General features: G+C 71.7%; 37 protein-coding genes (1 of these 37 only partly in view). 26 read left to right on the forward strand and 11 right to left on the reverse strand.

The genetic code is table 11. From position 1 onward, the window contains the following. The 20 genes from thrB to ACX6XY_RS12640 form a co-directional block, all read left to right on the forward strand. Positions 1-301: the end of a homoserine kinase gene (thrB, locus tag ACX6XY_RS12545; RefSeq protein WP_460329375.1), read on the forward strand. It extends 617 nt beyond the left edge of the window; the window shows 301 of its 918 coding nt (coding positions 618-918); the start codon falls outside the window, past its left edge; the stop codon is at positions 299-301. 387 nt (positions 302-688) lie between these two features. Then, on the forward strand, positions 689-2,797 hold the full coding sequence (gene rho, locus ACX6XY_RS12550) for a transcription termination factor Rho (RefSeq protein ID WP_460329377.1): 2,109 nt from the start codon (positions 689-691) through the stop codon (positions 2,795-2,797). A 202-nt stretch (positions 2,798-2,999) separates the two neighbouring features. Continuing rightward, the gene (locus ACX6XY_RS12555) at positions 3,000-4,133 is read left to right on the forward strand and encodes an LCP family protein (protein ID WP_460329379.1); all 1,134 of its coding nucleotides are present in this window, start codon (positions 3,000-3,002) and stop codon (positions 4,131-4,133) included. A gap of 189 nt (positions 4,134-4,322) precedes the next feature. Then, positions 4,323-4,544 (forward strand): 50S ribosomal protein L31, encoded by a 222-nt coding sequence (gene rpmE / locus ACX6XY_RS12560; RefSeq protein ID WP_460329381.1) that lies wholly within the window; start codon positions 4,323-4,325, stop codon positions 4,542-4,544. Between the two features lie 122 nt (positions 4,545-4,666). Beyond that, the gene (gene prfA / locus ACX6XY_RS12565; RefSeq protein WP_460329383.1) at positions 4,667-5,746 is read left to right on the forward strand and encodes a peptide chain release factor 1; all 1,080 of its coding nucleotides are present in this window, start codon (positions 4,667-4,669) and stop codon (positions 5,744-5,746) included. A gap of 71 nt (positions 5,747-5,817) precedes the next feature. Continuing rightward, positions 5,818-6,675: a peptide chain release factor N(5)-glutamine methyltransferase gene (gene prmC, locus ACX6XY_RS12570; protein ID WP_460329385.1), complete on the forward strand. Its 858-nt coding sequence runs from the start codon at positions 5,818-5,820 to the stop codon at positions 6,673-6,675. A gap of 71 nt (positions 6,676-6,746) precedes the next feature. Beyond that, positions 6,747-7,394, forward strand: coding sequence for an L-threonylcarbamoyladenylate synthase (locus tag ACX6XY_RS12575; RefSeq protein WP_460329387.1), 648 nt, complete (start codon positions 6,747-6,749; stop codon positions 7,392-7,394). Then, positions 7,391-8,041 (forward strand): arsenate reductase/protein-tyrosine-phosphatase family protein, encoded by a 651-nt coding sequence (locus tag ACX6XY_RS12580; RefSeq protein WP_460329389.1) that lies wholly within the window; start codon positions 7,391-7,393, stop codon positions 8,039-8,041. Before ACX6XY_RS12575 ends, ACX6XY_RS12580 begins: the two co-directional genes overlap by 4 nt. Before the next feature lie 82 nt (positions 8,042-8,123). After that, the gene (locus tag ACX6XY_RS12585; RefSeq protein WP_460329391.1) at positions 8,124-9,434 is read left to right on the forward strand and encodes a serine hydroxymethyltransferase; all 1,311 of its coding nucleotides are present in this window, start codon (positions 8,124-8,126) and stop codon (positions 9,432-9,434) included. 142 nt (positions 9,435-9,576) lie between these two features. After that, positions 9,577-10,920 carry an MraY family glycosyltransferase gene (locus tag ACX6XY_RS12590; protein WP_460329393.1) on the forward strand — a complete coding sequence of 448 codons (1,344 nt, stop codon included), beginning with the start codon at positions 9,577-9,579 and terminating at the stop codon, positions 10,918-10,920. 249 nt (positions 10,921-11,169) lie between these two features. Next, positions 11,170-11,607 carry a hypothetical protein gene (locus ACX6XY_RS12595; protein ID WP_460329395.1) on the forward strand — a complete coding sequence of 146 codons (438 nt, stop codon included), beginning with the start codon at positions 11,170-11,172 and terminating at the stop codon, positions 11,605-11,607. A gap of 207 nt (positions 11,608-11,814) precedes the next feature. Further along, on the forward strand, positions 11,815-12,651 hold the full coding sequence (gene atpB, locus ACX6XY_RS12600; RefSeq protein WP_460329397.1) for a F0F1 ATP synthase subunit A: 837 nt from the start codon (positions 11,815-11,817) through the stop codon (positions 12,649-12,651). A 79-nt stretch (positions 12,652-12,730) separates the two neighbouring features. Beyond that, positions 12,731-12,967, forward strand: a complete 237-nt coding sequence (atpE, locus tag ACX6XY_RS12605) for an ATP synthase F0 subunit C (RefSeq protein WP_460329399.1) — start codon at positions 12,731-12,733, stop codon at positions 12,965-12,967. Between the two features lie 39 nt (positions 12,968-13,006). Beyond that, the gene (locus tag ACX6XY_RS12610) at positions 13,007-13,555 is read left to right on the forward strand and encodes a F0F1 ATP synthase subunit B (RefSeq protein ID WP_460329401.1); all 549 of its coding nucleotides are present in this window, start codon (positions 13,007-13,009) and stop codon (positions 13,553-13,555) included. Further along, positions 13,552-14,373, forward strand: a complete 822-nt coding sequence (locus ACX6XY_RS12615) for a F0F1 ATP synthase subunit delta (protein ID WP_460329403.1) — start codon at positions 13,552-13,554, stop codon at positions 14,371-14,373. The genes ACX6XY_RS12610 and ACX6XY_RS12615 overlap by 4 nt, the downstream gene beginning before the upstream one ends. Before the next feature lie 173 nt (positions 14,374-14,546). Next, a complete protein-coding gene (atpA, locus tag ACX6XY_RS12620; RefSeq protein ID WP_460329405.1) occupies positions 14,547-16,145 on the forward strand; it encodes a F0F1 ATP synthase subunit alpha in 1,599 nt (532 codons plus the stop codon). Positions 16,146-16,165: 20 nt separating this feature from the next. Then, complete coding sequence (locus tag ACX6XY_RS12625; protein ID WP_460329407.1) at positions 16,166-17,098, forward strand: F0F1 ATP synthase subunit gamma; 933 nt, start codon at positions 16,166-16,168, stop codon at positions 17,096-17,098. Then, the gene (atpD, locus tag ACX6XY_RS12630; protein ID WP_460329409.1) at positions 17,098-18,552 is read left to right on the forward strand and encodes a F0F1 ATP synthase subunit beta; all 1,455 of its coding nucleotides are present in this window, start codon (positions 17,098-17,100) and stop codon (positions 18,550-18,552) included. The genes ACX6XY_RS12625 and atpD overlap by 1 nt, the downstream gene beginning before the upstream one ends. Positions 18,553-18,677: 125 nt before the next feature. Then, complete coding sequence (locus tag ACX6XY_RS12635; RefSeq protein ID WP_460329411.1) at positions 18,678-19,055, forward strand: F0F1 ATP synthase subunit epsilon; 378 nt, start codon at positions 18,678-18,680, stop codon at positions 19,053-19,055. Positions 19,056-19,197: 142 nt separating this feature from the next. Next, positions 19,198-19,644 (forward strand): DUF2550 domain-containing protein, encoded by a 447-nt coding sequence (locus tag ACX6XY_RS12640; protein ID WP_460329412.1) that lies wholly within the window; start codon positions 19,198-19,200, stop codon positions 19,642-19,644. A 114-nt stretch (positions 19,645-19,758) separates the two neighbouring features. Here the strand turns inward: ACX6XY_RS12640 and ACX6XY_RS12645 are convergent, their stop codons facing one another. Together ACX6XY_RS12645 and ACX6XY_RS12650 are read right to left on the reverse strand one after the other, a co-directional pair. Next, positions 19,759-20,430 carry a response regulator gene (locus ACX6XY_RS12645; protein WP_460329414.1) on the reverse strand — a complete coding sequence of 224 codons (672 nt, stop codon included), beginning with the start codon at positions 20,428-20,430 and terminating at the stop codon, positions 19,759-19,761. Further along, a complete protein-coding gene (locus ACX6XY_RS12650) occupies positions 20,427-21,626 on the reverse strand; it encodes a sensor histidine kinase (protein ID WP_460329416.1) in 1,200 nt (399 codons plus the stop codon). Before ACX6XY_RS12650 ends, ACX6XY_RS12645 begins: the two co-directional genes overlap by 4 nt. A gap of 186 nt (positions 21,627-21,812) precedes the next feature. Between ACX6XY_RS12650 and ACX6XY_RS12655 the strand changes: the two genes are divergently transcribed. Beyond that, entirely contained in the window at positions 21,813-22,388 is a 576-nt protein-coding gene (locus ACX6XY_RS12655) for a hypothetical protein (RefSeq protein ID WP_460329418.1), read from the forward strand. Positions 22,389-22,410: 22 nt separating this feature from the next. Here ACX6XY_RS12655 and ACX6XY_RS12660 read toward each other — a convergent pair whose 3' ends face one another. After that, the gene (locus ACX6XY_RS12660) at positions 22,411-22,983 is read right to left on the reverse strand and encodes a cob(I)yrinic acid a,c-diamide adenosyltransferase (protein ID WP_460329419.1); all 573 of its coding nucleotides are present in this window, start codon (positions 22,981-22,983) and stop codon (positions 22,411-22,413) included. A 202-nt stretch (positions 22,984-23,185) separates the two neighbouring features. Between ACX6XY_RS12660 and ACX6XY_RS12665 the strand changes: the two genes are divergently transcribed. The 3 genes from ACX6XY_RS12665 (at position 23,186) to ACX6XY_RS12675 (ending at position 27,512) form a co-directional block, all read left to right on the forward strand. Beyond that, positions 23,186-24,034 (forward strand): 3-hydroxyacyl-CoA dehydrogenase family protein, encoded by an 849-nt coding sequence (locus ACX6XY_RS12665; RefSeq protein WP_460329421.1) that lies wholly within the window; start codon positions 23,186-23,188, stop codon positions 24,032-24,034. Positions 24,035-24,193: 159 nt separating this feature from the next. Next, positions 24,194-24,508, forward strand: coding sequence for an STAS domain-containing protein (locus ACX6XY_RS12670; RefSeq protein ID WP_460329449.1), 315 nt, complete (start codon positions 24,194-24,196; stop codon positions 24,506-24,508). 256 nt (positions 24,509-24,764) lie between these two features. Continuing rightward, positions 24,765-27,512, forward strand: coding sequence for an ATP-binding protein (locus ACX6XY_RS12675; protein ID WP_460329423.1), 2,748 nt, complete (start codon positions 24,765-24,767; stop codon positions 27,510-27,512). A gap of 171 nt (positions 27,513-27,683) precedes the next feature. Here the strand turns inward: ACX6XY_RS12675 and nucS are convergent, their stop codons facing one another. Then, positions 27,684-28,355: an endonuclease NucS gene (gene nucS, locus ACX6XY_RS12680; protein WP_460329425.1), complete on the reverse strand. Its 672-nt coding sequence runs from the start codon at positions 28,353-28,355 to the stop codon at positions 27,684-27,686. A gap of 304 nt (positions 28,356-28,659) precedes the next feature. Between nucS and ACX6XY_RS12685 the strand changes: the two genes are divergently transcribed. After that, positions 28,660-29,052, forward strand: a complete 393-nt coding sequence (locus ACX6XY_RS12685; RefSeq protein ID WP_460329427.1) for an SCO5389 family protein — start codon at positions 28,660-28,662, stop codon at positions 29,050-29,052. A 121-nt stretch (positions 29,053-29,173) separates the two neighbouring features. Here the strand turns inward: ACX6XY_RS12685 and ACX6XY_RS12690 are convergent, their stop codons facing one another. After that, positions 29,174-30,202, reverse strand: a complete 1,029-nt coding sequence (locus ACX6XY_RS12690) for an LLM class flavin-dependent oxidoreductase (protein ID WP_460329429.1) — start codon at positions 30,200-30,202, stop codon at positions 29,174-29,176. 221 nt (positions 30,203-30,423) lie between these two features. Here ACX6XY_RS12690 and ACX6XY_RS12695 point away from each other — a divergent pair, with 221 nt between their 5' ends. Then, on the forward strand, positions 30,424-30,765 hold the full coding sequence (locus tag ACX6XY_RS12695) for an ATP/GTP-binding protein (protein WP_460329431.1): 342 nt from the start codon (positions 30,424-30,426) through the stop codon (positions 30,763-30,765). Between the two features lie 22 nt (positions 30,766-30,787). Here the strand turns inward: ACX6XY_RS12695 and ACX6XY_RS12700 are convergent, their stop codons facing one another. The 6 genes from ACX6XY_RS12700 to scy all read right to left on the reverse strand — a co-directional run bounded on the left by ACX6XY_RS12700 (position 30,788) and on the right by scy (position 40,135). Next, on the reverse strand, positions 30,788-31,669 hold the full coding sequence (locus tag ACX6XY_RS12700; protein ID WP_460329433.1) for an ABC transporter permease: 882 nt from the start codon (positions 31,667-31,669) through the stop codon (positions 30,788-30,790). After that, complete coding sequence (locus ACX6XY_RS12705) at positions 31,666-32,925, reverse strand: ABC transporter ATP-binding protein (protein WP_460329435.1); 1,260 nt, start codon at positions 32,923-32,925, stop codon at positions 31,666-31,668. The genes ACX6XY_RS12700 and ACX6XY_RS12705 overlap by 4 nt, the downstream gene beginning before the upstream one ends. A gap of 118 nt (positions 32,926-33,043) precedes the next feature. After that, complete coding sequence (locus ACX6XY_RS12710) at positions 33,044-33,814, reverse strand: ABC transporter permease (protein WP_460329437.1); 771 nt, start codon at positions 33,812-33,814, stop codon at positions 33,044-33,046. 4 nt (positions 33,815-33,818) lie between these two features. Beyond that, the gene (locus ACX6XY_RS12715) at positions 33,819-34,832 is read right to left on the reverse strand and encodes an ABC transporter ATP-binding protein (RefSeq protein ID WP_460329439.1); all 1,014 of its coding nucleotides are present in this window, start codon (positions 34,830-34,832) and stop codon (positions 33,819-33,821) included. Positions 34,833-34,912: 80 nt separating this feature from the next. Then, on the reverse strand, positions 34,913-35,854 hold the full coding sequence (locus ACX6XY_RS12720) for a cellulose-binding protein (RefSeq protein WP_460329441.1): 942 nt from the start codon (positions 35,852-35,854) through the stop codon (positions 34,913-34,915). Between the two features lie 183 nt (positions 35,855-36,037). Then, positions 36,038-40,135: a polarized growth protein Scy gene (scy, locus tag ACX6XY_RS12725; RefSeq protein WP_460329451.1), complete on the reverse strand. Its 4,098-nt coding sequence runs from the start codon at positions 40,133-40,135 to the stop codon at positions 36,038-36,040. Positions 40,136-40,373: the final 238 nt, after the last annotated feature.

Here is a 40,373-nt window from a genome sequence, read left to right on the forward strand (position 1 = left end):
GGGCCGGGCCGCCCTGCTCGTAGAGGCCCTGACCAGGCGCCCCGAGCTGCTGCTGCCCGCCACCGAGGACCGCCTGCACCAGGAGTACCGCGCCCCCGCCATGCCGGAGAGCGCCGCCCTGGTGGAACGGCTGCGCGGGGACGGCATCCCCGCGGTCATCTCCGGCGCGGGCCCCACGGTGCTCGCGCTGACCGAGGACAGCGCGGCCGACAAGATCGCGCGACTCGCGGGCGAGGGATGGGCGGCCAACCGCCTCACCCTCGACCGTGTGGGAGCGAGCGTGCTGCCGCTTGCGCAGTGACACACGCATGCCGGGGAAGGAGAGGGGGAATATTTGTTGGATCCGGTAGTGTTAACCTCAAGTCTGCACCCGACACCTGCGAAGGCGTGGTGCTTATCGTCCCCCGTCAGGTAAACCGCTGGGGACAGACCTTCTTCCGGGAGCCTCCCAAACTGCTCGACGTCGCGCGTTGAGCGGTGCCGAGCACGCTCCGGAACCGACGTGACCGAGCCGAGTGACACCGTACGACCGGTGACACCGCTTCGGACTCGTCGACATCAATGACCTCTTCCGCCGCTGAGGCGGACCACCGCCCCGGCTCGGTCCCCAGAACTCAAGGGACCGCCGGACAGCACAACCGGTCGCCGAGCCAGACAGGCCGACGTCCGCTCCAGGGAAGGACCCTTCGTGAGCGACACCACCGATCTGATGGGCGCACGTGTCGACGAGACCGCCGCCGCGCCCGCCACGGACGCCGCCGCCGCGCCTGCCGGTGCTTCCGGCTCCACGCGCCGCCGCCGCGGTACCGGCCTTGAGGGCATGGTGCTGGCAGAGCTGCAGCAGGTCGCGTCCGGCCTCGGTATCAGGGGCACCGCGCGGATGCGCAAGAGCCAGCTGATCGAGGTCATCAAGGAGGCCCAGGCGGGTGGCGGCGCGGCCGCCGCCAAGAGCGCGGGCCCCGCCGCGGACAGCACGGCCGCCGAGACCAAGCCGAAGCGCCGTACGACGTCCAAGTCCCGTACGGGCGAGGCCGACGCCGCCCAGCAGGCCGACCAGACCGAGAAGGCCGAGAAGGGCCAGGGCAAGGCCCAACAGGCCGTGTCCCAGCAGCAGATCGACATTCCCGGCCAGCCCGCCAAGGACGGCGCCGCGGCCCCCGAGCGCCGTCGGCGCCGGGCCACCGCCGAGGTCGCCAGCCCCGACGCCAAGGCCGAGGCCGCCGTCGAGGCGAAGGCCGACGCCAAGGGCGAGGCGAAGGCCGAAGCGGGCCGCGCGGCCAAGACCGGCGCCAAGACCGAGGCGCAGCCCGAAGCCAAGGCCGACACCAAGGCCGAAGCCAAGACCGACACCAAGGGTGACGCCAAGGGCGAGACCGCCGGCGGCGCCGCCCAGGACGGCGGCGAGGGCCGCGGCCAGGGCCGGGACCGCGGCAACCGCCGGGACCGCGGCCGCGACCGCGGTGACCGCCGCGGCAAGGGCGACGACCAGCAGGGCGGCGGCCAGGGCCGCCAGCAGCGCCAGCGCGGCGGCGACGAGGACGGCGGCTTCGACGACGAGGCGGGCGGCCGCCGCGGCCGCCGCGGGCGCTACCGCGACCGCCGTGGCCGCCGTGGCCGCGACGACTTCGCGGGCGAGCCGCAGCTCTCCGAGGACGACGTCCTGATCCCCGTCGCGGGCATCCTGGACATCCTCGACAACTACGCGTTCATCCGCACGTCCGGCTACCTGCCGGGCCCCAACGACGTGTACGTCTCGCTCGCCCAGGTCCGCAAGAACGGCCTGCGCAAGGGCGACCACGTCACCGGCGCCGTCCGCCAGCCCAAGGACGGCGAGCGCCGCGAGAAGTTCAACGCGCTGGTCCGCCTGGACTCCGCCAACGGCATGGCCGCCGAATCCGGCCGCGGCCGCCCGGAGTTCAACAAGCTGACCCCGCTGTACCCGCAGGACCGGCTGCGCCTGGAGACCGATCCGGGCGTGCTGACCACCCGCATCATCGACCTGGTGTCGCCGATCGGCAAGGGACAGCGAGGCCTGATCGTGGCCCCGCCGAAGACCGGCAAGACCATGATCATGCAGGCGATCGCCAACGCGATCACCCACAACAACCCCGAGTGCCACCTCATGGTCGTCCTGGTGGACGAGCGCCCCGAGGAAGTCACCGACATGCAGCGGTCGGTCAAGGGCGAGGTCATCTCCTCGACCTTCGACCGCCCGGCCGAGGACCACACCACCGTCGCCGAACTGGCCATCGAGCGTGCCAAGCGCCTGGTGGAACTGGGCCACGACGTGGTCGTCCTGCTGGATTCGATCACCCGCCTGGGCCGCGCGTACAACCTCGCGGCCCCCGCCTCCGGGCGCATCCTGTCCGGCGGTGTCGACTCGACCGCGCTCTACCCGCCGAAGCGCTTCTTCGGCGCCGCGCGCAACATCGAGGACGGCGGCTCGCTGACCATCCTGGCCACCGCGCTGGTCGAGACCGGCTCGCGGATGGACGAGGTGATCTTCGAGGAGTTCAAGGGCACCGGCAACATGGAGCTCAAGCTCGACCGGAAGCTCGCCGACAAGCGGATCTTCCCGGCCGTGGACGTCGACCCGTCCGGCACCCGCAAGGAGGAGATCCTCCTCAACAGCGAGGAGCTCAAGATCGTCTGGAAGCTGCGCCGGGTGCTGCACGCGCTCGACTCGCAGCAGGCGATCGAGCTGCTGCTGGACAAGATGAAGCAGACCAAGTCGAACGCCGAGTTCCTGATGCAGATCGCGACGAACACCCCGGCGCCGGGCAACGGCAACGACTGACCTCGCGCCAGCGCACTGCCAGGGGCCGCCCCCGTCACCACCATGTGACGGGGGCGGCCCCGTGCTCGCGTTCTCAGCTGGTTCTCAATGTCCTGTGCAACCCTTTTCGACGCTTGAACGTCTGACTGATGACGACGGAGTACGAGCTGGGGGCACCCGAACCACCGAACCACCGGGGACCGAACCGAGGACTGAGGAGCGCATGACCGAGCAGAGCGAGCCCGCGAGCGGCATATCGGAGCGGCGCGGCGGCAGGGGACGCCGCCGCAAGCCGCGCAGCCGCAGCCGCAAGGTCCTGCTGGTCGCGGCCTGGAGCACGGCGGCCGCCGTGACACTCGGCGGCACCGGACTCGCCTACGCCTACTTCAAGCTGGACGGCAACGGGAAGTCCGTCGACATCAACAAGGCGCTCGGCGACGAACGCCCCGAGAACGTCGACAACGGCTCGCTGGACATCCTCGTACTCGGCTCCGACTCCCGCGACGGCGCCAACGGCCGGTACGGCGGCGGTGACGAGGGGGCCCGTTCGGACACCGCGATGGTGCTGCACATCCACGAGGGGCGGAAGAAGGCCAGCATCGTGTCCATCCCCAGGGACACCCTGATCACCCGGCCCGAGTGCGCGACCGACGACGGCGGGACCGACCCCGGCGGCGAGCGCAAGATGTTCAACGAGGCGTACTCGGTCGGCGGGCCCGCCTGCGCCGTGAAGACCGTCGAGAAGATCTCCGGCATCCGCATGGACCACTACCTGGAGGTCGACTTCTCCGGGTTCAAGGACCTGATCGACCTGCTCGACGGGGTGGAGATCACCACCGACCGGGCCATCAAGGACAAGGACAGCCACCTCGACCTCGCGGCCGGTACGCACCAGCTCAACGGCGAGCAGGCACTCGGCCTGGTGCGCACCCGGCACGGCGTCGGCGACGGCGGCGACCTGGGCCGCATCCAGCTCCAGCAGGCGTTCATCAAGGCGCTGATCGCGCAGGTCGGCGAGCTCGGCCTGCTCACCAGCCCGACGAAGCTCTTCAGCCTCGCCGACACCGCGACCAGCTCCCTCACCACCGACTCCGAGCTGAAGAGCCCCAAGGACCTGGCCAGCTTCGCGCTCGGCCTCAAGGGCATCGACGCGAAGAACATGAACATGATCACGCTCCCCGTGGTGTACGACACCATCGACCCGAACCGCGTCGTGCCGCTGGAGAAGGAGTCCCAGCTGGTCTGGGACGCGCTCCGCGCGGACCGGCCCATCCCGGCCGAGGCGACCAAGGACTCGGCGGGCGACAAGGGCGAGGCGGGCACGGTCGTCAAGGACGACGACAACACCCCGGAGTAGCCCCCGGACCAGCTCTGGAACGGCGCCGGACCAGCTCTGGACCAGCCCCGGACCACCTCCGGAATAGATCGGGACCCCCCTCGGTTTTGGGAGATACGGCCAGTCCTGGCAGACTGGTACGTCGGCCCCGGTTCACGCACCAGCACCCCGCTCGTGCGACCCGGCGCCCTCCCGAAACTAGGAGACACCTTGAAGCGCGACATCCACCCCGAGTACGTCGAGACCCAGGTCAGCTGCACCTGCGGCGCGTCGTTCACGACTCGCAGCACGATCGACTCCGGCGCCATCCGTGCCGAGGTCTGCTCCGAGTGCCACCCGTTCTACACGGGCAAGCAGAAGATCCTCGACACCGGCGGCCGCGTGGCCCGCTTCGAGGCCCGCTTCGGCAAGGCTGCCGGCTCCAAGAAGTAGCGAGCCGCCGCGCCGGTCCTCGGTCGCTCCCGCCCAGGGGGGACCAGGACCGGCGTTTTTTGGTCGCTCAAGGCCATGTCGTAGTCGCAGTCGCAGACACACGAGGATCCAGGAGTCCGGAGATGTTCGAGGCGGTCGAGGAACTGGTCGGCGAGCACGCCGACCTCGAGAAGCAGCTCGCCGACCCTTCGGTCCACGCGGACCAGGCGAACGCGCGCAGGCTCAACAAGCGTTACGCCGAGCTCACGCCCATCGTGGCCGCGTACACCTCCTGGCAGCAGACCGGTGACGACATCGAGACGGCCCGTGAACTGGCCGCCGACGACCCGGAGTTCGCCGCCGAGGTGAAGGACCTCCAGCGGCGGCGCGAAGAGCTCACCGAACAGCTGCGGCTGCTCCTGGTGCCACGCGACCCGAGCGACGACAAGGACGTACTCCTGGAGATCAAGGCGGGCGCGGGCGGCGACGAGTCCGCCCTGTTCGCCGGAGACCTGCTGCGGATGTACCTGCGGTACGCCGAACGCGTCGGCTGGAAGACCGAGATCATCGACTCCACCGAGTCCGAGCTCGGCGGCTACAAGGACGTCCAGGTCGCCGTGAAGACCAAGGGCGGCCAGGGCGCCACCGAGCCGGGGCAGGGCGTGTGGGCCCGGCTGAAGTACGAGGGCGGCGTGCACCGCGTCCAGCGGGTGCCGTCCACCGAGTCCCAGGGCCGCATCCACACCTCGGCGGCCGGTGTGCTGGTCACCCCGGAGGCCGAGGAGGTCGACGTCGAGATCCACGCGAACGACCTCCGCATCGACGTCTACCGCTCGTCGGGCCCCGGCGGGCAGTCCGTCAACACCACCGACTCGGCGGTGCGCATCACCCACCTGCCGACCGGCGTCGTCGCCTCCTGCCAGAACGAGAAGAGCCAGCTCCAGAACAAGGAGCAGGCGCTGCGTATCCTGCGTTCCAGGCTGCTCGCCGCGGCGCAGGAGGAGGCCGAGTCCAAGGCCGCCGACGCGCGCCGCAGCCAGGTCCGCACGGTGGACCGCTCCGAGAAGATCCGTACGTACAACTTCCCGGAGAACCGCATCTCGGACCACCGGGTCGGGTTCAAGGCGTACAACTTGGACCAGGTGCTCGACGGCGACCTGGACGCGGTGATCCAGTCCTGCGTCGACGCCGACGCCGAGGCCAAGCTCGCCGCGACCCAGTAAGGGCCGCGGCCCCGTCAGCAGACCGTACCGATGGATCCGTCAGCCGTAGCGACACCAGGAAGGGGAGGCGCGTGAACCTTCTGCTCGCCGAGGTGGCCCAGGCCACCCAGCGGCTGGCCGACGCCGGGGTGCCCTCGCCGCGCCACGACGCGGAGGAGCTCGCCGCGTTCGTGCACGGCGTCAAACGCGGAGAGCTGCACTCGGTCAAGGACGCGGACTTCGACGCGCGCTACTGGGAGGCCGTCGCCCGCCGCGAGGCCCGTGAGCCGCTCCAGCACATCACCGGCCGGGCCTTCTTCCGCTATCTGGAGCTCCAGGTCGGCCCCGGCGTCTTCACCCCGCGCCCGGAGACCGAGTCCGTCGTCGGCTGGGCCATAGACGCGGTACGCGCGATGGACGTGGTCGAGCCGCTGATCGTCGACCTGTGCACCGGGTCGGGCGCGATCGCGCTGGCCCTGGCCCAGGAAGTGCCGCGCTCGCGGGTGTACGCCGTGGAGCTGTCCGACGAGGCCCTGGTATGGACCCGTAAGAACGTCAACGACAACCCCGGAGGGGCCCGCGTCGTCCTCAGCCAGGGGGACGCGCGGACCGCGCTGCCCGAGCTGAACGGCCAGGTCGACCTGGTCGTCTCCAACCCGCCCTATATCCCGCTCACCGAGTGGGAGCACGTCACCCCCGAGGCCCGCGACTACGACCCCGAGCTCGCGCTGTTCTCCGGCGAGGACGGCCTCGACCTGATCCGCGGCATCGAGCGCACCGCACACCGGCTGCTGCGCCCCGGCGGCGTGGTCGTCGTGGAGCACGCCGACACCCAGGGCGGACAGGTGCCGTGGGTCTTCACCGAGGAACGCGGCTGGGCGGACGCCGCGGACCACCCCGACCTGAACAACCGGCCGCGCTTCGCGACCGCCCGCAAGGCCATGCCGTGACACGGGGAACACGCACCGCGCGGGAAACACGCAGCACCAGGACCAGGCACGCGTACGAGGAGGCACGCTAGATGGCACGGCGATACGACACGAACGACGCGACGGACCGCGCGACCGGTCTGCGTGAGGCCGCGTCCGCCGTCCGCCGCGGCGAACTGGTCGTGCTGCCCACGGACACCGTGTACGGCATCGGGGCCGACGCCTTCAGCTCGGAGGCCGTCAGCGACCTGCTGCTCGCCAAGGGCCGCGGCCGCACCATGCCCACGCCCGTCCTGATCGGCTCCCCGAACACCCTGCACGGCCTGGTCACCGACTTCTCCGAGGACGCCTGGGAGCTGGTCGACGCCTTCTGGCCCGGCGCGCTGACCCTGGTCGCCCGGCACCAGCCGTCCCTCCAGTGGGACCTCGGAGACACCCACGGCACGGTCGCGGTACGGATGCCGCTGCACCCGGTCGCCATCGAACTGCTCACCGAGGTCGGCCCGATGGCCGTCTCGTCCGCCAACCTCAGCGGACACCCCGCGCCGGAGAACTGCGACGCCGCGCAGAAGATGCTCGGCGACTCGGTCTCCGTGTACCTGGACGGCGGCCCGACCCCCGGCATCGTCCCCTCGTCGATCGTGGACGTGACCGGGCGGACCCCCGTGCTGCTGCGCGCCGGAGCGCTGGACGCTCAGGAGCTCCGAAAGGTCGTACCCGGCCTTGAGGTGGCCAGTTGACGGCCCCCGAGGGGCGTGGCATAGCGGGCTACACCGGGTGTTCCGACCACTTCCGCATCCTCCACGTCAGCACCGGCAACGTCTGCCGCTCGCCGATCACCGAGCGGCTGCACCGCCATGCCCTGGCGCACCGCCTCGGCGATCCGGGCACCGGCGGCCTGGTCGTGGAGAGCGCGGGCACCTGGGGCCACGAGGGCGCCCCGATGGAGACCAACGCGGCGGCGGTGCTCGCCGACTTCGGCGCGGACCCCTCCGGCTTCACCGGCCGGGAGCTGCTGGACGATCACGTCATCCGCGCCGACCTGGTGCTCACCGCGACCCGCGACCACCGGGCGCAGGTCATCTCGATGGGGCACAGCGCGGGGCTGCGCACCTTCACCCTGAAGGAGTTCACCCGCCTGGTACGCGCCATAGACCCGGCCACCCTGCCGGACCCGCTGGGCGACAGCGTGGTGGAACGGGCGCGTGCCCTGGTGCAGGCCGCGGCGGCGCTGCGGGGCTGGCTGCTGGCGCCGTCGGCGGAGGCGGACGAGGTCAACGACCCGTACGGGGCGCCGCTGCCGTTCTTCCAGTCCATCGGCGACGAGATCAACGGCGCCCTCGACCCCGTGGTCACCGCCCTGACGGGCCTCCCGGCACGCGCGTAGCCGCGCCCGCGCGGTGCGGGGGCGCGGTGCGGGCTGCCGTCCTACATTGGAGACGTCACCCCCCGCGACGCCGGAGCCGAACATGTCGGTCAGCATGGAACCCGCCGCCCGCACGGCGCCCGCGGCCTTCGCGGACCTCGACGCGCTGCGCCGCCAGGACCCCGAGCTCGCCGACGTGCTCGGCGGGGAGCTGGAGCGCCAGAGCACCGGCCTCCAGCTGATCGCCGCCGAGAACTTCACCTCGCCGGCCGTCCTGGCCGCACTCGGCTCCCCGCTCGCCAACAAGTACGCCGAGGGCTACCCCGGCGCCCGCCACCACGGCGGCTGCGAGGTGGTCGACGTCGCCGAGCGCCTCGCGGTCGAGCGGGCCAAGGCCCTGTTCGGCGCCGACCACGCCAACGTCCAGCCGCACTCGGGGTCGTCCGCGGTCCTCGCCGCGTACGCCGCCCTGCTGCGCCCCGGCGACACCGTGCTCGCGATGGGGCTGCCGCACGGCGGCCACCTCACCCACGGCTCGCCCGCGAACTTCTCCGGCCGCTGGTTCCACTTCATCGGCTACGGAGTCGACGCCGAGACCGGTCTGATCGACTACGAGCAGCTGCGCACCCTGGCCCGCACCCACCGCCCCAAGGCCCTGGTCTGCGGCTCGATCTCCTACCCCCGGCACATCGACTACGCCGCCTTCCGGGAGCTGGCCGACGAGATCGGCGCCTATCTGATCGCGGACGCCGCGCACCCCATCGGGCTGGTCGCCGGGGGAGCGGCGCCGAGCCCGGTCCCGTACGCCGACGTGGTGTGCGCCACCACGCACAAGGTGCTGCGCGGCCCCAGGGGCGGGCTGCTGCTGTGCCGGGCCGAGTTCGCGGAACGCGTCGACCGGGCGGTGTTCCCCTTCACCCAGGGCGGCGCCCAGATGCACACGATCGCCGCCAAGGCCGTCGCCTTCGGCGAGGCGGCCACGCCCGCGTACACGGCGTACGCCCATCAGGTGGTCGCCAACGCGCGCGTGCTGGCCGACGGTCTCGCCGCCGAGGGCCTGGTGATCGCCACCGGCGGAACCGACACCCATCTGATCGTCGCCGACCCGGCGGGGCGCGCCGTCGACGCCCGCGCCGCGCGGGGGCTGCTCGCCGGGGCGGGCGTGGTCGTGGACGTCTGCGCGCTGCCGCACGGCGACGCGCGCGGGCTGCGCCTGGGCACCGCGGCCGTGACCACCCAGGGCATGGGCGAGGCGGAGATGGCGCGGATCGCCGTCCTGATCGCGGCCGCCCTGCGCGGACCCGGCGGGTCCGGTGACGGCGGCGGGGACGGCGCCGAGCAGCGGGTGCGCGCCGAGGTGCGGGAGCTGGCCGGGCGCTTCCCGCCGTACCCCGAGGCGTACCCGGCTCGGTAGCCCGCAAGGCGCTCGCGCGGCGGCTCGCGGATCCGTGCAACCATCGTCGCTACCCGGCAGTCCTCCACCGTATGCGCGAACGCTTCGCACACGGAGCTAGTGTGTGGGGCTCAGATGGCCAGCGATACCAGTGGGGAAGCCCGTGCGTGAATATCTGCTGACGCTCTGCGTCACGGCGGCGGTCACCTATCTCCTGACCGGGCCGGTGCGGAAGTTCGCCATCGTCGCCGGGGCGATGCCGGAGATCCGCGCGCGGGACGTGCACCGGGAGCCCACCCCGCGGCTCGGCGGCATCGCGATGTTCTTCGGGCTCTGCGCGGGCCTGCTCGTCGCCTCCCATCTGACCAACCTCAGCCCGGTGTTCGATCAGTCCAACGAGCCGCGGGCGCTGCTCTCCGGGGCGGCGCTGATCTGGATCATCGGCGTCCTGGACGACAAGTTCGAGCTGGACGCGCTGATCAAGCTGGGCGGCCAGATGGTCGCCGCGGGCGTCATGGTGATGCAGGGCCTGACGATCCTGTGGCTGCCGGTGCCGGGCGTCGGCTCGGTCTCGCTGACCAAGGGGCAGGGCACCCTGCTGACCGTCGCGCTGGTCCTGATCACCATCAACGCCGTGAACTTCGTGGACGGCCTGGACGGGCTCGCGGCCGGGATGGTGTGCATCGCCTCCGTGGCGTTCTTCCTCTACGCCTACCGGCTCTGGTACGGGCACGCCATCGAGGCGGCCGCTCCCGCGACGCTCTTCGCGGCCATCCTCATGGGCATGTGCCTGGGCTTCCTGCCGCACAACATGCACCCCGCGCGGATCTTCATGGGCGACTCGGGCTCGATGCTGATCGGTCTCGTGCTGGCGGCGAGTGCGATCTCGATCACGGGCCAGGTCGACCCGGACCTGCTGAACAGCTTCACCGGCTCGGAGCGCGCCACCGTGCACGAGACGGTGCCCATCTACATCCCGCTGCTGCTGCCGCTGACCATCATCGCGATCCCGTTCGCGGACCTGACCCTGGCGATCGTCCGCCGCACCTGGCGCGGCCAGTCCCCGTTCGCGGCGGACCGCGGCCACCTGCACCACCGTCTCCTGGAGATCGGGCACTCGCACAGCCGCGCGGTGCTGATCATGTACTTCTGGTCGGGCCTGATCGCCTTCGGCACCCTTGCCTACTCGGTGAACTCGGCCTCGATGTGGATCGTCCTGGTCCTGGTCGTGCTCAGCGCGGTCGGTCTTGTGCTGCTGTTGCTGCCCCGCTTCAAGCCGCGCGCCCCGCTCTGGGCCCAGGGGGTCGTACCACCGCGCTACCGCCGCCGCAAGCGTCCCGCCGCCGGTCTCGCGGAGCGCGCCGAGCCGTCCGGGGCCCCTGCGCCTGCTGAGCCCGAAGAAGCGCCTGTGACGGTCAGCCGGCCGGCTGGCGTCAACGGAGCGACCGCGCTCGGCGCCCGCTCGCGCCTCACCCTGCGTCGTAAGGCCGACAGCACCTCGCGCTAAAATCGCCCACTAGCAGACATTTCCAGCAACTCGATGCTCAGGCGCGCGGATTAGCCCTCATGTGTGACAGTTGGCACACCCGGCAGGTAAAGACCTCATCAAATAGTTTGTGATACGGTTCACGAGACCCTGGGGGAGGGCCGAAGGGCTGTAGTGCGACAGTCTGTTGGCAGGGGGTGTACTCACCTCCCCAGGCTCATGCTCATCCATGACGACACCTTGTCCCCAGTAGTAAGCGGAGTTGCCGCCATGCCGTCTCTCGACGCCCGCACTCTCCTCCCCATCGTCGTGCCCACAGCCGCGGTCGGTGCGCTCGTCACCGTTGTCAGCGGCGTGGTCGCCGGCGGTGAGGGAGCGATCGGCGCTGTCGTCGGCACGCTGGTCGTGACGCTTTTCATGGGGGCGGGAATCCTCGGCCTGCAATACACGGCCAAACAGTGGCCGCAGTTGTTCCAGGCCATGGGGCTGATGCTCTACACGACACAGTTGCTCGTGTTGTTCGTCTTCGTGGCCGTCTTCAAGGACACCACGCTCTTCAACCCCAAGGCATTCGCCGCCGGGATCGTCGTGGCGACCGTCACCTGGGTCGTCTCGATGGCCCGTGCACACAGCAAGGCCAAGATTTTCTACATCGATCCGGACGCGTCGGACGCCGCCGCGGGCCAGAAATCCGGGTCCCCGTCGTGAGAGGTAGGGCCGGGGTAAAGAGCCGCAGGAGATCCTGCTATCGTCCGGTGCCAACTGCGGCACTGCGGGCGCGGGCATCCGAGCTGACGCCTGTTCCATCGCGAGGCTCACTGCCTGACCGCCGCCCCCACATCCGAAACACCAGTCCGGTGCCGACCCGCGGCTGCGCGCCGCGCCGACACAACGAGGTTGCCGTACCTATGCGTCATGCCGAAGGAGCCCGCGGTGAGTGCTGATCAGACCCAGCTCGCCTTCGACTGGAGCTGTCGGATCGCGTCCGACAATGGCTGCGGCTTTCCGTCTCCGGGCCTGCACTCGTTCCTCTTCCAGCCGATGTTCACCGTGGGCGGGTTCGAGTTCAACAAGGTGATGATGCTCGCGCTCATCTCCACGCTCGTCGTCGTCAGCTTCTTCTACGCGGCTTTCGGCAGGGCCAAGGTCGTGCCGGGCAAGCTGCAGATGCTCGGCGAGATCGGCTACGACTTCGTCCGCAAGAACATCGTCTACGAGGCGCTGGGCAAGAAGGAGGGCGAGAAGTACGTCCCCCTGATGGTCTCGCTGTTCTTCTTCATCTGGATCATGAACATCTGGTCCGTGATCCCGCTGGCCCAGTTCCCGGTCGCGTCGATCATCGCGTACCCGATCGTCCTCGCGGGCATCGTCTACTTCATCTGGGTGCCGCTGACCTTCAAGCGCCACGGCTTCGTGGGCGGCTGGAAGAACATCACGGGCTACGACAACTCGCTCGGCCCGATCAAGTGGCTCGTGTCGGGCATCGAGTTCTTCTCGAACCTGCTGGTGCGGCCCTTCACCCACGCGGTGCGACTCTTCGCCAACATGTTCGCGGGCCACCTGATGCTGGTGATGTTCACCGTCGCCTCCTGGTACCTGCTGAACAGCTGGCTGATCCCGGCCGCCGGTGTGTCGTTCGCCATGACGGTCGGCATGATCGTCTTCGAGCTCTTCATCCAGGCCGTCCAGGCTTATGTCTTCGTGCTGCTCGCCTGCACGTACATCCAGGGCGCTCTCGCCGAGCACCACTGAGGCTGCCCGCCCCCTCCCATCCCCCAGAACGTCCGGTGGCCAACCCCCACCGGCCCTTGAAAGAGAAGGAAGAGACAGCATGTCCGCTGTTCAGCTCGCCGCAGAGGTTACTGGCTCCCTCGGTTCGATCGGCTACGGCCTCGCCGCGATCGGCCCCGGCATCGGCGTCGGCATCGTCTTCGGTAACGGCACCCAGGCCCTGGCCCGCCAGCCCGAGGCCGCCGGCCTGATCCGCGCCAACCAGATCCTCGGCTTCGCCTTCTGTGAGGCGCTCGCCCTCATCGGCATCGTTATGCCGTTCGTGTTCGGTCGCTAAGCAACAGCTACCTGACACTTTTCGACGAAAGGCACTGATGTGATCGCCAACCTGGTTCAGCTGGCGGCCGAGGAGGAGCAGAGTCCGCTCGTTCCGCCGGGCCCCGAGCTGCTCGTCGGCACCATCGCCTTCGCCATCGTGTTCTTCTTCTTCTGGAAGAAGCTCCTCCCGAACATCAACCGGGTTCTGGAAGAGCGCCACGCGAAGATCGAAGGCGGCATCGAAAAGGCCGAGGCCGCGCAGACCGAGGCCCAGAGCGTCCTTGAGCAGTACCGCGCTCAGCTCGCCGAGGCGCGTCACGAGGCGGCACGGCTGCGCCAGGAGGCGCAGGAGCAGGGCGCCACGCTCATCGCCGAGATGCGGGCCGAGGGCCAGCGGCAGCGCGAGGAGATCGTCGCCGCCGGTCACGCCCAGATCGAGGCCGACAAGAAGGCCGCGTCGACGGCGCTCCGCCAGGACGTGGGCAAGCTCGCCACCGACCTGGCCGGCAAGCTCGTCGGCGAGTCCCTTGAGGACCACGCCCGGCAGAGCCGCACCATCGACCGCTTCCTCGACGAGCTCGAGGAGAAGGCCGAGGCGGCACGATGAGTGCGCACGGAGCGAGCCGTGCGGCACTGTCCGCCGCACGCGAGCGGCTCGACGCGCTGACCGACAACACCACGGTCGACGCGGTCAAGCTCGGCGCCGAACTGGCATCGGTCACCGCGCTGCTCGACCGCGAGGTCTCGCTGCGTCGGGTCCTGACCGACCCGGCGCAGTCCGGCGAGGCCAAGGCCGAGCTGGCCGGGCGGCTGCTCGGCGACCAGGTCAGCGGCGAGACCGCCGACCTGGTGGCCGGTCTGGTCCGGTCCCGCTGGTCGTCCTCCCGTGACCTGGTGGACGCGCTGGAGGAGCTGGCCGACACCGCCGACCTCACCGCCGCCCAGCAGGCGGGCACGCTCGACAACGTCGAGGACGAGCTGTTCCGGTTCGGCCGGATCGTCGCGTCCAGCACCGAGCTGCGCGCCGCGCTCACCCTCCGCGACGGCGCTTCCCAGGCCAAGAGCGAGCTGCTGCGCAGCCTGCTCGGCGGCCGCGCGGAGGCGACCACCGAGCGGCTGATCGAGCGTCTGGTGACCCGGCCCAGGGGACGTAGTCTTGAACAGGGAATCGAATCCCTGTCCAAGCTCGCCGCCGAGCGCCGCGACCGCGAGGTCGCGGTGGTCACCTCGGCCGTACCGCTGTCCGACGGACAGCGGCGGCGACTGGCCGGCGCGCTGGCCAAGCTGTACGGCCGGGACATGCACCTCAACCTCGACGTGGACCCCAGCGTCCTCGGCGGGATCCGGGTGCAGGTCGGTGACGAGGTCATCAACGGCTCCATCGCGGACCGTCTCGAAGACGCGAACCGCCGCGTGGCCGGCTGACGACCCCGTCGTCACACCGGCCGCACACCAACTCAACAAGCATTGCTAACGGCCCGAGTTGGGCCGTGCAGAAGATGCACAGTTTTTCTGGGGGCCCGCGGCAAGCCGCTCGCGTGCACAGCCCCAGACCCCCAAAGAAACTTCGGGCCCAACAAGGAGAGCAGGGAACCCAGATGGCGGAGCTCACGATCCGGCCGGAGGAGATCCGGGACGCGCTGGAGAACTTTGTCCAGGCGTACAAGCCGGACGCGGCCTCGCGCGAGGAGGTCGGTACGGTCAGCCTGGCCGGCGACGGCATCGCGAAGGTCGAGGGCCTGCCCTCGGCCATGGCCAACGAGCTGCTGAAGTTCGAGGACGGCACCCTCGGCCTCGCCCTCAACCTCGAGGAGCGCGAGATCGGTGCCATCGTCCTCGGTGAGTTCAGCGGCATCGAGGAGGGTCAGTCGGTCAGCCGTACCGGCGAGGTCCTGTCCGTCGCGGTCGGCGAGGGCTACCTCGGCCGCGTTGTCGACCCGCTCGGCAACCCGATCGACGGCCTCGGCGAGATCGAGACGTCCGGCCGCCGCGCCCTTGAGCTGCAGGCCCCCACGGTCATGCAGCGCAAGTCGGTGCACGAGCCGATGGAGACCGGCTACAAGGCCGTCGACGCGATGACCCCGGTCGGCCGTGGCCAGCGTCAGCTGATCATCGGCGACCGCCAGACCGGCAAGACCGCCCTGGCCGTCGACACGATCATCAACCAGCGCGACAACTGGCGCTCGGGCGACGTGAACAAGCAGGTGCGCTGCATCTACGTCGCCGTCGGCCAGAAGGGCTCCACCATCGCGTCCGTGCGCGGCGCGCTGGAGGAGGCCGGAGCGCTGGAGTACACGACCATCGTCGCCGCCCCGGCGTCCGACCCGGCCGGCTTCAAGTACCTGGCGCCGTACACCGGTTCGGCCATCGGCCAGCAGTGGATGTACGAGGGCAAGCACGTCCTCATCGTCTTCGACGACCTCTCGAAGCAGGCCGACGCCTACCGCGCCGTGTCCCTGCTGCTGCGCCGCCCGCCGGGCCGTGAGGCCTATCCGGGTGACGTCTTCTACCTGCACTCGCGCCTGCTGGAGCGCTGCGCCAAGCTCTCCGACGAGATGGGCAAGGGCTCGATGACGGGTCTGCCGATCGTCGAGACCAAGGCCAACGACGTGTCGGCGTTCATCCCGACCAACGTCATCTCCATCACCGACGGCCAGTGCTTCCTGGAGTCGGACCTGTTCAACGCCGGTCAGCGCCCCGCGCTGAACGTCGGTATCTCGGTCTCCCGAGTCGGTGGCTCCGCGCAGCACAAGGCGATGAAGCAGGTCTCCGGACGGCTCCGTGTGGACCTCGCCCAGTACCGTGAGCTGGAGGCGTTCGCCGCCTTCGGTTCCGACCTGGACGCCGCGTCCAAGGCCTCCCTGGAGCGCGGTCAGCGGATGGTCGAGCTGCTCAAGCAGCAGCAGTACGAGCCGATGGCCACCGAGGACCAGGTCGTCTCGGTCTGGGCGGGCACCACCGGCCGGATGGACGACGTCCCGGTCGCCGACGTGCGCCGCTTCGAGAGCGAGCTCCTTGACTACCTGCACCGCAAGGAGCAGGGCCTGATGACCTCCATCAAGGAGGGCGCGAAGATGTCGGACGACACTCTGACCGCCGTCTCGGACGCCATCGCCGAGTTCAAGAAGCAGTTCGAGACCTCGGACGGCAAGCTGCTCGGCGAGGACGCTCCGGCTGCCGCTGACGTCTCCAAGTGACGACGGAAGGGACCTGACTCATGGGAGCCCAGCTCCGGGTCTACAAGCGTCGCATCCGGTCCGTCACCGCGACGAAGAAGATCACCAAGGCGATGGAGATGATCGCCGCCTCGCGTGTCGTCAAGGCGCAGCGCAAGGTGGCGGCCTCGGCTCCGTACGCGACCGAGCTGACCCGCGCGGTCACCGCGGTGGCCACCGGTGCGAACAACAAGCACGCGCTGACCACCGAGGCGGAGAACCCGACTCGGGCCGCTGTCCTGCTCATCACGAGCGACCGCGGTCTGGCCGGTGGGTACTCGTCCAACGCCATCAAGGCGGCCGAGCACCTCACCACGCAGCTGACGAACGAGCGTAAGCACGTCGACACGTACATCGTCGGCCGCAAGGGACTCGCGTACTACAACTTCCGCAACCGCGCGGTCGCGGAGTCGTGGACCGGATTCACCGACAACCCCGGCTACGCGGACGCCAAGCGGGTGGCCGCGCCGCTGATCGAGGCGGTCCAGCGGGACACGGCCGACGGCGGCGTGGACGAACTCCACATCGTCTTCACCGAGTTCGTCTCGATGATGACGCAGACGCCGGTCGAGCAGCGGATGCTGCCGCTCAGCCTCACGCCGAGCACCGCCGAGGAGTCGGCCGAGGTGCACGTCAAGGGCGCTGAGATCCGACCGCTGTTCGACTTCGAGCCGTCGGCCGAGGACGTCCTCGACGCCCTGCTGCCGCGGTACGTCGAGAGCCGCGTCTACAACGCGCTGCTGCAGGCGGCCGCTTCCGAGCACGCCGCACGCCGCCGCGCGATGAAGTCGGCGACCGACAACGCCGGAGACCTGATCCACAACCTCTCCAGGCTTGCCAACGCGGCCCGACAGGCCGAAATCACCCAGGAAATCAGCGAGATCGTCGGCGGCGCGAGTGCCCTGGCCGACGCGACCGCGGGGAGTGACAAGTAATGACCACCACAGCTGAGACGGCCCCTGCCGCTGGCGTGGCCACTGGCCGCGTCGCGCGGGTCATCGGCCCGGTCGTCGACGTGGAGTTCCCCGTCGACGCGATGCCGGAGATCTACAACGCGCTGCACGTCGAGGTCGCCGACCCGTCCGAGGACGGCGCGACCAAGACGCTGACCCTCGAGGTCGCCCAGCACCTGGGCGACGGCGTGATCCGCGCGATCTCGATGCAGCCCACCGACGGCCTGGTCCGCCAGGCTCCGGTGACCGACACCGGCGAGGGCATCACGGTGCCGGTCGGCGACTTCACCAAGGGCAAGGTGTTCAACACCCTCGGTGAGGTGCTGAACCTGCCGGAGGAGAACGGCAAGGAGTCCGAGCGCTGGGCGATCCACCGCAAGGCCCCCGCCTTCGACCAGCTCGAGTCCAAGACCGAGATGTTCGAGACCGGCCTGAAGGTCGTCGACCTTCTCACCCCGTACGTCAAGGGTGGAAAGATCGGTCTGTTCGGCGGCGCCGGCGTCGGCAAGACCGTCCTCATCCAGGAAATGATCATGCGTGTGGCGAAGCTGCACGAGGGCGTTTCCGTGTTCGCCGGCGTCGGTGAGCGCACCCGTGAGGGCAACGACCTCATCGACGAGATGGACGAGTCGGGCGTTCTGGACAAGACCGCGCTGGTCTTCGGCCAGATGGACGAGCCGCCGGGCACCCGTCTGCGCGTCGCCCTGGCCGGTCTGACCATGGCGGAGTACTTCCGCGATGTGCAGAAGCAGGACGTGCTGTTCTTCATCGACAACATCTTCCGCTTCACCCAGGCCGGCTCCGAGGTCTCCACGCTGCTGGGCCGCATGCCCTCCGCGGTGGGCTACCAGCCGACCCTGGCCGACGAGATGGGCCTCCTCCAGGAGCGCATCACCTCGACCCGCGGTCACTCGATCACCTCGATGCAGGCGATCTACGTCCCCGCGGACGACCTGACCGACCCGGCCCCGGCCACGACCTTCGCGCACCTCGACGCGACGACCGTGCTGTCGCGCCCGATCTCGGAGAAGGGCATCTACCCGGCGGTGGACCCGCTGGACTCGACGTCCCGCATCCTGGACCCGCGCTACATCAGCCAGGACCACTACGCGACCGCCAGCCGCGTCAAGGGGATCCTGCAGAAGTACAAGGACCTCCAGGACATCATCGCGATCCTCGGCATCGACGAGCTGGGCGAAGAGGACAAGCTGGTCGTCCACCGCGCCCGTCGCGTCGAGCGCTTCCTGTCGCAGAACACCCACGCCGCCAAGCAGTTCACCGGCCTGGACGGTTCGGACGTGCCGCTCGACGAGTCGATCGCCGCGTTCAACGCGATCTGCGACGGCGAGTACGACCACTTCCCCGAGGCCGCGTTCTTCATGTGCGGTGGCATCGACGACCTCAAGGCGAAGGCCAAGGAGCTCGGCGTCTCCTGAGCCGGGGCTCGACAGAGCACCGCACTCGTCGCGGGGGGCGGGCCCGTCCCGCCCCCTGCGAAACGCCCACTAGAATTTGACCTGACACCCGGCGCAACGGCCGGGTGGTGACCCGAGGAGCCCCCTTGGCTGCTGAGCTGCATGTCGAGCTGGTCGCCGCGGACCGTAACGTCTGGTCCGGCGAGGCCACCCTGGTCGTCGCCCGCACCACCTCCGGCGACATCGGCCTCATGGCCGGTCACCAGCCGCTGCTCGGTGTGCTGGAGGCGGGCCTGGTGACCATCCGTACCAGTGGCGGGGAGAACGTCCTCGCCGCTGTGCACGGCGGTTTCCTCTCGTTCGCGGACGACAAGCTCTCGATCCTGGCAGAGATCGCCGAGCTCGCCGACGAGATCGACGTCGACCGGGCGGAGCGCTCCCTGGAGCGCGCCCAGTCGGAGGCCGACGCGGCCGCCGAACGGCGCGCCGAGGTCCGCATCCGCGCGGTGACGGCGGCGCGCTGACCGAGCGCGACCAGAACGCACAGATGCCTCAGCCGCGGCCCGGACTGGACCTTCCAGACCGGGCCGCGGCTGAGGCAGTACGGATACCAGTAGGCTCACGCAGGGGAAACCCCGCCTGGATGATGCGAGGAGGTCGGCGTTGATGTTCCTCGCTCTGCTCGTGGGCGCGCTGGTGGTCGTGCTGGTGTTGCTGGGACTGTTCGTCTTCGGCCTGCGCCGACGCCTCATCCAGCGCTCGGGCGGAACGTTCGACTGCAGCCTGCGCTGGAACACCCCCGAGGAGCCCGACCCCTCCGGCAAGGGCTGGAGCTACGGCGTGGCCCGCTACAACGGCGACCGGGTCGAATGGTTCCGGGTCTTCTCCTACGCGCCCAGGCCGCGCCGTGTGCTGGAGCGCGCGGCGATCGAGGTGACGCACCGCCGCGCGCCGGACGGCGAGGAGGAGCTCGCGCTGCTCTCGGACGCGGTCATCCTGGGCTGCCGCCACCGCGGCGTCCGGCTGGAGCTGGCGATGAGCGAGGACGCGCTCACGGGGTTTCTGGCGTGGTTGGAGGCGGCGCCGCCTGGGCAGCGGGTCAACGTCGCCTAAGGCGCTGGGCGCCTTGGCGCCGGGCGCATCGCGGGGTGCCGCGGTGTGTTGTTTTGCGGGTGCGGGTTGCGTCGTGGTTGATCGCGCAGTTCCCCGCGCCCCTACGGGGCGCGCTCATACCCCGTGCTCGCGTGCCAGTACCGCCGCCTGCACTCTGCTGCGTAGGTCCAGCTTGCCGAGCAGGCGGCTTACATGGGTCTTCACCGTGGCCTCCGCCATGGCCAGGCGCTGTGCGATCTCCGCGTTCGACAGGCCCTGGCCCAGGCAGGACAGCACCTCGCGTTCACGCCTGGTGAGCGCCTGAAGGACGGCCGGGTCGGGCGTCTGGGCGTCGCGCTCCGGCGTGGCGGCGAACTCGGCGATCAGCCGCCGAGTGACCGCCGGGGAGATCAGTCCGTCACCACGGGCGACCGTGCGCACCGCGGTCAGCAGGTCCTGGGCCTCGGTCTGCTTCAGCAGGAAGCCCGACGCGCCCGCCCGTAGCGCCCCGAACACGTACGCGTCCAGGTCGAACGTGGTCAGCACCAGCACGTCGGCCAGCCCCTCGGCGACCACCCGCCGGGTCGCCGAGACCCCGTCCAGACGCGGCATCTGGACGTCCATCAGCACCAGGTCGGGACGCAGCTCGCGGGCCAGCGCCACCGCCTGCTCGCCGTCCGACGCCTCACCGACCACCTCGATGTCCCGCGCGCTGCGCAGAATCAGCGCCAGACCCGCGCGTACGGCGGACTGGTCCTCGGCGATCAGCACCCGGACCGGCCGCTGTGCCGACTGCTGCGGGTTCACGCCGGGTCCTCCCTCGTCGGCAGGGTCGCCGCGACCCGCCAGACCTTCGTGCCGCCGTCGTCCTGGTCGGCGACCGGCCCCGCGGTGAGCTCACCGCCGAGCAGGGCCACCCGCTCGCGCATGCCCACCAGACCCGCGCCCGAACCCGGCGCGCGCGGCCCTGGGCGCTCCCCGAAGGGGCTGGTCACCCGGACGGTGAGCGAGCCGTCCCGCTGTGCCAGGGACACCGACACCTCGCCGGGCGCGGCGTGCTTGAGCGCGTTCGTCAGCGACTCCTGCACGATGCGGTACGCGGCCAGCGCGACCGGCGCGGGCAACCGCGCGGACGGCGTGCCGGGGCGCGCGTCGTCGAGGGCGAAGGCCAGGCCGCTGGCCGCGCCGCTCGCGCGGGCCTGCTCCACCAGGGCGGCCAGGCCGTCCAGGGTTGGCGCGGCGGCGGGTTCCCGCTCGGCGTCCGACTCCCTCAGCAGGCCGATCAGACGGCGCATCTCGGCCAGCCCTTCGACGCTGTTCTCGCGGATCACGCCGAGCGCGTCACGGGACGTGTCCGGTTCGTCGATGGACAGCGCCGCAGTGGAGTGGATGGCGATCGCGGAGAGGTGCCCCGCGACCATGTCGTGCAGCTCGCGGGCCATCCTGGCGCGCTCGGCCGTGACCGCCTGGGCCCGGTCCATCTCGGCGAGCAGCGCGGTCTGCTCGGCGCGCAGCCGGGCCGCCTCGGCGGCGTCCCGGTGATTGCGTACGACCACGCCGGTGGTGGCGGGGGCGAGCGTCACGAAGCCGGTCACCGCGCCCAGCAGCAGCGCTTCGGGGCTGCGGAGCCAGGCCAGCGTGCCCACCGTGACCGCGACCGTGACGAGCGCGGCGACCCTGGGCAGGCGGCGGGCCGCCGCCGGGGTGCCGTACAGCACGGCCGCGTAGAACAGGTCGGCGTACAGCACCACGGTCACCAGGCTGCCGGGCGTGCACTGGTCCGCGACCAGCGCGAGCGTGCCCACGGACAGCGCGGCGGCGGGCGCTGTCCTGCGCAGCAGCGCCAGCGCGGACATCACCGCGAGCGGCAGCAGCGTCCAGGGGCCGCCGAGCAGCCGCCCGCCGTTCATATGCAGCCCGAGCGCCCACAGCAGTACCCCGCTGAGCAGGCTGACGACCGCGATGAGGACGTCGTCGCGGTGCGGGCGGGCGGGTGCGGTCACACCCCCTATCCAACACGGTCGGCGGTGCCGCGACCTCCGCACGGAGGGGGAGTGCGGGGCGCCGCCGAGTACATCGAAGGATGCAGTCGTACGTCGTCACCGGCGACGACGACCGGCCGACGAGGCGACGGGATGCTGGAGGGGTCCCAAGACGGGGGCCCGAGACGGCCCGAGAGGAGAGCCGCCGTGATCGTCACACTGATCGTCGTCTGCGAGGTCGGCTTCTGGGTGCTGCTGGCCGCGGGGCTCGCCCTGCGCTACCTGGCGAAGATGCCGCGGGCCGGGCTCGCGCTGCTGCTCTGTGAGCCGCTGCTGGAGATCGTGCTGCTCGTGGTGACCGCCGTGGATCTGAAGAACGGCGCCCAGCCGGACTGGAAGCACGGCCTGGCCGCCGTCTACATCGGCTACTCGGCCGGGCTCGGGCACCGCACCCTCAAGTGGGCGGACGCGCGCTTCGCGCACCGGTTCGCGGGCGGTCCGCCGCCGGTCAGGCCACCGAGGTACGGGACGGCACGCGCCGTGTACGAGTGGAAGCTCGCGGCGCGGTGGATCCTGGCCGCGGGCGTCGCCATGGCGCTGCTCCAGGCCGCCGTCTGGTACGTCGGCGCGGACGGCGACACCGGCACGCTCCAGGGCTGGCAGCAGACGATGCTCTTCGTGATCGGCGTCAACGTGGTGTGGGCCGGGAGCTACACGCTCTTCCCGAAGAAGGCCCCCGCCAGCGCCGAGCCCCCCTCCCGCTCACCCCTGACCCGGCACTGACGCACGCCGGGCCCGGCGCTGGCTAGCGTTCACCGCCCGGTACCCAGAGCACGTCCCCGACCTCCTTGTTCGCCAGCCGCGCGAGGATGAACAGCAGGTCGGACAGGCGGTTGAGGTAGGTCGCGGTCAGCGGGTTCATCGTCTCGCCGTGCGCGTCGAACGCCGCCCAGGTCGACCGCTCGGCCCGGCGCACCACCGTGCACGCCTGGTGCAGCAGGGCCGCGCCGGGGGTCCCGCCCGGCAGGATGAAGGAACGGAGCTTCTCCAGCCGCTCGTTGAAGGCGTCGCAGTCCGCCTCCAGCTTGTCGATGTAGTGCTGCTCGACGCGCAGCGGCGGGTACTCGGGATTCTCGACGACCGGCGTGGACAGGTCGGCCCCCACGTCGAACAGGTCGTTCTGGACCCGGACGAGGACCTTGACGACCTCCTCGGGGAGCTGCCCGAACGCCAGGGCCGTGCCGATGGCGGCGTTCGCCTCGTTGGCGTCGGCGTAGGCGCCGATCCGCGGGTCGGTCTTGGCCGTACGGCTCATGTCTCCGAGTGCCGTGGTGCCCTGGTCCCCGGTACGGGTGTAAATGCGCGACAGAATGACCATGCCGCCGAGGTTACTCCCGTGGAGATCCGGGCGAAAACGGCCTCAACTACGCCGTGCGGCACGTCCGGTGACCGCCCGTGGTGTGATCTCCGTCGGATGGGGCGTGACGCGCATCTCGTCACGCCCCGAACGGGCCTCACGGGCACTAGTCTCCGCCGTGAGCACACGTAAACAGCGTGTTAGTACGTGAGGGGATCGCACAGTGGCCAGGAAGCTCGCCGTCATCGGAGCCGGACTCATGGGGTCCGGGATCGCTCAGGTCTCCGCTCAGGCGGGCTGGGACGTGGTGCTGCGCGATGTCACCGACGCCGCGCTCATCCGCGGCACGGACGGCATCAAGGCCTCGTACGGCAAGTTCGTCGCCAAGGGCAGGATGAGCGCCGACGACGCCGAGGCGGCGCTGGCCCGGATCAGCACCACCACCGACCTGGGCGCGGCCGCCGACGCCGACATCGTCGTCGAGGCCGTGTTCGAGAAGCTCGAGGTCAAGCACGAGATCTTCCGGAGCCTCGACGAGCTGGTGAAGGACGAGACGATCCTCGCCTCGAACACCTCCGCCATCCCGATCACCAAGATCGCGGCCGTGACGCAGCGCCCGGAGCGGGTCATCGGCGCGCACTTCTTCTCGCCGGTGCCGATGATGCAGCTCTGCGAGCTGGTGCGCGGCTACAAGACCAGCGACGAAACCCTCGCCGCCACGCGCGAGTTCGCCGAGTCGGTCGGCAAGACCTGCATCGTCGTCAACCGTGACGTCGCGGGCTTCGTCACCACCCGGCTGATCTCGGCCCTGGTCGTCGAGGCCGCCAAGCTGTACGAGTCGGGCGTCGCCACCGCCGAGGACATCGACATCGCCTGCAAGCTGGGCTTCGGCCACGCCATGGGACCGCTGGCGACCGCCGACCTGACCGGCGTCGACATCCTGCTGCACGCGACGGAGAACATCTACACCGAGTCCCAGGACGAGAAGTTCGCCCCGCCGGAGCTGATGCGCCGCATGGTCGACGCCGGGGACATCGGACGCAAGAGCGGTCAGGGTTTCTACCAGCACTGAGACCGCCGGGTCCCTCTCGCGGGTGAAGTTGGGTATCGGTTCGCTTACGGACGACAACTTCCGCGCCCGCGAGCCCGTCAGTTCAGTGAGATGACATGAGGCCACGGTGACAGCGGTGGCATGACGACGCAGCACTCGCAGCACTCTCGGGGAGCGCATATGCACATCAGGGGCGACCACGCCGAGCTGACCGTCGGGGGCCGCCTCGACGTCCGAAGCGCGGCGGACGCCCGGACTGTCCTGCAGTCGGCTCTGGACGAAGGCGTCGGGGACCTCGTTGTCGACCTCTCGGGCCTCGATGCGCTGGACGCCACCGGACTCGGCGTGATCATGGGGGCGCACCGCCAGGCGGGCCGCTGCGGCCGCCGCCTGGTGCTGCGCAACGTACCGCCGCAGACGCAGCGGCTGCTGGTGGCGACCCGGCTGCACCGCATCCTGGCGATCGAGGGCGGAATCGGCGCACACCCCCTGTAAGGGCCGTACCAGGGGCAGCCAGGGCCACCCGCGCAATCCTCATAAGACTGTGACGTCGTGGACGGCGCGGGACCCCGAGTGTTCCGCGATACTGGGGCTCGTTCTAAGGTTCGGACGCTCGCTCTTGCACGCCTGTGCGACGGGAGAGCGCCGGACCAGATGCGACGGAGGGGGTTCCGCCGGGCCGTGAGGCGCGGCGGGAGTGTGCGAAAGGCCGGGGAGCCGACGCATACGACGCTTTTGGGGGGCTTGAGCCATGGACCCGATCAACCAGATGCCGGAAGAGCACGGACACGACGACGACATACCGGGCGGCGGCCGCGCCGCCCGAGGCGCCTTCGACGCGCGCGGAGACGATCCGGGCGGCGCGGGCCCGCCGTGGGACGCGCTCCCGCCCGACTCCGGCGGCCCCGCGCCCAGCCGCGTCGTCCAGGTGGTCTCGGGCGACTTCCTGCTGACGGTCAACCCCGTCGACGGCAGCGAGATCGAACCCTGCCCGCCTGGCCAGCTGCCGCCGCGGCCGCGCAGACAGACCAGCGCGGAGCGAGCCGAGCGCCGCCGCGCGGCCCTCCCGCCCGCGCCGCCGAACGGCGTCGCCGGTCTCGGCGCCGAGCCGCCGCTCCTGGAGCGCGGGGAGGAGCGCGAGCGGCTGGCGCGCCTGCTCGCGCGCGGACGCTCGGTGCGGCTCACCGGGCCCGCGGGATCGGGCCGTACGAGCCTCATCGACGCCGTCGCCAAGGACTGCGCGGACCTCGCGCCCGACGGCGTCATCCGGCTCAGCGGCCACCGCCGCGGCGCGACCGACCTGCTCTTCGAGCTGTACGCGGCCGTTTTCACGGCCGACGGCTACCGCCCCGACCGCGCCGAACTGCTCGAACTGGTCGGCGGCATCGGCGCGGTCGTCGTCGTGGACGACCTGGAGTTCGGCGCGGCCGCGCTCGACGAGGTCCTGGCCGCCACCCCCGAGTGCGCCTTCCTGTTCGCCGCGACGCCCGACGTCCCCGCCCCGTCCTCCGACTCGCACATCGAGGAGGTCTTCCTCGGCGGGCTCAGCCGCGGCGGCGGCCTCGAACTCCTGGCGCGCTGTGTGGACCGCGCCCTCACCGAGGACGAGGCGAGCTGGGCCGGCGACCTGTGGTTCGAGTCCGAGGGCCTGCCGCTGCGCTTCGTCCAGGCCGGGGCGCTGCTGCTCCAGCGCGACCGGCAACTCGCCGACCCGGACGCCGACGGGGCCGACGGGGCCGACGGGGCCGACGACGGCTCCGCCGTACCGCCGCTGCCGACCCTCGCCGAAGGCGCCGCGCCCGCCGAGCTGCTCGCCTCCCGGCTGAGCGAGTCGGCCCGCGCCGCGCTCCGGTTCGCCGTCGCGCTCGGCGGCGAGGTCCCGCACCAGGCGCATCTGCCCGCGCTGGTCGGGGACACCCACGCGGACGCCGCGCTCGGCGAGCTGGCGGGCGTCGCCCTGGTCACCCCGGTCGGCTCCGGCTACCGGCTCGCGGCCGGGGTGCGCGCCCAGCTGACGGCGGCCGGGTACGGCGACGACGCGGCCGAGCGCGCGCACACCGCGGCCCAGCACTACGCCTGGTGGGCGGGGCACCCGTCGGTCACCCCGCGGCGCGCCGTCGCCGAGGCGGACGCGATCCTGGCCGCGCTGACCGCCCAGGTCTCCGGCGGGGACTCGGGGCAGCCGAGCTGTGCCGTGCTGCTCGCGCGTACGGCCGCCCCGGCGTTCGCGGCCGGGCTCGGCTGGAGCGCCTGGGAGCGTGCGCTGCGCACCGGCCTTGAGGCGGCGCGGCGCGCGGGCGAGGTCGCCGAAGAGGCGTACTTCCACCACGACCTCGGGATACTCGCGCTGCTCGGCGGCCAGCTGGACCGCGCCAGGGCGGAACTCGAAGCGTCCATCGGCATGCGCGGCGTACTCGCGGACAAGCGCGGCACGGTCGCCGGACGCCGGGCGCTGGCGCTGGTCGCCGACCGCTCGGGCGGCGTCGTGTACGGCGGGCGCACCCCGGCGGGAGAGGAGGTACCGGCCGCGCGGTACGACGCGTCGGCGTCGCCGCTCGGCGGCATGGTCGGCACACCCGCGACGGGCACCCCCTCGCCCGGCCCGCTCACTCCCGGCGTACCCGCGTCCGGCATACCCGCGTCCGGCGTACCCAGGCCGGGCACGCCTGCGCCCGGCATACCCGCGGCCCTGTCGCTCCCCGAGCCGCCGAACGAGAAGACCGACGAGACTCTGGTCAGCCGGGCCCCGTCGCCCGTCTTCGGCGGCGGTCGTCCCGCCATGGCCGGAACCCGCCGCACCTTCCTCACCGGGGCCCGGCGCAATCTGGTCGCCGGAGGCGCGGGCGCCCTGCTCGTGGCCGTACTCGGCACGGTGGTGACCCTCGGCGCCACATCGGGCGAGGAGCCGCCCGCCAACACCGTCAAGCCGAACCCGTCGGCCAGCCAGGACAGCGGCGACGACGGCCGCCCCGCGGACCCGTCGGCCAAGGCCCCCGGCAGCACCACCGTCACCAGCCACCCCGGTGGCGGCGGTGTCCCCGGCGTCGTCCAGGGCACGGACGAACCGGGTGGCCACACCGGCGAGCCGAGCGGCGACCCGTCCACCAGCCCCGACACGTCCGAGACCCCGGACCCGTCCGCGTCGGGCAGCCAGCCGACCTCCCCGGACCCCACGCGGCCCGACCCGACCTGGCCGGAACCCACCAACCCGGACCCCGGCGGCGGCGACCCGACCGACCCGGACCCCACCGACTCGGACCCGGCCACCGATGACCCGGAGCCGGAGCCGAGCGATGCGGACCCCACCGACCCGGAGCCGACCACCCAGGAGCCGGACCCGGAGCCTGAGCCGACCACCGAGCAGCCGCCGGAGGAGACCACACCCGGCACCACGACGTCGGCGAGCGCCCCGACGTCCACCGCCCCGGCGAGCAGCAGCGCGCCCGCGAGCGGCGACGGCCCCGAGGACTCGCCGACCGCGTCGGACTCCGTCATCTGACGGACCGCGGCGCGTCGCCAGAGCCCCCGGACACGACCGTGCCGCGCCGCCCGGAGCACCTCCGGGCGGCGCGGCACGCGCCGTATCGGCCAAAGAACGGCCGGCCGGGGAGCCGAGAGCTCCGGCCGGGACCGGCCGGAGCCCCGGCCAGGGCGTCCGGCGGGTCAGGTCCTAGAACAGCCTCAGCTTGTCGTCCTCGATACCGCGCAGCGCGTCATAGTCGAGCACCGCGCACCCGATGCCCCGGTCCGTCGCCAGGACCCGCGCCTGCGGCTTGATCTCCTGGGCGGCGAACACACCCCGTACGGGCGCCAGGTGCGGGTCACGGTTGAGCAGCTCCAGATAGCGGGTCAGCTGCTCCACGCCGTCGATCTCGCCGCGGCGCTTGATCTCCACGGCGACGGTCGCGCCGTCCGCGTCCCGGCACAGGATGTCGACCGGCCCGATGGCCGTCGGATACTCGCGGCGGATCAGCGTGTAGCCCTCGCCGAGCGTCTCGATCCGGTCGGCGAGCAGCTCCTGGAGGTGTGCTTCCACGCCGTCCTTGATGAGACCGGGGTCCACGCCCAACTCGTGCGACGAGTCGTGCAGGACCTCCTCCATCGTGATGATGAGCTTCTCGCCCGCCTTGTTGACGACGGTCCATACACCGGTCTCGTCGCCGGTGCCCTCCTTCAGCGTGCAGGGCGGGGACATCCAGTTGAGGGGCTTGTAGGCCCGGTCGTCCGCGTGGACGGAGACGCTGCCGTCCGCCTTGACCAGGATCAGACGGGGCGCGAGGGGCAGATGGGCGGTGAGCCTGCCCGCGTAGTCCACGGAGCAGCGGGCGATGACAAGACGCATGGTCGGCAACGCTACTCGACCACCGGGCTCGCACGCGATTCGTCCCTCTCGGCCACGTGCGATCCGTCCCCTGGGGCACACGCGGTCCGCTCGTCCCGCCCGCCCGCGCGCCCTCACAGGGCCGCCCCTTATATCCAGTAAACCCCCGTTCGTTATTGGCCAGTTGTACGTGCATTCTCCTGGTGCGGGGCGGACACGATGCTTACCGTATAAGCGGGAGGTCGTGGCGCGTGCACGCTGCGTAGGCGGTCTCCCTGCCTGTCCGTCAGCCCTCGCTCGCCGCGGGGGCGCGAGAGGAGAACTCATGTCGCTCGACGTCTCACCGGCACTGTTGGAACAGGCCGAGCGAGGCGAGGTCGACGAAGCCGCCTTCGTCGACTGCGTCCGGACCTCCCTGCCCTACGCGTGGGAGATGGTCAGCTCCCTGGTGGCTCAGCTGAAGGTCGACGGCGGTGAGTTCGCCGACAACCAGACGCCGCCGCCGGATGAGCAGGCGCGTGGCCAGCTTCTGCGTGCGCTGGCCAGCGACGCGATACGCGGTGCGCTGGAGAGGCACTTCGGAGTGCGCCTCGCCTTCCAGAACTGCCACCGCGTCGCGGTCTTTCCGCTGGACTCCACGGCTGACGACCGACTGGCCCGGTTCACCTCGATCCGGGGCCAGTTGCTGAACCAGTCGCCGGAACTCAGGGACTGCTGAGCCGAGTCGCTGCCGCTCCGTACGCGGGAGGTGTACAGGTACCGGAGCGGCAGCCCGGCCGCGGTCGCGGGCCAGGGCCTCGGGGACCCATGGGCGGCCCTCGGCTCAGTCGGGGGAGTGTCTAGCCCAGCCGGGGGAGTACCTCGGCGCCGAGCCGTCGTACGTTGTCCTCCGTGGCCGCCAGGTCGCCGGAGCCCTCCACCAGGAGCGCGAAGCGCGTGATGCCCGTACGCTCCGACGTCGCCGCCAGCCGGTCCGCGCAGAGCCGGGGCGTGCCCACCGGGTGCAGCCTGCACAGGAGTTCGGTGTACGCCACCGGGTCCCGCATCGCGCGCACCCGCCCGTCCACGGTGACATGGGCGTCGAGCCCGGCTTTCAGCCAACCCGGCATGGCCTTCAGCAGGGTCTCCGCGGCGTGCCGCGTACGGTCCGCGACCTGGGCCACCCCGGCCGAGACATGACCGGCGGCGGCGACCCGCTCCGGCGGCAGCCCCGCCGCCAGCGCGTGGCCGCGCCAGGCGGCGACCATCTCGGCCTTCTCGTCGTCCCCGACGTGCATCCCGAGCAGCATGGGCAGGCCGCGCTCCGCCGCCAGCCGGACACTCGCGGGCGAGGTGCAGGCGACGATCACCTCGGGCCCGTCCTGGCCGCTGAGCGCCTCGTCCGGACGCGGTACGACGGCGACCTCACGAAAGGCGAAACGGTCGCCGGAGGCCGCGACGCGGGGCTCGCTCAGCCAGCGCCGCAGCAGGTCGAGCGACTCCGGGAACCCCGTCTCATACGCCGCCGCGCCTGAGCCGAAGACCTCCAGGTCGACCCAGGGGCCGCCGCGCCCCACGCCGAGCGAGAACCGCCCGCCGCTGGTGAGGTGCAGCAGGGCGGCCTGCTCGCCGAGTGCGACCGGGTGCTGGGTGGGCAGTACCGAGACCGCCGTGCCGACCCGGATCCGCCGGGTGCGCCCGAGCAGCAGCGCGGCCAGGGTCACCGCCGACGGGCAGACGCCGTAGGGCACGAAGTGGTGTTCGGCGAGCCAGACCGAGTCCAGTCCGGCCTCTTCGGCGACCTCCGCGGTGCGCACCGCGCGGTGCAGCGCCTCCCCTTGACCCTGGCCCGGGAACTGCGCGGCCAGTACGAAACTTCCTACGCGCATGGCGTCTCCTGCCTCCTCGGCGCCGACGCGGTGACTCCCCCTACCGGCAATAACGCGTGACACGTGCCAAGGGCACGGGCCGCCGCACAGGTTGGCTCATTTCATGATGAGCGGCACGGCCGCGGTCGCGGTGGGGTTCTGCGGAGAAGCGTCTACCCCGGTCGCGCGCCGCGTAGGCTGGGCGGGATCAGGAGTCCCCGTACGGCCGGTGAGGTGTCCCCGTGTCCCCGCGCAAGAACCGTGTCCCGACCCGTCGCGGCGGCGGCGCCTCCTCACACAGGGGCGCCGAGGAGGAGCGCGGCCGGTACGGCGGCTTCCAGAGCACGGAGACCTGGCAGGGCGAGGAGTTCTCGGTGCGGCATGTGGCGGGCGCGAGCGCGGCGGGCAAGACGTACCGCTGCCCCGGCTGCGACCAGGAGATCCCGTCCGGGATGCCGCATGTGGTGGCCTGGCCGGAATTCGGCGGTGTGGACGACCGTCGGCACTGGCACAAGGCCTGCTGGAACGCACGGGACCGCCGCACCACGGGGGTACGGCGGTCCCGGAACGCTCCGCGCTACTGAGCGGGGCGGGTGGATGCCCGGCTCACACGTCGCGGGACTCCAGCGCGGCGAAGGCGCCGCCCAGGGCGACCACGGCGGCCCCCAGCATGATCCACAGCGGCGTCCAGCCCTGCGGGCCAGAGTCGGTGACCGTGTTGCTGTAGAGCACGCCGATCTGGCTGGGGATCGAGTACTCGAACAGCGCGGTCCGGACCTTCTCCATCGACTCGACGAACAGGAACAGCGCCACCACCAGCGGCACCAGCACCACGCCGATCATGATGGTGATCGCACCCGCGGAGTGCCGCACCAGGGCGCCCACGGCGAGCGAGACCAGCCCCAGGGACGCGACGTACAGGCCCACGCCCACCGTCGCGCGCAGCCAGTCCTCGCCGGTCGAGGTGCCGGAGTCCACGATCGCGTTCTGGAGTACGCCGACGACGGCGGCCATCACCGTGGTGATCGTGAAGACCAGCCCGAAGAACACCAGTGCCTTGGCGGCGAGCACCCGGCCCCGGCTGGGGCAGGCGGTGAGCGTGGTGCGGATCATGCCGGTCCCGTACTCGGACGCGATGGTCAGCACGCCCAGCGTGATGACGCACAGCGAGCCGAACAGGACGCCGAAGAAGCCGAGTCCCAGCACGGACTCGCCCTCCAGGTCGGCGTCGGCGGAGCTGACGGCCCAGGCGACGAGCAGGCCGAGGGCCAGCATCAGGAAGACCATGACCCCGAGCGTCCACATCGTGGAGCGCACCGACCGGATCTTCGTCCACTCCGAGGCGATGGCGTGCCCGATGTGGGTCTGTTTGATCGGGATCGGCGAGGTGTACGTGCCACCCGCCTGCCCAGGGAACGGCGGGGCGGCCTGCCCGGCCTGCGCGGGGGCCTGCGGCTGCGGCGTCGACGGCATGGGCGGCGTGGTCATCGGGCGTCCTTGGTGTCGGCGGGCTCGGCGGCCTCAGCGGTGTCGGCGGCGGGCGCGTCGCCGCGCTCGGTCAGGTCGGCGGCCGGTGCGGCAGCCGAGGCCGGTGCGACCGGTGCGGCGGCCGGGGCAGGAGCCGCCGCGGGCTGCGGGGCGTACGGGTTCGGCTGCCCCACGGCACCCGGTCCGGCCTGCGCGGGATCCTGCGGCATCGCGAACGGCTGCCCGCCCTGCTGCGGCGGCGGGGGCGCGTACCAGTCCGGCTGGCCCTGCCCCGGCACCGGCGGCTGCCCCGGCACGCCGGGCGCGGGCAGCGTCTGCTGGAGCCCGGCCCGCTGGTCGGCCGTGGAGCGGTAGTCGACCGCGCCCTGCGTCATCCGCATGTACGCCTCTTCCAGCGAGGCCTGGTGCGGGGACAGCTCCCACAGCCGTACGTCGGCGTCGTGCGCGAGGTCGCTGATCCGGGGCAGCGGAAGACCGGTCACCCGCAGCGCCCCGTCCTGCTCGGGCAGCACCTGGCCGCCCGCTTCGGTCAGCGCCGAGCTCAGCTTCTCGCGCTGCTCGGGGTCGGTGTGCGGGGTGCGCACGCGGGCGAAGTCGGCGGAGTTGGCCGAGATGAAGTCCTTGACGCTCATGTCGGACAGCAGCTGCCCGCGCCCGATCACGATCAGGTGGTCGGCGGTGAGGGCCATCTCGCTCATCAGGTGCGAGGAGACGAAGACCGTGCGGCCTTCCGCGGCGAGCCGCTTCATCAGGTTGCGGACCCAGAGAATGCCCTCCGGGTCCAGGCCGTTGACCGGCTCGTCGAAGAGCAGCACCTGCGGGTCGCCGAGCAGCGCCGCCGCGATGCCGAGGCGCTGGCCCATACCGAGCGAGAAGCCCTTGGAGCGCTTCTTCGCCACCTCGTGCAGACCCACGACGCCGAGCACCTCGTCGACCCGGCGGGCCGGGATGCCGGACAGCTGCGCCAGCGAGAGCAGGTGGCTGCGGGCGCTGCGCCCGCCGTGCACCGCCTTGGCGTCCAGCAGCGCGCCGACCTGGCGGGGCGCGTTCGGCAGGTTCCGGAAGGGGTGCCCGGCGATGGTCACCCGGCCCGCGGTCGGCTGGTCGAGCCCCAGGATCATCCGCATCGTCGTGGACTTGCCCGAGCCGTTGGGCCCGAGGAAGCCGGTGACCATTCCGGGCCGTACCTGGAAGGAGAGGTTGTACACGGCGGTCTTCGCGCCGTAGCGCTTGGTCAGTCCGACTGCCTCGATCATGCTGTGCACCCATCGACAGGTTCCTGGTGTCGGGGCACTCGCGTGCTCCCCCGTAAGACTTAGGAGGATAGCGACACGCTGACGGTTCCGGGAAAGCCGGGACTAGTTGGGTGAACGCTCAAGCATCTCGCTTCTTCAGCAGGAGATACCCGCCGATCACGGACGCCGCCACCCAGACCACCATGATCGCGAATCCGCCCCACGGCCCGTACGGGGTGTCGTCGTCGATCGGGCTGACCACCTGCATGATCTTGCTGCCCGCCTGGTCGGGGAGGTACCGGCCGACCTTCTCGGTGGCCGGGACGTTCCCCAGGATGTTGGAGATCAGGAAGAAGAACGGCATCAGAATGCCCAGCGCCAGCATCGGGCTGCGCAGCATCGCCGCGACGCCCATCGAGAACACCGCGATCAGCGTCATATAGAGCCCGCCGCCGATCACCGCGCGCAGCACTCCCGGATCGCCGAGCGCGGCCCGGTGCTCGCCCAGCATGGCCTGGCCGAGGAAGAAGGCGGCGAAGCTGGTGGCGAGCGAGACCACCAGTGCGAGCGCCGTGGCCACGGCGATCTTGCTGAACAGGAATCGCGCGCGCTGTGGAACGGCGGCCAGCGACGTACGGATCATTCCGGTGCTGTACTCGTTGGACACCACCAGCACACCGAAAACAATCATCGCCAGCTGCCCCAGGCTCATTCCGGCGAAACTGACGAAAGTCGGATCGAAGGCCCGCTGTTCGTTCGCGCTCAGGTTGTCGAAGTCATTCCGCACCAGAATACTGATCAGTATTCCGAGCGCGATCGTCACCACCACGGCGAGCCCCAGCGTCCACACCGTCGACGCGACCGACCTGATCTTGGTCCACTCCGACCTCAGCACTCGGGTCGATGCCATCCGGTCAGCTCTCCTTCCGCGGGGCACGCGGCTGGCCCCACCCGGTCACGCCGGTCGCGCCGGGCCCGCCGCCCGCCGTCGCGTCCCAGCCGTTGGTGTCCGGCGGGCCGGGCTGCTGGTGCGCGTGGTACTCCACCGACTCCGCGGTCAGCCGCATGAACGCGTCCTCAAGCGACGCCTGCTGCGGGCTCAGCTCATGGAGCACGAGCTGACGTTCGGCGGCGAGTTCGCCCAGCCGGTCCGAACTCACCCCGTCCACCTCCAGGACGCCGCTCCCGGCCTCCACGACGGTGACCCCGGCCTCGTGCAGCACATCGCGCAGCCGCTCCTGCTGGGGCGAGCGCAGCCGCACATAGGTACGCGAGTTGTCCTTGATGAAGTCGGCCATCGGGGTGTCCGCGAGGAGCCGCCCCTGCCCGATCACCACGAGGTGGTCGGCGGTGAGGGCCATCTCGCTCATCAGGTGCGAGGACACGAAGACCGTACGGCCCTGGGCCGCGAGCCCCTTCATGAGATGGCGGATCCAGTGGATGCCCTCCGGGTCGAGCCCGTTCACCGGTTCGTCGAACATCAGGATCTTCGGATCGCCGAGCAGCGCGCCCGCGATGCCCAGGCGCTGGCCCATGCCCAGCGAGAAGCCCTTGGCCTTCTTCCTGGCCACCGCGGTGAGACCGACGGTGTCCAGGACCTCGTGGACGCGGCTGGTGGGGATGCCGTTGGACTGTGCCAGGCACAGCAGATGGTTGAAGGCGCTGCGCCCGCCGTGCATGGCCTTGGCGTCGAGGAGGGCGCCGATGTACTTCAGCGGATGTCTGATCTGGTCGTAGTGCCTGCCGTCGATCAGGACGTCGCCCGCGGTGGGGCGGTCGAGACCGAGCATCATCCGCATCGTCGTGGACTTGCCCGCGCCGTTCGGGCCGAGAAAGCCGGTGATCACGCCTGGCCGGACGGTGAACGTCAGGTCGTTCACCGCGAGCTTCTCGCCGTAGCGCTTGGTCAGACCTGCGAGCTCGATCATGCCGACCACGCTAGGACGGGGTCAGGCCCGCTGCCACTCGGCGTGGCGGCGGGCCTGACCCCCCATGAGCTCCCTGGAAGCTACCGGGTCTGCTGGGCCGGGACACCGCGGGTGACCGGCTCCTCCTCGCCCGGATTCCCGGCGGCGGCCACCGCGGCGCCGGTCAGCGTGGCCAGCATCTCGCGGACGTTGGTCAGCTGGGCGTTGATCGAGTCGCGGCGGTTGGTGAGCGCCGCGAGCTCGCGCTCGGATTCGCTGCGGATGCGGTCCGCCTTGGCGTTCGCGTCGGCCACGATGTCCTCGGCCTGGCGCTGCGCGGTCTCCACCGTCTGGCGGGCGCGGCGCTCCGCGTCGGTGCGCAGCTTCTCGGCCTCCAGGCGCAGCTGCTCGGCGCGGTGCTCGATCTCCGCGAGCCGCTTCTCGGCCTTGGCCTGACGCGAGGCCAGGTCACGCTCGGACTGCTCGCGGCGCTTGGCCAGGTTGGTCTCGAAGTCCGCGGCGGCCTGGGCGGCCTTGGCGCGGGTCTCCTCGAACAGCGCGTCGGCTTCCTCGCGCTTGGACTGGGCGTCCTTCTGCGCCTCGTTGCGCAGTACGGTCGCCTCGCCCTTGGCCTTCTCGACGATCCGGACGCCCTCGTCCTCGGCCTTGGTCTTGCGCTCGGCCGCGAACGCCTCGGCGTCGTTGCGTACCTGCTGGGCCGCGGACTCGGCGAGCTCGCGGTGCTGCTCGGACGCGCGGCGGGCCTCCTCGCGCAGGTCCTTGGCCTCCTCCTCGGCGAGCCGGAGGATCTTCTCGACGCGCGCACCGAGACCGGCGTACGACGGCTCGGCGTCGGCCACCTGTGCCTGGGCGTTCTGCGTCTCGAGGTGGAGTTCCTCGATGCGCTTCTCAAGAGCGGTGATACGGGCCAGAGCGCTGTCGCGGTCGGAGACGAGCTTGGAAATGCGGTCGTCCACCTGAGCGCGGTCGTAACCACGCCGCACCTGCTCGAAGCCGTAAGGGGAGGCGGAAGTGTCGCTCATGGGGTTCCTGTCGAATGAGACCGGTGAGGTGATAGGGGGAATCCTAGGGGCCGAGGCGGCGTGTCATCGAGCAGTTGCCCGTTTGATCTGGAGAATGAACCTCCTTTCGAGTGGCTAACCGAGCGAACGCTTGCCAGATACCAGGCGGAATGTCCCTGAAAAGCACAGGACCTGGCGTTCGCGCTAGCCATCCGACTTCTTGCCACCCGAACGAGGGGGCCCCACCGTGGCCCCGGCCTTGACGCCGGACTTGCCGCCGGAGGACTTGCCGCCGCCCGACGCGCCGCCGCCGGTCGGGGCCTCGAAAGACTCCAACGCCTCAAGTACGTCCTGGACACGGGAGATCTCCGCGTTGATGTCCTCCCGCCGGCGGACCAGGACCTCCAGCTCGCGCTTGCCCTCCTCGACCAGCCGCTCCGCCTCGGCCTCGGCCTCGCTCTTCACCCGCTCCGCCTCGCGCAGCGTCTTGGCCGTCTTCTGCTCGGCCTCCTTGAGCAACTGCTCGGCCTTCTTCACGGCGGCGATCCGCACCCGGCCAGCCTCCGAATTCGCCTCCGAGAGCAGCTCCTTGGCCTTGCTCTCCGCCTCGGCCCGCTGCTCCTCGGCGGCCTTGACCAGCGCGTCGCACCGCTCGCCCGCGGACTTCATCGCCTCGGCGGACTCCTTGCGGGCCCGCTCGTGCAGCTCCTCGATCTCGGTGGTCATCCGGTCCCGGCGCTCCTCGGCGCGCTCCGTTATGGTCCGCGCGTCCCGGCGCGCGCCGACCAGCAGCTCGTCCGCGTCCGTACGGGCCTTCTCCACCAGCGAGTTGCCCTCGACGGTCGCCTCGGCGACCAGCCGCTCGGCCTCCTTGCGGGCGGCGCCGACCATGGTGTCGGCCTGCTCCTCGGCGGCCGTGGTGGCCTTGCGGGCCTTGTCCTGCGCGTCCGCCGCCAGCTTGTCCGCCTCGGCCGCCGCCTCCGACACCAGCAGGTCGACCTGCTCGGCGGCCTCGCTGCGGCGCTTGTTGGCGTCCTGGCGGGCCTCGTCGCGGGTGCGGTCGGCCTCGGCCTGCGCCTCGCTCCTGATCCGCTCCGCGTCGGCGGCCGCGTCCGCCGCGACCTGCTCGGCCTCGGCGCGGGTGCGCTCGGCGTAGCGCTGCGCGGAGCCGACGTTGTCCGCGGCTTCGGCACGCAGCCGCTCGGCCTCGCTGGTCGCGTCGCCGACCAGGCGCTCGGCTTCGGCGGTCGCTTCGGCGCGTACGCGGTCGGCTTCGGCGGTGGCGTCGGAGACCAGGGTCTCCGCCTTGGCAGTGGACTCGGCGCGCAGGCGTCCGGCTTCGGTCGTCGCGTCCCCGACGAGCCGTTCCGCCTCGGCGGCGGCCTCGTCGCGTACCCGCTCGGCTTCCGCGGTCGCCTCGCTGACCAGGCGTTCCGCCGTGGCGGTGGACTCGGTGTGCAGGCGCTCCGCCTCGTCCGCCGCGTCGCCGCGTACCCGCTCGGCCTCGCTGGTCGAGTCGGCGCGCAGCCGCTCCGCCTCGCCGGTCGCCTCGCTGACCAGCGTGTCTGCCTGGGTCGCCGCGTCGCCCCGGATGCGGTTGGCGTCCTCGCGAGCCTCGGCGCGGGTGCGCGCCGCGTCCCGCTCGGCCGCCGCCACCGCGTCCGACGCCTCGGTACGCAGCCGCTGGGCGTACTCGGTCGCCTCCTCGCGTACCCGCTCGGCCTCGGCGATCGCCTCTGTAGCGGTGCGCTCGGCCAGGGCCTTGGCGGCGTCGGTCTCCTCCCGCGCCTCGGCCCTGAGCAGGGCGGCGTCGGCGGTGGCGCTCTCCCGTTCGTCGCGCGCCTCGGCGCGCAGCCGGTCGGCCTCCTCCTGGGCCTCCGATGTGGTGCGCTCCGCGGCGTGCTCGGCCGCCGAACGCAGCCCCGCGATCTCCTCCTCGGCCTGCTCCTGAAGACCGGCCACGGAGTCCCGTACCTGCTGGGCGGTCAGCTCGGCCGCGGCGACCAGGTCGGTGGCCCGCCGGTCCGCCTCCTCGCCCAGCCGCTGCGCCTCGGCCTGGGCCTCGTCCACCCGCTTGCGGGCCGCCGCGAGCAGCTCCTCGCTCTGCTCCCCGGCCCGCTCCCGCTCCTGGTCGGCCTCGGCGCGCGCGGCGGACAGCAGCTCATCGGCCTCCCGACGGCGGCGCGCGGCCTCCTCCTGGGCCGCGGTCAGCTCCTCGGCGGCCTGCGCCGAGATCCGCTCCGCGGCCGCGGCCGCCTCCGCGCGCACCCGGTCGGCGCCGTCCTGCGCCTCGGACTTCAGCCGCTCCGCCTCGCCCGCGGCCTCACTGCGCAGCCGGGCCGCGGCGGCCTCGCCGTCGGCTCGGCTCTCGGCGGCCTCGGCGGCCGCCTCGTCGCGCAGCCGCTCCGCCTCCGCCTCGGCCTGCGCCTGGAGCGTACGGACCCGCTCGGCGGCCTCGGTGCGCAGCCGCTCCGCCTCGTCCTTGGCCTCCCGGCGCAGCCGCTCGGCCTCCGCGCCCGCCTCGCTGACCGCCTGCTCGGCCGCGGCCAGGCGCTCATCGGCCTCGGCGCGCAGCCGTTCGTGCTCGGCGGCAGCCTCGGCCTGCCGCTGGGCGGCGCCCCGCTCGGCCTCCTCGGCCAGCTGCCGCGCCGCCCGCTCGGCCTCGGCCTGGACGGCCTCGGCCTGCTCGGCGGCCTCCGCGCGGAGCCGCTCGGCCTCCGCGCGGGTGCGCTCCAGGGTCTCGTCGGCCTGCGTGCGCAGCGAGGTGGCGCGCTCGATCGCCTCCGCGCGCACCCGCTCGGCCTCGGCGGTCGCGGCGGTCCGCAGCTCGTCCCCGTCGGCCCTGGCCTTGGTCAGCAGCTCCTCGGCGGAGCCCGCCGCCTCCTCGATCTGCTGGACGGCCTCGCGCCGCGCCTCGCCCCGGATCCGCTCGCCCTCGGCGACCGCGTCCGCGCGCAGCTGCTCGGCCTCGCCGCGCAGCCGCCGCGCCTCCTCCTGGAGCTCGACGGTCTTGGCGCGGTACTCCTTGGTGTCGTCCTTGGCCGCGCCCTTGAGCTGGGCGGCGATGTCGTGCGCCTCGTCGCGCAGCCGGTCGGCCTCGGCCTCGGCCTCGCGGCGGACCCGCTCGGCCTCCTCGGTCGCGGCGGCGGTGGTCGCCTTGGCGTCGGCGGAGGCCTTGGTGAGCACCTCCTCGGCGGTACGGGCCGCGCTGGACAGCTGGGACGCGGCCTCTTCGGCGGTCTCCGTACGGGCCTTCTCGCGCGCGTCGGCGATCAGCTTCTCGGCCTCGGCGCGGGCGTCGGCCAGCGCCTGCTGGGCCTCGGCCCTGGCGGTCTCGGCCTCCTTGGTGGCCTCCTCGACCAGCCGGGCGACCTGCTCCTTGGCGGTGCGCGTGCGCTGCTCGCCCGCGGCCTCGGCCTCGGCGAGCCGCTTGGCCGCGGTGTCCTTCGCCTCGCTGACGACCTTCTCGGCCTCGCCGCGCGCCGTACGCAGCGCCTCCTCGGCCTCCTGCATCCGCTGCTCTGCGCCGCGGCTCAGCTCGGTGGCCTGCCGACGGGCCGACTCGGCCTCGGCCGTGGTGCTGGAGCGGAGCTGCTCGGCGTGCTCGGCGGCCTCCTGGGCCTGCGTGGACGCGGCGTCCAGGAGGCGCTCGGCGTCGGTGCGGGCCCGGCGCAGGATCGCCTCGGCCTCCGCGCGGGCGGTCTCGGCCTCCTCGCTGAGGCGCTGACCGGCCTGCGCGGTCAGCCGCTCGGCCTCGGCGCGGGCGGTGGCCAGCGCCTGCTCGGCCTCGGCGCGGGACTCGTCGAGGAGCCTGCGGGCCTGCTGCTCGGTGCGGTTCCTGAGCTGCTCGGCCCAGGCGACGTTCTCGTTGACGTGCGACTCGACGGTCTGCCGACGCTCGGCCAGCTCCTGGTCGAGCTGCTGGCGCCGGGACACCGCCTCGGAGTGCAACTCGGCCTGGAGCCGGGCCTGCTGCTCGGCGTGCTCCTGGAGGATGCGCTGCGTCTGGGCGCGCGCCTCGCGCAGTTCCCGCTCCGCGTCGGAGCGCAACTGCTCGGCCTGGGCCTGGGCGTTCCGCAGCAGTTGCTCGGCCTGATAGCCGAGATCCGCGGTGTCGTAGGCAGGACGGCTCGCGAGGTTGCGCCGCGCCTCGTGCAGCTTGGCGCGCAGCACCTCGACCTGATAGCCGAGGTCCTCGGCGTGCTGGACGGCCTTCTCCCGCTCGGTTTTCAGCCGTTCCATCTCGGCTTCGAACCGTGAGAGGTGGTCGACGTCAGCCTCCTGGCGTTCGTAGCCCCGCACCGCGCGGTCCCATCCGTCCCCTGGTCGCAAGTCTTACCTGTACGAGCTCCGTCCATCCGACGAACGGGGCCCCCGGGGAATGGTGTCAGATCATCAGGGCGACAAGGGCCGTTGCCCTGATTGCCTGCCCCTGAAACCCGGACCCCGGACCGGGGGGGCCCCCCCCGCCCCGGGGGGGGCCCCCCCCCCCCCCCCCCCCCCGGGCCGGGGGGGGGGGGGCGGGGGGCGCGCGGGGGGG

It is taken from the genome of Streptomyces sp. O3 (genome assembly GCF_054788135.1).

Coding starts and splice junctions, on each gene's coding strand:
- ACX6XY_RS12555 (WP_460329379.1), top strand. CDS start 3,000: ATGACCGAGCAGAGCGAGCCCGCGAGCGGCATATCGGAGCGGCGCGGC.
- prfA (WP_460329383.1), top strand. CDS start 4,667: ATGTTCGAGGCGGTCGAGGAACTGGTCGGCGAGCACGCCGACCTCGAG.
- ACX6XY_RS12575 (WP_460329387.1), top strand. CDS start 6,747: ATGGCACGGCGATACGACACGAACGACGCGACGGACCGCGCGACCGGT.
- ACX6XY_RS12585 (WP_460329391.1), top strand. CDS start 8,124: ATGTCGGTCAGCATGGAACCCGCCGCCCGCACGGCGCCCGCGGCCTTC.
- ACX6XY_RS12595 (WP_460329395.1), top strand. CDS start 11,170: ATGCCGTCTCTCGACGCCCGCACTCTCCTCCCCATCGTCGTGCCCACA.
- atpB (WP_460329397.1), top strand. CDS start 11,815: ATGCCGAAGGAGCCCGCGGTGAGTGCTGATCAGACCCAGCTCGCCTTC.
- atpE (WP_460329399.1), top strand. CDS start 12,731: ATGTCCGCTGTTCAGCTCGCCGCAGAGGTTACTGGCTCCCTCGGTTCG.
- ACX6XY_RS12615 (WP_460329403.1), top strand. CDS start 13,552: ATGAGTGCGCACGGAGCGAGCCGTGCGGCACTGTCCGCCGCACGCGAG.
- atpA (WP_460329405.1), top strand. CDS start 14,547: ATGGCGGAGCTCACGATCCGGCCGGAGGAGATCCGGGACGCGCTGGAG.
- ACX6XY_RS12625 (WP_460329407.1), top strand. CDS start 16,166: ATGGGAGCCCAGCTCCGGGTCTACAAGCGTCGCATCCGGTCCGTCACC.
- atpD (WP_460329409.1), top strand. CDS start 17,098: ATGACCACCACAGCTGAGACGGCCCCTGCCGCTGGCGTGGCCACTGGC.
- ACX6XY_RS12640 (WP_460329412.1), top strand. CDS start 19,198: ATGTTCCTCGCTCTGCTCGTGGGCGCGCTGGTGGTCGTGCTGGTGTTG.
- ACX6XY_RS12660 (WP_460329419.1), bottom strand. CDS start 22,983: ATGGTCATTCTGTCGCGCATTTACACCCGTACCGGGGACCAGGGCACC.
- ACX6XY_RS12670 (WP_460329449.1), top strand. CDS start 24,194: ATGCACATCAGGGGCGACCACGCCGAGCTGACCGTCGGGGGCCGCCTC.
- ACX6XY_RS12675 (WP_460329423.1), top strand. CDS start 24,765: ATGGACCCGATCAACCAGATGCCGGAAGAGCACGGACACGACGACGAC.
- nucS (WP_460329425.1), bottom strand. CDS start 28,355: ATGCGTCTTGTCATCGCCCGCTGCTCCGTGGACTACGCGGGCAGGCTC.
- ACX6XY_RS12685 (WP_460329427.1), top strand. CDS start 28,660: ATGTCGCTCGACGTCTCACCGGCACTGTTGGAACAGGCCGAGCGAGGC.
- ACX6XY_RS12690 (WP_460329429.1), bottom strand. CDS start 30,202: ATGCGCGTAGGAAGTTTCGTACTGGCCGCGCAGTTCCCGGGCCAGGGT.
- ACX6XY_RS12700 (WP_460329433.1), bottom strand. CDS start 31,669: ATGACCACGCCGCCCATGCCGTCGACGCCGCAGCCGCAGGCCCCCGCG.
- ACX6XY_RS12705 (WP_460329435.1), bottom strand. CDS start 32,925: ATGATCGAGGCAGTCGGACTGACCAAGCGCTACGGCGCGAAGACCGCC.
- ACX6XY_RS12710 (WP_460329437.1), bottom strand. CDS start 33,814: ATGGCATCGACCCGAGTGCTGAGGTCGGAGTGGACCAAGATCAGGTCG.
- ACX6XY_RS12715 (WP_460329439.1), bottom strand. CDS start 34,832: ATGATCGAGCTCGCAGGTCTGACCAAGCGCTACGGCGAGAAGCTCGCG.
- ACX6XY_RS12720 (WP_460329441.1), bottom strand. CDS start 35,854: ATGAGCGACACTTCCGCCTCCCCTTACGGCTTCGAGCAGGTGCGGCGT.